Source organism: Duganella vulcania, assembly GCF_009857655.1.
GTDB classification, from domain to species: Bacteria; Pseudomonadota; Gammaproteobacteria; order Burkholderiales; family Burkholderiaceae_D; genus Rugamonas; species Rugamonas vulcania.
This window is the reverse complement of sequence record NZ_WWCX01000025.1, coordinates 1-54,671: the sequence shown is the minus strand read 5'-3', so window position 1 is coordinate 54,671 and position 54,671 is coordinate 1. Positions and strand designations below refer to the sequence as shown.

Annotated in this window: 58 protein-coding genes (1 of these 58 running past the window's edge); 32 read left to right on the top strand and 26 right to left on the bottom strand. The window is 65.1% G+C overall.

Going from position 1 to position 54,671, the window contains the following annotated elements; genetic code table 11:
• A protein-coding gene (locus GTP90_RS16010; protein ID WP_161084485.1) for a glutamine--tRNA ligase/YqeY domain fusion protein crosses the window boundary here: on the bottom strand, positions 1–633 show its beginning. It extends 1,134 nt beyond the left edge of the window; only the first 633 of its 1,767 coding nucleotides appear in the window; the start codon lies at positions 631–633; the stop codon falls past the left edge of the window.
• Positions 634–800: 167 nt separating this feature from the next.
• Here GTP90_RS16010 and GTP90_RS16005 point away from each other — a divergent pair, with 167 nt between their 5' ends.
• Genes GTP90_RS16005 through GTP90_RS15990 form a run of 4 tightly spaced genes read left to right on the top strand, consistent with a single transcriptional unit; the run spans position 801 to position 3,296 of the window.
• A complete protein-coding gene (locus tag GTP90_RS16005; RefSeq protein WP_117015446.1) occupies positions 801–1,094 on the top strand; it encodes a DnaJ domain-containing protein in 294 nt (97 codons plus the stop codon).
• Between the two features lie 32 nt (positions 1,095–1,126).
• A complete protein-coding gene (locus GTP90_RS16000; protein WP_161084484.1) occupies positions 1,127–1,630 on the top strand; it encodes a hypothetical protein in 504 nt (167 codons plus the stop codon).
• Positions 1,631–1,632: 2 nt separating this feature from the next.
• Positions 1,633–2,409 carry a hypothetical protein gene (locus GTP90_RS15995; RefSeq protein ID WP_008445963.1) on the top strand — a complete coding sequence of 259 codons (777 nt, stop codon included), beginning with the start codon at positions 1,633–1,635 and terminating at the stop codon, positions 2,407–2,409.
• Between the two features lie 14 nt (positions 2,410–2,423).
• Positions 2,424–3,296, top strand: coding sequence for a hypothetical protein (locus tag GTP90_RS15990; protein ID WP_161084483.1), 873 nt, complete (start codon positions 2,424–2,426; stop codon positions 3,294–3,296).
• A 4-nt stretch (positions 3,297–3,300) separates the two neighbouring features.
• Here GTP90_RS15990 and GTP90_RS15985 read toward each other — a convergent pair whose 3' ends face one another.
• Positions 3,301–4,197 carry a LysR family transcriptional regulator gene (locus GTP90_RS15985; RefSeq protein WP_161084482.1) on the bottom strand — a complete coding sequence of 299 codons (897 nt, stop codon included), beginning with the start codon at positions 4,195–4,197 and terminating at the stop codon, positions 3,301–3,303.
• A gap of 99 nt (positions 4,198–4,296) precedes the next feature.
• On the opposite strand from GTP90_RS15985, the gene GTP90_RS15980 reads away from it, so the two are divergent.
• A complete protein-coding gene (locus GTP90_RS15980) occupies positions 4,297–5,547 on the top strand; it encodes an MFS transporter (RefSeq protein WP_161084481.1) in 1,251 nt (416 codons plus the stop codon).
• Here the strand turns inward: GTP90_RS15980 and GTP90_RS15975 are convergent, their stop codons facing one another.
• Entirely contained in the window at positions 5,548–6,216 is a 669-nt protein-coding gene (locus tag GTP90_RS15975) for a hypothetical protein (protein WP_161084480.1), read from the bottom strand.
• Between the two features lie 119 nt (positions 6,217–6,335).
• Here GTP90_RS15975 and GTP90_RS15970 point away from each other — a divergent pair, with 119 nt between their 5' ends.
• Entirely contained in the window at positions 6,336–7,094 is a 759-nt protein-coding gene (locus GTP90_RS15970; protein WP_371875063.1) for a DUF1223 domain-containing protein, read from the top strand.
• 129 nt (positions 7,095–7,223) lie between these two features.
• Entirely contained in the window at positions 7,224–7,556 is a 333-nt protein-coding gene (locus tag GTP90_RS15965; RefSeq protein WP_161084479.1) for a hypothetical protein, read from the top strand.
• A gap of 41 nt (positions 7,557–7,597) precedes the next feature.
• Here GTP90_RS15965 and GTP90_RS15960 read toward each other — a convergent pair whose 3' ends face one another.
• From GTP90_RS15960 to GTP90_RS15950, 3 genes are read right to left on the bottom strand one after another with little or no spacing between them, the layout of a single operon-like run.
• Positions 7,598–8,395: a hypothetical protein gene (locus GTP90_RS15960; RefSeq protein ID WP_161084478.1), complete on the bottom strand. Its 798-nt coding sequence runs from the start codon at positions 8,393–8,395 to the stop codon at positions 7,598–7,600.
• Complete coding sequence (locus GTP90_RS15955; protein WP_161084477.1) at positions 8,395–9,624, bottom strand: CaiB/BaiF CoA transferase family protein; 1,230 nt, start codon at positions 9,622–9,624, stop codon at positions 8,395–8,397. The genes GTP90_RS15960 and GTP90_RS15955 overlap by 1 nt, the downstream gene beginning before the upstream one ends.
• A 36-nt stretch (positions 9,625–9,660) precedes the next feature.
• A complete protein-coding gene (locus GTP90_RS15950) occupies positions 9,661–10,404 on the bottom strand; it encodes a M48 family metallopeptidase (RefSeq protein WP_217431982.1) in 744 nt (247 codons plus the stop codon).
• 94 nt (positions 10,405–10,498) lie between these two features.
• Between GTP90_RS15950 and ugpQ the strand changes: the two genes are divergently transcribed.
• From ugpQ to GTP90_RS15905, 9 genes are all read left to right on the top strand, one after another.
• Positions 10,499–11,251: a glycerophosphodiester phosphodiesterase gene (gene ugpQ / locus GTP90_RS15945; protein WP_161084475.1), complete on the top strand. Its 753-nt coding sequence runs from the start codon at positions 10,499–10,501 to the stop codon at positions 11,249–11,251.
• Positions 11,252–11,318: 67 nt separating this feature from the next.
• Complete coding sequence (alaS, locus tag GTP90_RS15940) at positions 11,319–13,928, top strand: alanine--tRNA ligase (RefSeq protein ID WP_161084474.1); 2,610 nt, start codon at positions 11,319–11,321, stop codon at positions 13,926–13,928.
• 201 nt (positions 13,929–14,129) lie between these two features.
• Positions 14,130–14,387, top strand: a complete 258-nt coding sequence (locus GTP90_RS15935; protein WP_229219459.1) for a sulfurtransferase TusA family protein — start codon at positions 14,130–14,132, stop codon at positions 14,385–14,387.
• 173 nt (positions 14,388–14,560) lie between these two features.
• Entirely contained in the window at positions 14,561–15,310 is a 750-nt protein-coding gene (locus GTP90_RS15930; protein WP_161084473.1) for an electron transfer flavoprotein subunit beta/FixA family protein, read from the top strand.
• A 57-nt stretch (positions 15,311–15,367) separates the two neighbouring features.
• Positions 15,368–16,300: an electron transfer flavoprotein subunit alpha/FixB family protein gene (locus tag GTP90_RS15925; protein WP_161084472.1), complete on the top strand. Its 933-nt coding sequence runs from the start codon at positions 15,368–15,370 to the stop codon at positions 16,298–16,300.
• 75 nt (positions 16,301–16,375) lie between these two features.
• A complete protein-coding gene (locus GTP90_RS15920) occupies positions 16,376–18,166 on the top strand; it encodes an acyl-CoA dehydrogenase (protein WP_161084471.1) in 1,791 nt (596 codons plus the stop codon).
• Between the two features lie 86 nt (positions 18,167–18,252).
• Complete coding sequence (locus tag GTP90_RS15915) at positions 18,253–18,513, top strand: siderophore-interacting protein (protein ID WP_254451883.1); 261 nt, start codon at positions 18,253–18,255, stop codon at positions 18,511–18,513.
• A gap of 59 nt (positions 18,514–18,572) precedes the next feature.
• Positions 18,573–18,761, top strand: coding sequence for a type II toxin-antitoxin system HicA family toxin (locus GTP90_RS15910; RefSeq protein ID WP_161084470.1), 189 nt, complete (start codon positions 18,573–18,575; stop codon positions 18,759–18,761).
• Positions 18,758–18,979: a type II toxin-antitoxin system HicB family antitoxin gene (locus tag GTP90_RS15905; protein ID WP_161084469.1), complete on the top strand. Its 222-nt coding sequence runs from the start codon at positions 18,758–18,760 to the stop codon at positions 18,977–18,979. Before GTP90_RS15910 ends, GTP90_RS15905 begins: the two co-directional genes overlap by 4 nt.
• Here GTP90_RS15905 and GTP90_RS15900 read toward each other — a convergent pair.
• The 3 genes from GTP90_RS15900 to GTP90_RS15890 are packed head-to-tail and all read right to left on the bottom strand — an operon-like array spanning position 18,958 to position 21,038.
• Positions 18,958–19,956, bottom strand: coding sequence for a proline dehydrogenase family protein (locus GTP90_RS15900; protein WP_161084468.1), 999 nt, complete (start codon positions 19,954–19,956; stop codon positions 18,958–18,960). The two genes, GTP90_RS15905 and GTP90_RS15900, sit on opposite strands and share 22 nt — an antisense overlap.
• Before the next feature lie 49 nt (positions 19,957–20,005).
• On the bottom strand, positions 20,006–20,593 hold the full coding sequence (locus tag GTP90_RS15895) for an outer membrane lipoprotein (protein ID WP_161084467.1): 588 nt from the start codon (positions 20,591–20,593) through the stop codon (positions 20,006–20,008).
• Between the two features lie 16 nt (positions 20,594–20,609).
• A complete protein-coding gene (locus tag GTP90_RS15890; protein ID WP_161084466.1) occupies positions 20,610–21,038 on the bottom strand; it encodes a TM2 domain-containing protein in 429 nt (142 codons plus the stop codon).
• A 219-nt stretch (positions 21,039–21,257) separates the two neighbouring features.
• On the opposite strand from GTP90_RS15890, the gene rpsP reads away from it, so the two are divergent.
• The 8 genes from rpsP (at position 21,258) to GTP90_RS15850 (ending at position 28,506) form a co-directional block, all read left to right on the top strand.
• The gene (gene rpsP, locus GTP90_RS15885) at positions 21,258–21,503 is read left to right on the top strand and encodes a 30S ribosomal protein S16 (protein WP_117015471.1); all 246 of its coding nucleotides are present in this window, start codon (positions 21,258–21,260) and stop codon (positions 21,501–21,503) included.
• A gap of 14 nt (positions 21,504–21,517) precedes the next feature.
• Positions 21,518–22,078, top strand: coding sequence for a ribosome maturation factor RimM (rimM, locus tag GTP90_RS15880; RefSeq protein WP_161084465.1), 561 nt, complete (start codon positions 21,518–21,520; stop codon positions 22,076–22,078).
• 21 nt (positions 22,079–22,099) lie between these two features.
• Complete coding sequence (gene trmD / locus GTP90_RS15875) at positions 22,100–22,846, top strand: tRNA (guanosine(37)-N1)-methyltransferase TrmD (RefSeq protein WP_161084464.1); 747 nt, start codon at positions 22,100–22,102, stop codon at positions 22,844–22,846.
• A gap of 113 nt (positions 22,847–22,959) precedes the next feature.
• Positions 22,960–23,346: a 50S ribosomal protein L19 gene (rplS, locus tag GTP90_RS15870; RefSeq protein WP_008446022.1), complete on the top strand. Its 387-nt coding sequence runs from the start codon at positions 22,960–22,962 to the stop codon at positions 23,344–23,346.
• Between the two features lie 69 nt (positions 23,347–23,415).
• Positions 23,416–24,084: a CoA pyrophosphatase gene (locus GTP90_RS15865; RefSeq protein ID WP_161084463.1), complete on the top strand. Its 669-nt coding sequence runs from the start codon at positions 23,416–23,418 to the stop codon at positions 24,082–24,084.
• Between the two features lie 55 nt (positions 24,085–24,139).
• Positions 24,140–25,108, top strand: coding sequence for a CobD/CbiB family protein (locus tag GTP90_RS15860; RefSeq protein ID WP_161084462.1), 969 nt, complete (start codon positions 24,140–24,142; stop codon positions 25,106–25,108).
• Positions 25,109–25,343: 235 nt separating this feature from the next.
• Positions 25,344–25,679: a DUF3579 domain-containing protein gene (locus GTP90_RS15855; protein WP_117015476.1), complete on the top strand. Its 336-nt coding sequence runs from the start codon at positions 25,344–25,346 to the stop codon at positions 25,677–25,679.
• A gap of 91 nt (positions 25,680–25,770) precedes the next feature.
• A complete protein-coding gene (locus GTP90_RS15850) occupies positions 25,771–28,506 on the top strand; it encodes a M16 family metallopeptidase (protein WP_161084461.1) in 2,736 nt (911 codons plus the stop codon).
• On the opposite strand, the gene GTP90_RS15845 is transcribed toward GTP90_RS15850, so the two are convergent.
• Positions 28,503–29,408 (bottom strand): AraC family transcriptional regulator, encoded by a 906-nt coding sequence (locus GTP90_RS15845; RefSeq protein ID WP_161084460.1) that lies wholly within the window; start codon positions 29,406–29,408, stop codon positions 28,503–28,505. The genes GTP90_RS15850 and GTP90_RS15845 overlap by 4 nt on opposite strands.
• 175 nt (positions 29,409–29,583) lie before the next feature.
• Here GTP90_RS15845 and GTP90_RS15840 point away from each other — a divergent pair, with 175 nt between their 5' ends.
• Positions 29,584–30,339, top strand: a complete 756-nt coding sequence (locus tag GTP90_RS15840; protein WP_161084459.1) for an SDR family NAD(P)-dependent oxidoreductase — start codon at positions 29,584–29,586, stop codon at positions 30,337–30,339.
• An 18-nt stretch (positions 30,340–30,357) separates the two neighbouring features.
• Here GTP90_RS15840 and GTP90_RS15835 read toward each other — a convergent pair whose 3' ends face one another.
• Positions 30,358–30,957 carry a hypothetical protein gene (locus GTP90_RS15835; protein ID WP_161084458.1) on the bottom strand — a complete coding sequence of 200 codons (600 nt, stop codon included), beginning with the start codon at positions 30,955–30,957 and terminating at the stop codon, positions 30,358–30,360.
• Positions 30,958–31,152: 195 nt separating this feature from the next.
• Between GTP90_RS15835 and GTP90_RS15830 the strand changes: the two genes are divergently transcribed.
• Entirely contained in the window at positions 31,153–31,416 is a 264-nt protein-coding gene (locus tag GTP90_RS15830) for an acylphosphatase (RefSeq protein WP_161084457.1), read from the top strand.
• A 15-nt stretch (positions 31,417–31,431) separates the two neighbouring features.
• On the opposite strand, the gene GTP90_RS15825 is transcribed toward GTP90_RS15830, so the two are convergent.
• The 3 genes from GTP90_RS15825 to GTP90_RS15815 all read right to left on the bottom strand — a co-directional run bounded on the left by GTP90_RS15825 (position 31,432) and on the right by GTP90_RS15815 (position 36,273).
• On the bottom strand, positions 31,432–32,442 hold the full coding sequence (locus tag GTP90_RS15825; RefSeq protein WP_217431980.1) for a serine hydrolase domain-containing protein: 1,011 nt from the start codon (positions 32,440–32,442) through the stop codon (positions 31,432–31,434).
• The gene (locus GTP90_RS15820) at positions 32,429–33,421 is read right to left on the bottom strand and encodes a cupin-like domain-containing protein (RefSeq protein ID WP_161084456.1); all 993 of its coding nucleotides are present in this window, start codon (positions 33,419–33,421) and stop codon (positions 32,429–32,431) included. Before GTP90_RS15820 ends, GTP90_RS15825 begins: the two co-directional genes overlap by 14 nt.
• A gap of 83 nt (positions 33,422–33,504) precedes the next feature.
• Complete coding sequence (locus tag GTP90_RS15815; RefSeq protein ID WP_254451882.1) at positions 33,505–36,273, bottom strand: TonB-dependent receptor; 2,769 nt, start codon at positions 36,271–36,273, stop codon at positions 33,505–33,507.
• A gap of 383 nt (positions 36,274–36,656) precedes the next feature.
• Between GTP90_RS15815 and GTP90_RS15810 the strand changes: the two genes are divergently transcribed.
• Together GTP90_RS15810 and GTP90_RS15805 are read left to right on the top strand one after the other, a co-directional pair.
• Positions 36,657–37,412, top strand: a complete 756-nt coding sequence (locus GTP90_RS15810; RefSeq protein ID WP_161084455.1) for a GntR family transcriptional regulator — start codon at positions 36,657–36,659, stop codon at positions 37,410–37,412.
• A 14-nt stretch (positions 37,413–37,426) separates the two neighbouring features.
• Entirely contained in the window at positions 37,427–38,746 is a 1,320-nt protein-coding gene (locus GTP90_RS15805) for a glycoside hydrolase family 18 protein (RefSeq protein WP_161084454.1), read from the top strand.
• Positions 38,747–38,777: 31 nt separating this feature from the next.
• On the opposite strand, the gene GTP90_RS15800 is transcribed toward GTP90_RS15805, so the two are convergent.
• The 11 genes from GTP90_RS15800 to GTP90_RS15750 all read right to left on the bottom strand — a co-directional run bounded on the left by GTP90_RS15800 (position 38,778) and on the right by GTP90_RS15750 (position 50,829).
• The gene (locus tag GTP90_RS15800; RefSeq protein ID WP_161084453.1) at positions 38,778–40,079 is read right to left on the bottom strand and encodes a hypothetical protein; all 1,302 of its coding nucleotides are present in this window, start codon (positions 40,077–40,079) and stop codon (positions 38,778–38,780) included.
• A gap of 105 nt (positions 40,080–40,184) precedes the next feature.
• Positions 40,185–41,291, bottom strand: a complete 1,107-nt coding sequence (locus GTP90_RS15795) for an ABC transporter ATP-binding protein (protein ID WP_161084452.1) — start codon at positions 41,289–41,291, stop codon at positions 40,185–40,187.
• 4 nt (positions 41,292–41,295) lie between these two features.
• A complete protein-coding gene (locus GTP90_RS15790; protein ID WP_161084451.1) occupies positions 41,296–42,600 on the bottom strand; it encodes an MFS transporter in 1,305 nt (434 codons plus the stop codon).
• Positions 42,601–42,624: 24 nt separating this feature from the next.
• Positions 42,625–44,118 (bottom strand): beta-N-acetylhexosaminidase, encoded by a 1,494-nt coding sequence (nagZ, locus tag GTP90_RS15785; protein WP_161084450.1) that lies wholly within the window; start codon positions 44,116–44,118, stop codon positions 42,625–42,627.
• Positions 44,115–44,918: a carbohydrate ABC transporter permease gene (locus tag GTP90_RS15780; protein WP_161084449.1), complete on the bottom strand. Its 804-nt coding sequence runs from the start codon at positions 44,916–44,918 to the stop codon at positions 44,115–44,117. Before GTP90_RS15780 ends, nagZ begins: the two co-directional genes overlap by 4 nt.
• On the bottom strand, positions 44,915–45,775 hold the full coding sequence (locus GTP90_RS15775) for a carbohydrate ABC transporter permease (protein ID WP_161084448.1): 861 nt from the start codon (positions 45,773–45,775) through the stop codon (positions 44,915–44,917). The genes GTP90_RS15780 and GTP90_RS15775 overlap by 4 nt, the downstream gene beginning before the upstream one ends.
• 1 nt (position 45,776) lies before the next feature.
• Positions 45,777–46,994 carry an ABC transporter substrate-binding protein gene (locus GTP90_RS15770; RefSeq protein ID WP_254451881.1) on the bottom strand — a complete coding sequence of 406 codons (1,218 nt, stop codon included), beginning with the start codon at positions 46,992–46,994 and terminating at the stop codon, positions 45,777–45,779.
• A 113-nt stretch (positions 46,995–47,107) separates the two neighbouring features.
• Positions 47,108–48,121 carry an SIS domain-containing protein gene (locus GTP90_RS15765; RefSeq protein ID WP_161084501.1) on the bottom strand — a complete coding sequence of 338 codons (1,014 nt, stop codon included), beginning with the start codon at positions 48,119–48,121 and terminating at the stop codon, positions 47,108–47,110.
• A 5-nt stretch (positions 48,122–48,126) separates the two neighbouring features.
• Positions 48,127–49,224 (bottom strand): N-acetylglucosamine-6-phosphate deacetylase, encoded by a 1,098-nt coding sequence (gene nagA / locus GTP90_RS15760; protein WP_161084446.1) that lies wholly within the window; start codon positions 49,222–49,224, stop codon positions 48,127–48,129.
• A complete protein-coding gene (locus tag GTP90_RS15755) occupies positions 49,221–49,955 on the bottom strand; it encodes a GntR family transcriptional regulator (RefSeq protein WP_161084445.1) in 735 nt (244 codons plus the stop codon). Before GTP90_RS15755 ends, nagA begins: the two co-directional genes overlap by 4 nt.
• Before the next feature lie 4 nt (positions 49,956–49,959).
• Positions 49,960–50,829 (bottom strand): glucosamine kinase nucleotide-binding domain-containing protein, encoded by an 870-nt coding sequence (locus GTP90_RS15750; RefSeq protein WP_161084444.1) that lies wholly within the window; start codon positions 50,827–50,829, stop codon positions 49,960–49,962.
• 279 nt (positions 50,830–51,108) lie between these two features.
• On the opposite strand from GTP90_RS15750, the gene GTP90_RS15745 reads away from it, so the two are divergent.
• A complete protein-coding gene (locus GTP90_RS15745; RefSeq protein WP_161084443.1) occupies positions 51,109–51,378 on the top strand; it encodes a hypothetical protein in 270 nt (89 codons plus the stop codon).
• A 113-nt stretch (positions 51,379–51,491) separates the two neighbouring features.
• On the opposite strand, the gene GTP90_RS15740 is transcribed toward GTP90_RS15745, so the two are convergent.
• On the bottom strand, positions 51,492–52,817 hold the full coding sequence (locus GTP90_RS15740) for a GIN domain-containing protein (protein WP_161084442.1): 1,326 nt from the start codon (positions 52,815–52,817) through the stop codon (positions 51,492–51,494).
• Positions 52,818–53,033: 216 nt separating this feature from the next.
• Between GTP90_RS15740 and GTP90_RS15735 the strand changes: the two genes are divergently transcribed.
• The 3 genes from GTP90_RS15735 to GTP90_RS15725 all read left to right on the top strand — a co-directional run.
• Positions 53,034–53,219 (top strand): hypothetical protein, encoded by a 186-nt coding sequence (locus GTP90_RS15735; RefSeq protein ID WP_117015534.1) that lies wholly within the window; start codon positions 53,034–53,036, stop codon positions 53,217–53,219.
• Positions 53,219–53,734 (top strand): hypothetical protein, encoded by a 516-nt coding sequence (locus GTP90_RS15730; protein WP_161084441.1) that lies wholly within the window; start codon positions 53,219–53,221, stop codon positions 53,732–53,734. Before GTP90_RS15735 ends, GTP90_RS15730 begins: the two co-directional genes overlap by 1 nt.
• An 18-nt stretch (positions 53,735–53,752) precedes the next feature.
• Positions 53,753–54,671 (top strand): ExeA family protein (locus GTP90_RS15725; protein ID WP_161084440.1); only part of this gene is annotated, 919 nt, incomplete at its 3' end.

Here is a 54,671-nt window from a genome sequence, read left to right as displayed (position 1 = left end):
CGGGTCGCGCAGGTTCATGTTCGGCGAGGACATCGCGTCCTCGCTGGTCTTGGCGCGCAGGATGTGCTCGCCGTCGGCGTATTTGCCGGCCTTCATGTCGCGGAAGATCTGCAGCGATTCGGCGGCCGGACGGTCGCGGAACGGCGAGTTCTTGCCCGGCGTGTTGAAATTGCCGCGGTTGGCCGCCATATCATCGGCCGACTGGCTGTCGACGTAGGCGTAGCCTTTTTCGATCAGGTATTCGGCCATCGCGTACAGCTGGTCGAAGTAGTCCGACGCGTAGTGCAGGTGGTGCTCGACGGCGCCGTTGGCGGCCGGGTAGTCGTAGTCAAAGCCCAGCCATTTGACGCTGTCGATGATGGTGTCGACGTATTCCTGCTCTTCCTTGGCCGGGTTGGTGTCGTCGAAGCGCAGGTTGCAGCGGCCCTGGTAGTCGCGCGCCAGGCCGAAGTTCAGGCAGATCGATTTGGCGTGGCCGATGTGCAGGTAGCCGTTCGGCTCCGGCGGGAAGCGGGTGATCACGCTCGGCATGCCTTCGCGGACGTGGGTGCCGGCCGCCAGGTCGGATTCGACGATGGCGCGCAGGAAATTGGAGGTCAGGACGGGCGCTGGGCTGTTTTTGTCGTTGCTCATCTGAAAAGTTGGCTTTGCAAAAGTTCGAGTGAAGGGCATTTTACCGTATCCCCTCTATGACGGCGGCGGAAATGCTGCGTTGCGGCGGCCCGAGGCGGAATCGGGGCGTGCCGCACAGGTATAATTCGTCTTTAATTGTTTCGGCATCACGGCCCGGAGTTTCCAAAATGGAAAATTATTACAACACGCTGGGTATCGCGCCTAACGCCACCGACGACGAGATCAAGAAGGTGTACCGCTCGCTGGCGATGCGCTTCCACCCGGACCGCAACCAGGCGCCCGGCGCGGAGGCGCGCTTCAAGGCCATCACCAAGGCCTATGAAATCCTGTCCGATCCGGTCAAGCGCGAGGAATACAACCAGAGCGTGAACCACCGCATCATCATCGACCCGGAAGCGGAAGCGTACCAGTTGTGGCGTTCGGTGTTCAACCTGCATGGCACCGTGCTGCCACCGGCCTGAGCCGGTCACACATCAGAAAAAGAAAGCAAGCAATGTCTAGAAAAGTACACCCTGAGTTCGCCTATCAATCGCGCGAACTCGAAGGCCAGATCGAGGGCATCCTGGGCGACCCTCCCGACCGCAAGAACTACCAGCGCATGATCGATGCGCTGGTCTCCGAGTACGCCAGCGGCGGCGGCATCGAGGACGTCAACATGCTGGCCTTCGCGCTGGTCGACCACCTGGAGTTCAACAACCCGAAAGGCTTGCTGGCCGAGGCGGAAGACTACGAGTTCGGCGACGCCGGCCGCGTGTTCGCCATGGCCTCGTGCAAGGGCGAGGAGGCGGCGCGCATGTACGCGGCACTGCAGGAGAACCTGCCGGACCTGGCGCGCCAGGCCATCATCACCGCCTTCCTGTACAAGAATCCGCGCAAGTGGGACGACGACGACCAGTCGCTGGACCAGCTGTCGGCCAACGACGACGGCGACGATGTCGAGGACGAAGACCAGGCGACCGACGATTTCGCCCAGATGTTCGACCAGGATGGAGACTGACCATGACCGAGAAAAGTAATCTGCCGGCGTTGAGCAAGCAAGTGACCGAGCTGGTGCTTGCCGGCTCGCTGAGCCACGCCGAACAAGCCTTCGCCGAGGCGGCCGACCAGTTCGGCGACCTGGCGGTGGTCGAAGTGCTCAACAACATTCCGCCGCAGGTGACGGCGCTGCACATGGCCGGCTTCGACGGTGGCAAGATGTCGCTGGCGACGCTGCTGGTGCCGCCCAAGGCCTGGGCCGACAGCCTGGCCTTCTTCGCCGCGACCTGGCCGGACGACCTGATCGAGGACGATCCGGAGCGCATCGCCGAGTCGCTGTTCGCGCACATCCACGGCGTGGTGTTCTCGACCGACGACGAGGAGCGCCGCCACGAGCTGCTGGCGGCCGCCTCGGCCACCGACCACGGCTCGACCGCGTTCGCGATTTTGTTCTCGATGGCGCCGAAGGAAATCCTGGAAGTGGCCGGCGAGATCATCTCCAAGGGCCCGTACCTGACCGGCCAGACCTCGTCCGACAACGACGTGGTTCCGCTGGCGATCGCGCTGGCGCAGGCGTCGGAGGATGGCTGGGACCGCGCGCTGTTCGAGCTGTTCCCGGAGTTCCGCCACAGCGCCGACCTGGCCGACGCCGAGTTCAGCGACGACCCGGACGACGAGCCGACCTTCCTGCAGCGCTCGACCAAGGAACTGCTGTACCGCTTGCGCAAGCAGGTGCCGTCCACGCGCAGCGCCGCCAAGCCCGGCTCGCGCCGCAGCCTGGGCACCGGCATTTTCTCGTGATGGGTGCTTGATACATGCTGCCAGCAATTGTCGTAGAAAATTTACCGCGCCTGACCCGCGCCATCCAGCAACTGGCCACCCATCCCGACGATGACGCCGCCTACGCGCTGGCCGATGAACTGACCGGCATCACCGCGATGGTGGCCGAGAAGTTCACCAACGACCGCACCGCCGACGGCATCCAGAAAGCCATGCAGCTGACGGTGGGCGGCGTGTCGCTGGGGCTGGACCACGCGCTGATGCACGAGGGCGACCTCGCGGCGCTGGACTTCCTGGTCGAGCACGGCGCCGAGCACGCGTTCCAGATCGGCTTCCGGCTGATCAAGGAATTGTCGGCGCTGCCGGAGGATGCGCTGGTCGGCGAGTACGATACCGATCCGGTGTATGCGGCGCGCCGCCTGCGCGACCTGTTCATCGACTTGTGCCAGACCGATCCGAATGAAAACTGGAACGGCCTGGAGCGCTACGAGGTCATGCTCAAGCAGCGCAAGGACGTGCAGGCCGTGGTGCGCCTGGCCGGCTGGCTGCGCCGCCACAACAGCGAAGGCCCGGTCAGCGATACCGACCTCAACGCCGAGGGCGTGATCGCGCTGGCCGTGATCTTCGCCATCGAGGGCGGCGGCCGCGTGGTGGCGCGCACCGGGCAGAAGGAGTTCGAGCGCTTCGTCAAGGCGGTGCGCAAGGCCAAGCCGGACTATGAGGAAGGCTGGGCCGCGCTGGTGGCCAAGGTGCCGGCGCAACATCATCCGGTGCTGCTGGACCGGATCGCCAGCTACCGCAACAGCTGCACGGTGATCCAGAACATCAAGGGCCGCACGGCCATGAAGACGCTGTTCGCGGAGCTGGAGAACTACGCCGGCTCCGAGCTGGACGCGGACTACAACTAAGCGGCTACTGCGCGGCGGCGGCCTCGGTCGCCACCGCGAGGAAGGCCGCCACCAGCGGCGAGATCTCGTCCTTGCGCTGCGCCAGCAGCAGCGTGGTGGTGGCTTCCGGATCGGCCAGCGGGCGGTAGCAGACGCCGCCCATGCGCATGATGCTGAACGAGGCCGGCAGCACCGAGATGCCGCAGCCGGCCGCCACCAGGCCGATGATGGTCGATGCCTCGTTCGCCTCCATCGCGATGGTCGGCATGAAGCCCGCCGCCCGGCACAGCCGGAAAATCTGATGGTAGATCCCGGTGCCGGCCGTCTTCGGATACATCACAAACGGCAGTCCCCGCAGGTCGCCGATGGCGACCGCCTTCTTCTTCGCCAGCGGATGGGCAATCGGCAGCACCAGCGTCAGCGGGTCGTGCCGCAGCACCGTCATGCTCACCGCGTCGGTCACCGCCACTTCCGGCGGGCGCACCAGTCCCAGATCCAGTTCCCGGTTGGCGATGGCCTCGATCTGCGGCACCGTCGACAGTTCGCGCAAGGTCAGCGTCACGCCCGGATAGCGCTGGCGGTAGCGGTTGACCACGGTCGCGAACAGCGGCGTGAGCGGGGTCGAGAAGGTGAAACCCACGCGCAGTTCGCCGGCCTCGCCGCGCTCGGCCCGGCGCGCGGTCTGCACCGCCTGTTCGGACAGCGACAGCACGCGGCGGGCGTCGTCCAGGAACAGCTTGCCCGCCTCCGTCAGGCGCACCCAGCGCTTGCTGCGCTCCAGCAGCTGCGCGCCCACTTCAGCTTCCAGCATCTGGATCTGATGGCTCAGCGGCGGCTGCCCGATGTGCAGGCGTTCGGCCGCGCGCGTGAAACTGAGTTCCTCGGCGACGGCGACAAAGTAGCGCAGGTGGCGGAGTTCCATTATCTTTTTTAAGTATGAGTAACGGCTTAAATATATATTGGACAGTGATTCGGCGCAATCCTAAGATGAAGACATCGTACCTCCCAAGAGATAGTCACCATGTCGTTGAGCGCCGCCGCACTACCTGCCACTCCCGCGCCTTGCCGTAGCGTGCCGCATATCGCCGCCGGCAGCCCCGAATTCAAGCGCAGCAGCCGGGCGCTGTTCTTCGGCGGCTTCTCGGCGTTTGCCTTGTTGTACAGCGTGCAGCCGTTGATGCCGGTGCTGTCGCATGAGTTCGCGCTGAGCGCGGCGCAGAGCAGCATGGTGCTGTCGGTGTCGACCGGGGCGCTGGCGGTGTCGCTGGTGGCGTCGAGCGCGCTGTCGGAGCGCATGGGGCGCAAGCCGCTGATGGTGGCGGCGATGGTGATCTCGGCGCTGCTGACCATCCTGTGTGCCTTCGCGCACAGCTACTCGCAGCTGCTGGTGATGCGCGCCATGCTGGGCGTGGCGCTGGGCGGCATGCCGGCGATCGCCATGGCCTACCTGGGCGAGGAGATGGAGCCGACCTCGCTGGGCTTGTCGATGGGGCTGTACATCAGCGGCAGCGCGTTTGGCGGCATGTCGGGGCGGGTGATCGCGTCGGTGTTGAGCGACCACTTTTCGTGGCGGCTGGCGCTGGCGGCGGTGGGGGTGGCCGGGCTGCTGGCGGCGTGGGAGTTCTGGCGGTCCTTGCCGGCGTCGCGGCATTTCGTGCCGGTGTCCAGCGCGTGGCGCACCTTCCCGGCCGGCTTCAAATTGCATCTGTCCGATGCGGGCTTGCCCTGGCTGTTTTCGCTGTCCTTCCTGCTGATGGGGAGTTTCATCAGCCTGTACAACTACATCGCCTACCGCTTGCTGGCCGCGCCGTTCAACCTGAGCCAGAGCCTGGTGGGGGCGGTGTCCTTCATGTATTTGCTGGGGATTTATGGCTCGGTGTGGGCCGGGCGCCTGGCCGACCGCTACGGCCGCCGCCGCGTGCTGTGGGCGGTGATGACGATCATGATCGCGGGCTTGCTGCTGACCTTGTCCGATTGGATGCCGCTGCTGGTGCTGGGCATGGCGCTGTTCACCTACGGCTTCTTTGCCTCGCATTCGATCGCCAGCAGCTGGGTGGGGCGGCGCGCCAGCAGCAACAAGGCGCTGGCGTCGGCCTTGTACCTGTTCTTCTACTATCTCGGTTCCAGCGTGGTGGGCTCGGCCACCGGCGTCATGTGGGGACGCGGCGGCTGGCCAGGCGTGGTGCTGGTGCTGGGCTGCGCGCTGATGCTGGCGATGCTGGTGGCGCTGCGGCTGCGCAATCTGCCGCCGCTGGGGCAGGCCGAGCGTTAGTCAAGCCGGACAGTTGGTGTAGGACTTCTTGCCGTCCGGGCGGATGTTGATGCAGTAGGTGCCGATGCCGGTGACGATCTTGTAGGTGCGGGTCTTGTTCTCGCCGTCGGGCGTGCTCAGTTCGATGATCTTGGCGCCCTGGTACCACTTCGGCGGCACGGCCTCGTGGGCCGCGTTGATGCCGCGCTCGAGGCGGGCCTGCTTGCTGTCCGGCGGCGGCGCCGGTGCGCGTTCGGGGTAGGCGGCGCGCAATTCCTTGTCTATCTTTCTCACGTCCAGCCTGGCCTGGTTCAGGATGTCGCTGGCGCTTGGCGGACGCGGTGCGGTTGGCGCCGGGGCGAATGGATCGTCGGGCGGGCTGGCTGCCGGCACCGCTGGTACTGGCGGCGTTTCCGGCGGTGTCGCGGGCATGGCCGGGATGTCGGCTGGCTTGGGCGGCGTGATGGCTTTCGGCGCTGCCGCGTTGGGCTGCGGCGCCGGCCTGAGCGCCGGCTTGGGCAGGCTGATGATGCTTGGCTGCGTGATCGGCAGCAGCCATTGCATTGCCTGTCGCGGCGCATGTGGCGTGTCGGCTGGATGCTGGCGCTGCATGAAGGCGTAGATGATCGCTACGTGCAGCAGTCCTGTGATGAGCAATCCCGGCAGGTGGCGTGGTCGATGTTTGATCATGCCGGGAGAATAACTTGCAATCTGGATATTTGTTGGTTTTGTCACAAGTCCTTACAAAGGCTGTAAGTTTGCCGGCGGCGGCGCGACCAAGGTGCATCATTCATCGCCCTGGAGTCATCGTGAAGCATCTCATCCTGAGCCTGGCCGCCGCGGCTGCGCTGAACATTCCGCCGGCGTTGGCTGCGGGCTGCAGCGCGCAGAGTCCGGCCTATCGCATCGCCTTGCTGGAGCTGTACACCTCGGAGGGATGCAGCAGTTGTCCGCCGGCGGATCATTACGTCAGTGGCTTGCGCGCCGATGGCATCACGGCGCAGCAGGCGGTGGTGCTGTCCGAGCATGTCGACTACTGGAACTACATCGGCTGGAAGGATCCCTTTTCCAGCAAGACCTTCACCGACCGCCAGCGCTGGCTGAGCGACCTGGCCGGCTCGCGCACGATCTACACGCCGGAGATTTTTGTCGGCGGCAAGGAGCAGCGCGGCTGGCCGCGTGGCGTGGCCGATGCGGTCAAGCGCGCCAATGGCCTGGCGGCGCAGGCTGATATCGGCATCGCGCTGGATGCGGCTGGCGCTGGCGGGCTGGCGGTCAGCGTGACGGCCAGGTCGGCGCGTGAAGGCAGGTTGTTCGTCGCCTTGGTTGAGAGCGGCGTGGCGAGTCATGTGAAGGCGGGCGAGAACAGCGGGCGTCTGCTGCGCCATGACTTCGTGGTGCGCGAGTGGCTGGCGCCGGTGCCGCTGGTGTCGGGCGGCGCGGTGGTCAGCAGGACGCTGGCCTTGCCTGCCGGCGCGGCGGCAAGCAAGCTGGGCATCAGCGCCTTCGTGCAGACCGACAAGGGCGAGGTGTTGCAGGCGCTGGCGCTGCCCGTTTGCGGCGGCTAAATGTGACGGCGCGCTGATCTGCATCAGCGCGTCTTGGGTTTGCGTGCGCGCCGCTGAAACTGGCGGCGGCCTCCACGGTCGAATCTGCACTGGCACACCTGTGCCTGACCAACGGAGGAGGGCTACATCATGCTGCACGAGAACGATATCGAGCATCGGTTTCATTTATTGGAGCAAGCGATAGGGCAGGCTTCGCAAGCCTGTTCGGCCGAGCGCAATGTTCCCGGCGAACTGCGCGACAGCGTCCAGCGTCTGGACCGGCATTCGGACACGGCGAAGGAGGTGCTGCTGTCGCAGGACCAGCCGCGCATCCACAAGCTGATGCACGACATGGAGCGGCTGTCAGAGCGGGCTCGGCAGGTATGCATCAACGTCCCGCATCTGTCCGCACACATGCGCGGCGCGGTGAGCTATATGCATGGACAGCTCATGGAACTTAAACGGGATTTGCGTATCAGTTAGTAGATACAAGGAGGCAGGCCGCCGTCGTGGCGGCCTGAAGTTTAAAAGACTGAGTCCTTCGGTATCACATGCCTGAACGTCGGCTCGATGTTTTTGGCGTGCAGGTGGTGGATGATGTCTTCCAGCGTCGCGTCCTTCAACAGCAGGCCGGCCGGGCTGGCGTGTGGTGCGGGTGCTGCCGCTTTGTGCGGGCGTTCCTTGCCTTGCGGCGGATGCATGATGGCGATCGCTTGCGTGAATTGCTTGTCGCTGATGCTTTGCAGCCCTTCCAAAAACGCTGCTTGCGCGGTGTAGGGTGGCATCATCTCCAACCCAATCTCGTCGGCGAATGACGCGCCCATGCCCGGATTGATGAACGCGGCCCACGTATTGCTGGCCACATGCAGACAAGGCGGCAACTCGGCCGTGGTGCTGGTCAAGGTGTCCGGCCGCAGGCCGATCTCTTCGTTCGGAATATCGGGGAAGTAGCTCCTGCGCAGCAGGTGCAGGAAGTGCTGCGCCTGGTTCAGCGGCACCGGCGTCTCCAGCGACAGCCACAGCGAATAACCCGCGCCGCCGCTGATGCTGACCGCCGGCGCAGGCAGACCCAGCTGATCCTGCAGCGCGTTTGCCACGCCGCACAGACGGTCCCAGTGTTGCAGCGCCGGCGCGTCGCCCATGCGGTTGAAGTCGATGATCAGCGCGCGCACCAGGCCGTTGTCCGACACCAGGTTCATGGCGATGGTCTTTTCGCCGCTCAGGTGCTGCGTCAGGATGTCCGCCGTCAGCGCGCCGGCAGGGAAGCACTCCTGGTCGATGAGCAGGTACAGCCGTTTCAGTTCCGCGATCAGCTTGTCCATCACAGCACCCCCTGTGCGCGCAGCGCGGCGATGTCCTCGTCGCTTTGGCCCAGCAGGCCGCGCAGGATTTCGTCGGTGTGCTGGCCCAGCAGCGGCGGGGCCACCGCGTTGTCGGTCGGCGTCAGCGACATCTTCATCGGGCTGCGCACCAGCTTCGTGCTGCCGGCGGTCGGGTGCGGCACCTCCATCACCAGCTCGCGCGCCAGCACCTGCGGATTCTTGTAGACGTCGTCGAGGTTGTTGATCGGGCCGCACGGCACGCCCACCGCTTCCAGCTTCTCGATCCAGAAATCGCGCGGCTGCGCCAGCACCATGGCCGCCAGGATCGGCACCAGTTCGTCGCGGTGCTTCACGCGCAGCGGGTTGGTGGCGTAGCGCTCGTGCGTGGCGAGGTCGGCGCGGCCGCCCACTTCGACAAATTTCTGGTACTGGCCGTCGTTGCCGGTGGCGACGATGATGTAGCCGTCGGCGCACTGGAAGGTCTGGTACGGCACGATGTTCGGATGCGCGTTGCCCCAGCGCTTGGGCGGCTTGCCGCTGTTGAGGTAGTTGCTGCCCATGTTGGCCAGCATCGCCACCTGCACGTCCAGCAGCGCCATGTCGATGTACTGGCCTTCGCCGCTGCGGTCGCGGTGGGTCAGCGCGGCCAGGATGGCGATGGTGGCGTACATGCCGGTCATCAGGTCGGTCAGCGCCACGCCGGCTTTCTGCGGGCCGCCGCCGGGCAGGTCGTCGCGCTCGCCGGTGACGGACATCAGGCCGCCCATGCCCTGGATCAGGAAGTCGTAGCCGGCGCGGTGCGCGTACGGGCCGTCCTGGCCGAAGCCGGTCACCGAGCAGTAGACCAGGTCGGGCTTGATGGCCTTCAGCGATTCATAGTCGAGGCCGTAGCGCTTGAGCTGGCCCACCTTGAAGTTTTCCAGCACCACGTCGCAATGGCTGGCCAGCTCGCGGATCAGGGCCTGGCCGTCGGCGCTGGCGATGTCGATCGTGACCGAGCGCTTGCCGCGGTTGGCGGCCAGGTAGTAGGCCGCCTCGGTGGTGTCGTGGCCGGCGGCGTCCTTGGCGTACGGCGGGCCCCAGGCGCGGGTGTCGTCGCCGCTGCCGGGACGTTCGATCTTGATGACGTCGGCGCCGAGGTCGGCCAGATTCTGCGAGCACCACGGTCCCGCCAACACGCGGCTCAGGTCGAGGACGCGGATATGGCCTAGCGCTTTTGGAGCTGTCATGATGTGTATAACCTTTTGAGTAATCCGATCAGGCCGCTAGTGTAGTGGCTCGGTCGGCGCTTGCACATAATTTTTTTGCAAGGTGGCGGCCAGTTCGCGCGCGGCCTGCCAGCGCAATTGCGGTGATGGGTAGTCGGGCTTGCTGCGGCGGGGCGAGACGCTGCCCCTGAACATCTTCTTGAAGTAGCCCGCCAGTTGCGCCGCCGGCCAGCCGGCGCGCCACGCCAGCAACATGCCTTCGCGGTCAGCTTCGACTTCCTGCTCGTAGTTGGTGGGCGCCAGCTGGTCCATCAGGCCGCTGTCGTTGTCGACCGCGTGTTCCAGCTCCAGGAAGGGACGGCCGGCCCAGCGCGGGTCCAGCCGCAGCGCCTGCTGGTATTCCTTCAGGTTGTGACGCAGGGCGGCGTGTTCGATTTCGTGCGCCAGCAGCATGGCCAGTTCGGCGTCGTTCAGTTCCAGCCGCTGCACGTAGGCCAGGCTGACCAGGATTTTGCCGCCGGCCATGCAGTCGGCGTTCTGGTCGGGAGTGTTGGTGGTGTGGACTTCCCAGGCCCAGTCCGCCGTCTCCGGGTAGTCGCGCCGGGCGCGGGCGATCAGCGTGGCGGCGATGGCGTTGACGCGGGCGGTGAAGCGGGCGTCGCCGTCGAGCACGTGGTCGTTCAGGCGCGCGGCGTAGACTTCGGCGGCGCGGGCGATGACCATCTGCTGCGTCAGGGCGGCGGCGTCCTGCGCGGCGGCGGGGACGGGCGCGCAGGCCAACAGCACGAGCAACGCACGCAACAGCGCGCGGCCGGCCCGGCCCCGCCTATTTGACACGGTCCGCATTCGTGGTAGTGTTGACATCGTTTCCATAACAGCTTTCGAGGCATCCACCATGTGGCCCTACCCAAAAATCGTTGCACACCGCGGCGGCGGCACGCTGGCGCCGGAAAACACCATCGCCGGCCTGCGCGCCGGCCTGGCCTACGGCTTCCACGCGGTCGAGTTCGACGTCATGCTGTCGCGCGACGGCATCGGCATGGTGATGCACGATCCAGAGTTCGGCCGCACGGTGGCGGGGCAGGGCAGCGTGGCCGCGACCGACGCCATCGATTTGTCCGGCATGGACGCGGGCAGCTGGTTCGGGCCGCAATTCCGCGACGAGCCGGTGCCATTCTTCACCCAGTTCATCGATTATTGCAAGCAGCAGCGTATCTGGATGAACGTAGAAATCAAGCCGGCCGACGGTTTCGAGCGCGAAACCGGCAGCTGGGTTGCAAAAATCACACGCGAGAATTATGCAGCCGAGATCGCCGCCGGCGACCCGGCCGCCGTGCCCTTGCTGTCCTCGTTCAGCTTCGAGGCGCTGGCCGCCGCCCGCGACGCGGCGCCCGAGCTGCCGCGCGGCTATTTGCTGGACACCATTCCCGCCGACTGGCAGGCGCAGGCGCGCGAACTGGGCGCCGTGGCCATCCACACCAACCAGAAGCACCTGACGCGCGAGCTGGCGGCGCAGGTCAAGGCGGCCGGCTACGGGCTGTTTTGCTACACCGTCAACGATCCCGAGCGGGGCAGGGAGATCCTGTCCTGGGGCGTGGACGGGTTCTGCACCGACCGCATCGATTTGATCGGGCCCACTTTCGCCTGAGGCCCTGCGGGCCGCGTGGTCATATATAATCAACCCTTTGCATCTGCCAGCTACCACTGCTTACGACATGAAATCATCTGAAATCCGCGACAAATTCCTCAAGTTTTTTGAATCCAAGGGTCATTCGATTGTCCGTTCCAGCTCCCTGGTGCCTGGCAACGACCCGACCCTGCTGCTGACCAACAGCGGCATGGTGCAGTTCAAGGACGTGTTCACCGGCACCGACAGCCGCCCGTACACCCGCGCCACCTCCGTGCAGCGCTGCGTGCGCGCCGGCGGCAAGCACAACGACCTGGAAAACGTCGGCTACACCGCGCGCCACCACACCTTCTTCGAAATGCTGGGCAACTTCAGCTTCGGTGATTACTTCAAGCGCGACGCCATCAGCTTCGCGTGGGAACTGCTGACCAAGGTCTACGGCCTGCCGGTCGAGAAGCTGACCGTGACCGTCTACCAGGAAGACGACGAAGCCTACGACATCTGGGCCAAGGAAATCGGCGTGCCGACCGAGCGCATCATCCGCATCGGCGACAACAAAGGCGCGCGCTACGCATCGGACAACTTCTGGCAAATGGCCGACACCGGCCCATGCGGCCCGTGCACCGAGATCTTCTACGACCACGGCGCCGACATTCCAGGCGGCCCGCCAGGCTCGCCCGACGAAGACGGCGACCGCTTCATCGAAATCTGGAACCTGGTGTTCATGCAGTTCAACCGCGACGAAGCGGGCGTGATGCACAAGCTGCCGAAGCCGTGCGTCGACACCGGCATGGGCATGGAGCGCCTGGCCGCCGTGCTGCAGCACGTGCACTCGAACTACGAGATCGACCTGTTCCAGCACCTGATCAAGGCCGCCGCGCGCGAAACCGGCGCCACCGACCTGGAAAACAAATCGCTGCGCGTGATCGCCGACCACATCCGCGCCGCCGCGTTCATGATCGTTGACGGCGTGATCCCGGGCAGCGAAGGCCGCGCCTACGTCCTGCGCCGCATCATCCGCCGCGCGCTGCGCCACGGCCACAAGCTGGGCCAGACCAAGCCGTTCTTCTACAAGCTGGTGGCCGACCTGGCGATCGAGATGGGCGCCGCCTATCCCGAGCTGGAAGAAGCCAAGGACCGCGTGGCCCAGATGCTGAAGGCCGAGGAAGAGCGCTTCGGCGAGACGCTGGAGACCGGCATGAAGGTGCTGGAAGCCCAGCTGGCCAAGGACGGCAAGGGCATCGACGGCGCCACCGCCTTCACGCTGTACGAAACCTACGGCTTCCCGCCGGACCTGACCGCCGACATCTGCCGCGAACGCAATATCGAGTTCGATCAGGCCGGCTACGACGCCGCGCTGAAGGAAAGCCAGGAGCTGTCGCGCAAGGGCGGCAAGACCACCAAGGATGCCAAGGTCGAGTACTCGGGCGAGAAAAACAAATTCGTCGGCTACGACAACCTGACCCACAGCAGCAAGGTCGTGGCGTTGTACGCGGCCGGCACGCCGGTGCAGGAACTGAAGGCTGGCCAGGCCGGCATCGTGGTGCTGGACACCACGCCGTTCTACGCCGAATCCGGCGGCCAGGTGGGCGACCAGGGCGTGATCAGCTCGGGCGCGGCGCGGTTCAGCGTCAGCGACACGCTGAAGATCCAGGCCGACGTGTTCGGCCACCACGGTGTGCTGGACTCCGGTTCGCTGAAAGTGGGCGACGCGGTCAGCGCCAACGTGGACGAAGCCAAGCGCGCGCGCACCATCCGCAACCACTCGGCCACCCACCTGATGCACAAGGCCTTGCGTGAAGTGCTGGGCTCGCACGTGGCGCAGAAGGGCTCGCTGGTCGATCCCGACAAGACCCGTTTCGACTTCAGCCACAACGCGCCGCTGACGGCCGAGCAGATCGCCGAAGTGGAAGCCAAGGTCAACAAAGAGATCCTGGAAAACCAGGCGACCAAGGCGCAGCACATGTCCTTCGACGACGCGGTCAAGCACGGCGCGATGGCGCTGTTCGGCGAGAAGTACGGCGACGAAGTGCGCGTGCTGGACATCGGCTCGTCGAAAGAGCTGTGCGGCGGCGTGCACGTGCACCGCACCGGCGACATCGGCCTGTTCAAGATCACCGGTGAAGGCGGCGTCGCAGCGGGCATCCGCCGCGTCGAGGCCGTGACGGGCGAGGGTGCGCTGGCGCTGGTGCAATCGATGAACCGCCGCCTGCTGGACGCGTCGGCCGCGCTGAAGTCGACGCCGGAAGAACTGACCGCGCGTATCGGCCAGGTGCAGGACCACGTCAAGGCGCTGGAGAAGGAACTGGCCGCGCTGAAATCGAAACTGGCTTCGGGCCAGGGCGACGAGCTGGCCACGCAGGCGGTGGACGTCAATGGCGTCAAGGTGCTGGCGGCGGTGCTGGAAGGCGCCGACGTGGCGCGCCTGCGCGAAACCATGGACAAGCTGAAGGACAAGCTGAAGACCGCCGCCATCGTGCTGGCCAGCGTGGCCGACGGCAAAGTCAGCCTGATCGCGGGCGTGACGGCGGACGCGACGTCCAAGGTCAAGGCGGGCGAGCTGGTGAACTTCGTCGCACAACAAGTGGGCGGAAAAGGCGGCGGACGCCCCGATATGGCGCAGGCCGGCGGCACCGATCCGAGCGGTTTGCCAGCGGCGCTGGCGGCAGTTCCGGCATGGGTGGGCGAACGCGCTTAAGTTGCCAGAAACCCTTGTAATGCAGTAGCTATGCGGCCTGCGTGTCTCACGCAGGCCGTTGTCGTCTGGAGAAGGCTGTTGTATACTTGCCAGTTCCCGTTGCAAACTTGCAACGCACTACGAACTATTTTGGTGCAGCGCGTCATGCGATCCGTTTTGGAGTAGTATGACGTCAGTCCTAACAAAACATGCGGGTTCTTGATGAGCGACACGATACTTGAAAACGAAATCATGGAATTCCATAAAGAACTCGACGCGCGCGGCCTGAACTGCCCGCTGCCGATTCTCAAGGCCAAGAAAGCCTTGTCCGAGTTGCAAAGTGGTGAAGTCCTGCGCATCATGGCAACCGACCCGGGTTCCGTGCGCGATTTCCAGGCATTCGCCAAACAGACCGGCAACGCCCTGTTGTCGCACGTCCAGATCGGCCGCGAATTCGTGTTTTTGATGCGGCGCAAATAATCCCCCTGCGTCTTTTTCCTAGAAACATCGTCTAACAGATTTATTTTTTAGACGATTTCTACTAGCTAAAAAACGCACGATCGTGCTTTATTTTCTTGTGCGCGCTGAATTTCTCATATAATCTAGCCCACATAATTTAGTCCCGAACTCTTACTTTTTCCAAAGGCATAGCTATGAAAGTCTTGGTACCCGTCAAACGCGTGGTCGACTATAACGTCAAGGTGCGCGTCAAGTCCGACGGCACGGGCGTTGATATTGCCAACGTCAAAATGTCGATGAACCCATTCGATGAGATCGCGCTGGAAGAAGCGATGCGCCTCAAAGAAGCCGGCAAAGTGACCGAAGTGGTTGCCGTATCGTGCGGCGTGACTCAGTGCCAGGAAACCCTGCGCACCGGCATGGCCATCGGCGCCGACCGTGGCATCCTGGTGGAGACCGCCGTTGAACTGGAACCGCTGGCCGTGGCCAAGCTGCTCAAGGCACTGGCCGAGAAAGAGCAGCCACAACTGATCATCCTGGGCAAGCAGGCCATCGACGACGACTCCAACCAGACCGGCCAGATGCTGGCTGCGCTGCTGGGCTGGCCGCAAGCGACGTTCGCGTCGAAAGTGGTGCTGGAAGACGGCAAAGTCACCGTGACCCGCGAAGTGGACGGCGGCCTGGAAACCCTGGCGCTGACCCTGCCTGCCATCGTCACCACCGACCTGCGCCTGAACGAGCCGCGCTATGTGACGCTGCCGAACATCATGAAGGCCAAGAAAAAACCGCTGGATGTGACCAAGCCAGAAGACCTGGGCGTCGATGTGACCCCGCGTCTGAAAACCCTGAAAGTCGTCGAGCCTGCCAAGCGCTCGGCCGGCATCAAGGTCCCGGACGTCGCCACCCTGGTCGCGAAACTGCGCACCGAAGCCAAAGTCATCTAAAGAATTTAATTCCTGTTCCGGGCGAAGCCCGGATCAGGAATAATCAAAGGAAAAATCATGGTCGCATTAGTTATTGCAGAACACGACAACGCTAGCCTGAAAGGCAGCACCCTCCACACCGTGACCGCCGCAGCCCAATGCGGTGGCGACGTGCACGTCCTGGTCGCTGGCTCGAACGCCGGCGCCGCCGCCGCAGCCGCCGCGCAAATCGCCGGCGTGTCGAAAGTGATCGTCGCCGACGCTCCTTACTTCGCCGACGGCCTGGCCGAGAACATCGCCGAGCAAGTGCTGGCGCTGGCCGGTTCGTACAGCCACATCCTGGCGCCAGCCACCGCCTACGGCAAGAACATCCTGCCACGCGTGGCCGCCAAGCTGGACGTGGCGCAGATCTCGGAAATCACCAAGGTCGATTCCCCGGACACCTTCGAGCGTCCTATCTACGCCGGCAACGCGATCGCCTACGTGCAATCGTCGGACAAGGTCAAGGTCATCACCGTGCGCTCGACCGGCTTCGACGCCGCTGCCGCCACCGGTGGTTCCGCTGCGACCGAGACCGTCGCCGCTGTTGCCGATCTGGGCAAGTCGGCCTTCGTCGGCCGCGAGCTGGCCAAGTCGGACCGTCCTGAACTGACCGCCGCCAAGATCATCGTTTCCGGCGGCCGCGGCATGGGCTCGGGCGAAGCGTTCAAGATCCTGGAACCGCTGGCGGACAAGTTGAACGCCGCCATGGGCGCATCGCGCGCAGCGGTCGACGCCGGCTACGTGCCGAACGACTGGCAGGTTGGCCAGACCGGCAAGATCGTCGCGCCGTCGCTGTACATCGCGGTCGGCATCTCCGGCGCGATCCAGCATTTGGCCGGCATGAAGGATTCCAAAGTGATCGTCGCGGTCAACAAGGATCCCGAGGCGCCGATCTTCTCCGTTGCCGACTACGGCATCGTGGGCGATCTGTTTGAAATCGTGCCGCAACTGGTTGCAGAACTGGGCTAATTCACCCGTTATGAACACAGGGCCACGCTGATCCGGATGACCGGATTGCCGTGGCCTTTTTCTTGGAGACATAAGATGCCGTATCAAGCACCCCTGAAAGACATGCTGTTCGTGATGAACGAACTGGCCGACCTGGCCGGCGTCAACGCGCTGCCGGGCAATGAGGACGCGACCCCGGACACGGCCGAAGCCGTGCTGGAAGAAAACGCCAAGTTCGTCGCCAACGTGGTGGCGCCGCTGAACAATCCGAGCGACAAAGAGCCGAGCTGGTGGCACGACGGCCAGGTCACCACCTCCAAGGGCTTCAAGGAAGCCTTCAAGGCCTTTGCCGAGGCTGGCTGGCAGGGCGTGCAGCATCCGGTGGAATTCGGCGGCCAGGGCCTGCCCAAGCTGCTGGCGACGCCATGCATCGAGATGCTCAACGCCGGCAGCATCTCGTTCGCGCTGTGCCCGCTGTTGTCGGATGGCGCGATCGAGGCGCTGCTGACCGCAGGCAGCGACGAGCAGAAAGCCATCTACCTGGAGAACCTGGTGTCGGGCAAATGGACCGGCACCATGAACCTGACCGAGCCGCAAGCCGGCTCCGACCTGGCCGCCGTGCGCACCCGCGCCGTGCCGCAGGGCGACGGCACCTACAAGGTGTTCGGCACCAAGATCTTCATCACCTACGGCGAGCACGACTTCACCGAGAACATCGTGCACCTGGTGCTGGCACGCACGCCGGACGCGCCTGCCGGCGTGAAGGGGATTTCGCTGTTCATCGTGCCGAAGTTCCTGGTCAACGCCGACGGCTCGCTGGGGGCGCGCAACGACGCGCATTGCGTGTCGATCGAGCACAAGCTCGGCATCAAGGCCAGCCCGACCGCCGTGCTGCAATTCGGCGATCATGGCGGCGCCATCGGCACGCTGGTGGGTGAAGAGAACCGTGGCCTGGAATACATGTTCATCATGATGAACGCGGCCCGCTTCGGCGTCGGCATGCAGGGCATCGGCCTGGCAGAGCGCGCTTACCAGAAGGCCGTGGCCTTCGCCAAGGACCGCGTGCAGTCGCGCGACCTGGCCGGTTCGGCGGGTCCTGTGTCGATCATCCATCATCCGGACGTGCGCCGCATGCTGATGTCGATGCGTTCGCAGACGGAGGCGGCGCGCGCGCTGGCCTACGTCGGCGCCGGCCTCAGCGACGTGGCGCACAGCCACGCCGATGCCGAAGTGCGCAAGGCCAACCTGGCGGTGTACGAGTATCTGGTACCGGTGATCAAGGGCTGGTCGACCGAGATGTCGCAGGACGTCACGCGCGACGGCGTGCAGGTGCACGGCGGCATGGGCTTCATCGAAGAGACCGGCGCGGCGCAGCACTATCGCGATGCGAAGATCCTGACGATCTACGAAGGCACGACCGCGATCCAGGCCAACGACCTGGTCGGCCGCAAGACCGTTCGTGATGGCGGCGCGGTGGCGAAGAGCATCATCGCCCAGGTACGCGCGACCGAGGCGCAACTGGCCGGCGTGGACAGCGCTGATTTCAAAGCCATCCTGGCGCAGCTGTCGTCCGGCAGCAAGGACCTGGAAGCGGTGGTGGACTTTGTGGTGGCCAACGTCAAGAGCGACATCAAGGGCGTGTTTGCCGGCAGCGTGCTGTACCTGAAGTTGGCCGGCCTGGTGCTGGGCGGCTGGCAGATGGCGCGCGCGGCGCTGGTGGCGCAGCGGAAGCTGGACGCCAACGAAGGCGACGCCAGCTTCTACAAGGCCAAGATCGCCACCGCGCGCTTCTTCGCCGACCACATCCTGTCGCAAGCCTCGAGCCTGCGCACCGCCATCATCGACGGCAGCGCCGGCGTGCTGGCCTTGAGCGAAGACCAGTTCTAAACCCGTCTTAAAACACTGGGGTCAAGTCTGACATTCGGACACGAGCCCTGCCGTAGGCGCCTGCTTACGGTAGGGCTCGTGTCCGAATGTCAGACTTGACCCCATTTTCGACCGGCGCGCAGGTCGATCTGCGCTGGGTCGGCAGCGATGACGAGATGATCGCCGCTGTGCGCGCGCTCGCACTGCCGGAGGGTGACGGCTACGCCTGGTGCGCCGGCGAGGCGTCGGCGATGGCGGCGGTGCGGCAGGAGCTGGTCGGCGTGAAGGGCCTGGGCAAGCACCAGATCCGCGCCGCCGCCTACTGGAAACGCGGCGGCAGCAACTTCCACGCCACACTAGACGACTAAGGCCTTCCAAGCTTGCGGCATGTCGATGCGGCATGCGGCCGGTTCGCTAAGCTGGCTGAATGAAGGTGCGCGCCGTAATTAAAATGCTGGTGCAAGACGGTTGGGATATAGTGAATATCCAGGGAAGCCATCGTCAATTCAAGCATCCCGTCAAAGCGGGTCGGGTTACGGTTCCCGGCAAGCCGAGTGACGATCTGGCGCCCGGTACGCTCAACAGTATTCTCAAGCAGGCAGGGTTGAAAAAATGAGTACCGTTCGTTACGCCATCGTTATTGAAAAGGCCGATGGAAATTATTCGGCTTATGTGCCGGACTTGCCAGGCTGCGTGGCCACCGGCGCTACTGTGGCCGAAGCGGAGTCCTCGCTCAGGGAAGCCATCGTTTTCCACCTCGATGGCATGCGCGAGGATGGTCTGCCCATCCCCGCGCCGGCCAGCATGGTCGCTTATGTGGACATCGCGGCCTGATTCGGGTTCATCACGTCGATGATGGCCTGGTAGACGCGCACCGGTTCTTCGGCGATGCGGTTGAGCACGTACAGGAAGTGTTCGTCGCCGAACACGGCGTACTCGCGGGTGGGGAAGCCGCGCGCGTGCAGTTCGGCGATCTGCTCGGTGCCCAGGCCGATCAGCGATTCGAATTCGAACCAGCGCGGGTCGATGCGCTCTTCCAAAATCAGCGCGCTGAGGTCTTGCTGGATGCCGCGGTCGTGCGTGGCGATCGAACACTTGTGGCCGCTCAGCAGCAGCTCGCGCGCGTGGCGGCGGTAGGCCTCGGCCAGTTCCGGGCTGTTGCGGTGATATGAAATCTCTTCCGATTCGAGGAAGGCGCCTTTCACCAGGCGGATGCGGCCGGGGAGCTTCATTAGCGACGGCAGGTCCTGGTCGGTGCGGTGGCGCTTGGCCGGCACGGTGATGCCGACGTTGTGCAAGCCGTCTTCCTTGTGCAGCCGCGCGTAGATGGCGTAGATGTCGTCGGCGCGGTCGGCCGCTTCCATCGAGATCATCACTTCGCGGTTGATCTCGGCGGCGGCCAGCGCGATGCGGCGGGCGTTGCGGTAGCCCAGTTCCTGGTCCACCGTCAGGCCCACGTGCGACAGGTCGAACGACACCGAGCAGTTCAGGTTGCGCTGGCCGATGGCGCGGGTCAGTTCCATGAACACTTCCGTCTCCGCCATCGCGAAGCCTTCGTCGCGCACGCTCTCGCCCATGTACTCGGCCGAGGCCGCATGGCCCTGGGCGATGATGTGCTCGACCCGCTGCAAGGCTTCGGCCACGGTGCGCCCGGCCACGTAGCGTTGCGACACCTTGTGCATGTACGGCCGCAGCAAAGGGTCGTTGCAGAATCTTTCCTTGGCGCGCTCGTCGAGCGCCAGTGCGCGCAGGGTGGTGGCGGCCTGGTCTACCAGCGGCTGCCATTGAACGGGGAAGGCGGGTGGATGCACGAAATCTCCAGTGATAAAAAAACAGCCCGGAGGCTGTTTCGATGTGGGCCTAGTTGCGGACCAGGTTGCCGTTGTCGTTGCGGACCCGGTCGCCGCTGAGCATGCGCGGGTCGTGGTCGAAGTTGAAGCTGGCCTGCTTGCCGTCCTCGTATTGCACGTGCACGGTCCACTGTTTGGTGGACTTGGCGTTCTCTTCGATCTTCTTGCCGGCGTAGGCGCCGCCGGCCGCGCCGGCCACCGTGGCGAGCTCGCGGCCGTGACCGCTGCCGACCTGGTTGCCCAGCAGGGCGCCGGCCACGCCGCCGGCGATCAGGCCCAGCGCGCTGCCTTCGCCGGCCTTGTCGGTGACCACGACCGAGGTGACCTTGCCGCATTCCATGCAGCTGCCGGGCTTGGCCGGGCTGGCTTTGAGCTGGGCCTTGGCCAGCGCCATCGATTTGTCGTATTCGGTCTTGGCGTCGCGCGTGCATTGCATGCGCGCGGCCGATTCGCTTTCCTCCGAACACAGCTTCTTGTCTTCCGCGTAGCGCGTGGCGATGCGCTTGGATTCCGCGTTGAATTGCTCTTTGGGTGTTTGCGCCTGGGCGGTGGTGGCCAGGCCGGCCAGGGCCAGCGCCATCAGAATAGAACGGTTCATGCTTTTTCTCCTTATGTTAACCGTAGGAACCACCAGTGTACAACAAGTCAAACAGGCGGGAAATCGTGGCGATCAGGCTGCCGGCGCCCACCATCATGCAGGCCACCAGCACCACGGCCAGCGGCCAGTGGGTGTCCGATTGCTTGCCGGAGCCGGGGTTGAAGCGGGCGTCCCATTTTTCGTCGGACATCAGGCCCAGCACCAGCGCCTCGAGGAAGCCGGCCAGGCCGGAGACCATGATGGGCAGCAGCTTGTAGAAGCCGTCGGCGTCCGGCCAGGCGGCCGAGACGGCGGCTGCGGCCGGCAGGGCGGCCAGGTGCAGCCACAGCCAGGGGTCGCGGGCGCCGCGCAGGTACAGGCGCTGCAGGCCGAGGCCGCCCACCAGGAAGGCGAGCAGGGTGGCGAAGGTCTTGTTTTTGTGGGGAGTGTGGTGCAAAACAGTCATGTTTGTTCAGCAGTGGCCGGAAAACATGCAGTATCGGTCATAATACGGCCCCCGGCGGACCTTTTTTATGGTCGGGGCTCTTGCCCCGCACGCCGGATCGGGGGATAATCTTCGATTACCCCAACATTGCCCGATTATTTCATTAACGCTTGCTGCTTCGCGGCAAAGCGCGCTATAATTTGCGGCTTTTTCCGTCCTAGCACACTTTTTGGAAATATTATGGTCGTTATTCGTTTAGCTCGTGGAGGCGCCAAGAAGCGTCCGTTCTTCAACATCGTTGCAACCGACTCGCGCAATCGCCGCGATGGCCGTTTCATCGAGCGCATCGGTTTCTACAACCCGATGGCATCCGGTGGTGAAGTCGCTCTGCGCATCACCGCTGACCGTCTGGCTCACTGGCAATCGGTTGGCGCACAACTGTCGCCTACCGTGGCTCGCCTGGTCGCTTCGAACAAAGCTGCCTAAGTCTGGTTGCTGGTTTGACCGATAAGAATGCATCCGGGGTGCAAGTCCCCGACGATCTGGCACAGGTAGGCTTTGTCTTCGGTGCCTACGGCGTCGCTGGCTGGGTGAGGATCCGTCCTTTCTCGGAAGATGCGGATGCACTCCTCGCGGTGAAAACCTGGTGGATCGACAAGCCTGGCTTGCACGATGTCGATGTCAAGCAGTGCAAACTGCATGGCGGCGACGTGGTGGCACAGCTGGTGGGAGTGACCGACCGGAACGTCGCAGAAGCGCTCAAGGGCGCCGCTGTCTCGATTCCGCGCAGTCGTTTCCCGGCCTTGTCCGACGATGAGTTTTACTGGGCCGAGTTGATCGGTCTGGATGTAGAGAATTTGCAAGGTGAGCACCTCGGTACGGTGACTGACATGATGAGCAATGGTCCGCAGTCGATCTTGCGCATACAGCCAGCCGCGACGCCGGATGCTGATCCCGAGGTTGCGGCGCAGGAGCGCCTGATTCCATTTGTGGACGCGTTTATCATCAAGGTAGACAAGGCCGCCAAGAAGATCACTGTCGACTGGGGCCTTGATTATTAAAGAACATAAGGGCGGCCCGCCATGCAATTCGATGTCGTGACCCTGTTCCCTGAAATGTTCGCCGCACTGACGCAGTCGGGTGTCACCCGGCGCGCGTTTGAACAGAATAAATGTGGCTTGTCGTTGTGGAATCCGCGTGATTTCACGACGGACAATCACCGCACCGTGGATGACCGCCCGTATGGCGGCGGCCCCGGCATGGTGATGCTGGCCAAACCCCTGGAAGCGACGCTCAACGCGGCGAAGCAGCGCCAGACCGATGCCGGTCTGCCCGCGCCCCGCGTGGTGTTCATGTCGCCCCAGGGCAAGCAGTTGACGCACGAGCGCGTGATGCAGCTCAAGCAGGAACCCGGCCTGGTGATCCTGTGCGGCCGCTACGAGGCGGTGGACCAGCGTTTGCTGGACCGCTGCGTCGACGAGGAAATCAGCCTGGGCGATTTCGTGCTGTCCGGCGGCGAGCTGCCGGCGATGGCCTTGATGGATGCCGTGATCCGCCAGATTCCCGGCGTGCTGAACACGGATGCGTCGGCGGTCGAGGACAGCTTCGTCAACGGCCTGCTGGATTCGCCGCACTACACGCGGCCGGAAACGTATGAGGGTGTGGGCGTGCCGCCGGTGCTGATGGGTGGCAACCACGCCGAGATCGAGAAATGGCGCCGTCAGCGCATGCTGGAGGCGACCGCGCGCAAGCGCCCGGATTTGCTGGTCAAGGCGCGTGAGGCGGGGCTGCTCACCAAGCTTGATGAAAAGTTTTTGGCAGGTTTGTAAACCTGTTGTTGTAGCTAGCGGGCATGTCGCCCGCGTGTTTTAACCCCATCCTCTACTGGGCATCGAGCTTAGTCTCATAGCGCGCCAGCATGATGGTTTATGGAGTCATAAAAATGAATCTGATTCAACAACTCGAGCAAGAAGAAATCGCTCGCCTGGGCAAAAGCATCCCTGACTTTGCACCTGGCGATACCGTGATCGTCAACGTTAACGTAGTCGAAGGCACCCGCAAGCGCGCCCAGGCTTACGAAGGCGTGGTCATCTCCCGTCGCAACCGTGGCCTGAACTCGAACTTCATCGTTCGCAAGATCTCGTCCGGCGAAGGCGTCGAGCGTACCTTCCAGCTGTACTCCCCGCTGATCGCTTCGATCGAAGTGAAACGCCGCGGTGACGTACGTCGCGCTAAACTGTACTACCTGCGTGATCGTTCCGGTAAATCGGCACGTATCAAGGAAAAACTGCCAAACCGTCGCCCAGTGGCGAAAGCAACCGCTGCTTAATAGCCGCGTTTGTGTTTGGATAGAAGGGGCGCCATCGGTGCCCCTTTTTTACATTCGTGGAGGTAGCGTTTGGCCAAGCCCTTGTTCGACCCCCAGCAATTACCGATTGACGCCATCGCGGGCGAACCCGCCGTGTCGCCGGAGCGCCTGACGTCCCAGTGGCTGCGCGGGCGCTTCACGGCGCCGCCGTTGTGGACGCCCGAGGGCGCCGAGGAATCGCTGGGCAGCCTGTCGCAGCGGCCGACGCCGACGCCGGCCTCGGTACTGATCCCGCTGGTGCCGCGCGAGAGCGGCCTGACCATCCTGCTGACCCAGCGCACCGACCACCTGACCGACCACGCCGGCCAGATCAGCTTTCCCGGCGGCCGCGCCGAGGATTACGACAGCGACGCGGTCGACACCGCGCTGCGGGAGTCGGAGGAGGAGATCGGGCTGGCGCGCCGCCATGTGGACGTGCTGGGCACCTTGCCGCGCTACCTGACCGGCACCGGCTATTGCGTGACGCCGGTGGTGGGGCTGGTGGCGCCGCCGTTCGAGCTGACCGCCGATCCGTCCGAGGTGGCGGAAATCTTCGAGGTGCCGCTGGCCTTCCTGATGGATGGACTGAACCACCAGCGCCTGTCGGTGCAGCTGCCGGGCGGGCGGCGCAGCTTTTACGCGATGCCGTACGGCGACTATTACATCTGGGGCGCGACGGCCGGCATGCTGCGCAACCTGTTCCATTTCTTGCGCGCATAGTCACACTACGCTATCGTAGCGGGCATCAAGGCATTGCCGACTCAAAGGATTCTTAATGACATTTCTTTCCATTCTATGCGCGCTGCTGATCGAGCAAATGAAGCCGCTGCGCGCAGACAATCCGATCTACGCTGAAATCAAGCGCCTGGCGTTGCGGATGGAGATCTGGTTCAACGCCGGCGATTCGACCCACGGCCGCATGGGCTGGTTCCTGATGATGGCCATGCTGATGGTGCCGACCGCGCTGATCTACTGGGTGCTCAAGCACTACAACTGGTTCCTGGCGGCCTTCGCCTGGAACGTGCTGATCGTCTACCTGACGCTGGGCTTCCGCCACTACAGCCACTATTTCACCTCGATCCAGCTGGCGCTCAACGCCGGCGACGACGCCACCGCGCGCGCGCTGCTGGCCGAGTGGACCAAGCAGGACACGGTGGGCATGGAGGCGTCCGAGATCGCCCGCCTGGCCGTCGAGAAGTCGCTGATCACCACGCACCGCAATGTGTTCGGGGTGTTCTTCTGGTTCCTGATGCCGCTGGGCCCGGCCTGCGCGGTGATGTACCGCGTGGCCGAGCACCTGGCGCGCGCCTGGAACGAGCCCGAGCACATGCGCAACGAGGCCTTCGGCCAGTTTGCCGCGCGCGCCTTCTACTGGATCGACTGGATCCCGGTGCGCCTGACCGCCGTGGCGTTCGCCGTGGTGGGCAACTTCGAGGACGCGATCTACGCCTGGCGCAACTTCGCCCACCGCTGGGCGGACGAGGCGATCGGCATCATCCTGTCGGCCGGCGGCGGCGCCATGGGCGTGCGCCTGGGCACGCCGGCTGAGAACGCGGCCAAGCTGTTGCCGGCCGATGCCGCCACGGTGGACCTGGGCGACGAGGAGCCGGACATGCTGCCGGGCGAGGAGCCGAGCGTGCGTGCGCTGCAGAGCACGGTGGGCCTGGTGTGGCGCGCGCTGCTGCTGTGGATGATGTTGTTATTGCTGCTGTCGGGCGCGGTGTGGCTCGGAGCGACGCCATAACTCGGCGCAATCGCAGGTACAATAGCGGCATTGCTGTGGTGCGGAAAGATGATCTTTCTGCACCAAAGTGGTTAATCGCGCTGAAAACCGGATAGGAATCAATGACTTACGTATTCAGGTCTTCTATAAGATATAATACGTAAGATTCTTACAGAATGATATCCGCCCGAGCGACCAGTCGGGATTATTCACGCATTCTTGTTACCAACAAGTATCTACTCCTAAGCAGCCGCCCATGGCAGAGTCAGCCCTCAAACCGTCAGAACAGCTGGATTCGTTCTTCATCCTTGGCCGCACCAGCAATGGCCGGCAGTTCCGTCCCAGCGACTGGGCCGAGCGCCTGTGCGGGGTGATGTCCTGCTTCAAGCCGGAAGGTTACGGCGGCGGCCGCGACTCCCACCTGCAGTTTTCGCCCTACGTGACGCCGACCGTGATCGACGGCGTCAAGTCGGTGGTGGTGAACGGCAAGCTGCGCCAGCTCGAACCGCTGGCCTACCACTTCGTCATCTCCTTCGCCAAGGACAACGACCTGCAAATGGTCGACGCCTGCATCCTGCCTGAAAAGGCCTGATTCCCGTCATTTAAAATTCGCTTAAACGCCTACCCACGAGGGCGGGGGAGGGCGTATGCTGCCTGTTCTTCAGTTTTTTTCACGAGAGACCATGCACAACAGCCGCTTGAAACACGCCGCCGCCGCCAGCTTGATGCTGTGCGGCCTATCCTTTGTCGCCACCGGCAGCGCGTGGGCGCAGGCCTTGCCGGCCGGCGTGGTCAAGGGACCGTCGGTCGAGGGCATCAGCGAGTACCGGCTGCCGAACGGCCTGAAGGTGCTGCTGTTCCCGGACGCCTCCAAGCCCACCGTGACGGTCAACGTCACCTACCTGGTCGGCTCGCGGCACGAGAACTACGGCGAGACCGGCATGGCGCACCTGCTGGAACACATGATGTTCAAGGGCGCGCCGAAGAACCGCAGCATCCCGCAGGAATTCGCCAACCGCGGCATGGAGTTCAACGGCACCACCTCCTACGACCGCACCAACTACTACGAGGTGTTCCAGGCCAGCCAGGACAACCTGAAATGGGCGCTGGACATGGAGGCCGACCGCATGGTGCACTCCTTCATCGCCCGCAAGGACCTCGATTCCGAGATGACGGTGGTGCGCAACGAGTATGAGAGCGGGGAGAACGATCCGTTCTCGGTGCTGCTCAAGCGCATGCAGAGCGTGGCGTATGACTGGCACTCGTATGGCCGCTCCACCATCGGCAACCGCAGCGACATCGAGAACGTGCGCATCGAGAACCTGCAGGCCTTCTACCGCACCTACTACCAGCCGGACAACGCGGTGCTGCTGGTGGCGGGCAAATTCGATCCGGCGCAGACGCTGGCCTGGATCGGCAAATCGTTCGGCGTGATCCCGAAACCCAAGCGCAGCCTGCCGCCGTTCTGGACGGTCGAGCCGACGCAGGACGGGGAGCGCAGCTTCGTGGTGCGGCGCAAGGGCGACATGCAGGTGATCGCGCTGGGCTACAAGATTCCATCGGCCTTGCAGCAGGATAGCGACGCGCTCAGTTTCATGTCCGAGATCCTGGGCGACACGCCGACCGGCCGCCTGCACAAGGTACTGGTGGAGAGCGGCAAGGCGGCGCAGGTGTTCAGCTTTGGCCAGACCGGCTATGCGCCGGGCCTGCAGATCATCGGCGCGGTGGTGAAGGCGGGCCAGCCGCTGGAACCGGTGCGCGATGCGCTGATCGCGACGGTGGAGGGCTTCGCCAGCACGCCGCCGACGGCCGAGGAGATGGAGCGCGCGCGGCGCAATTTCGCCAACGGCATCGAGAAGTCGCTCAACGATCCGCAGCGGGTGGGCGTGAGCCTGTCGGAGGAGATCGCGCTGGGCGACTGGCGCCTGCTGTTCGAGGGCCGCGACAAGCTGCCGACCATCACGCCGGAGCAGGTGGCGGCTGCGGCGGGGCGCTACCTGAAGCGCGACAACCGCGTGGTGGGCAGCTTCGTGCCGGAGGATGCGCCGCAGCGCGCGGAGATCCCGGCCGCGCCTTCGGTGGCGCAGGTGATGAAGGATTTCAAGGGCAAGGACAGTGTGCTGACGTCCGAGGTGTTCGATCCGAGCCAGGCCAACATCAACGCGCGCACCGAGATCAAGACCATCGGCGGATTGAAGGTCGCGCTGCTGAGCAAGAAGAACCGCGGCGAGGCGGTGTCGGTCGACCTGCAGCTGCATTGGGGCGACGAGAAGAACCTGTTCAACACGGCCATCGTGTCGAACGCCGCCAACGAGATGCTGATGCGCGGCACCAGCAAGTACACGCGCGAGCAGTTGGCCGACGCCTTCGCCAAGCTGAAGATCTCCGGCAGCCTGTATCGCTTCGACACCACCGGTCCGAACCTGGACGCGGCGCTGCGGCTGGTGGCGCATGTGCTGAAGGAGGCCAGCTTCCCGGCGTCGGAGTTCGAGCAGTTGCGCCAGCAATGGCTGGTGGCGATCGAGGCGTCGCGCAACGAGCCGCAGGCGCTGGCGCGCACGGAGGTGGACCTGTATTTCAACCACTATCCGAAGGGCGACGTGCGCGCGCCGATGTCTGTTGACGAGCAGCTGGCGGCGGTGAAGGCGCTCAAGCTGGAGGACGTGGTCGCGTTCCATCGCGACTACTACGGCGCCAATCACGGCGAGCTGGCGATCGTCGGCGATTTCGACAAGGCGGCGATCGGCAAGACCATCGCCGACAGCTTCTCAGGTTGGGATAGCAAAGTCGCCTACGCGCCGGTCACGTCGACCAACGAGGACAGGGCGCCGCTGCACAAGACCATCAACGCGCCGGACAAGGAGAACGGCTTCTACACCGCGCGCATGAACCTGGACCTGAACGTCAACGATCCGGATTATCCGCTGCTGGACCTGGCCAACTATATCTTCGGCGAGGGCGGTTTGAAATCGCGGCTGATGGACCGTATCCGCCAGAAGGATGGCTTGTCGTACGGCGGCGGCTCCGGCCTGCAGCCCGGCGAGATCGACCGCGCCGGCAGCTTCGGCATCGATGCCATCGCCGCGCCGCAGAACCTGCAAAAGCTGGAGGCGGCGATCCGCCAGGAGCTGGAGCGCGCGGTGAAGGGCGGCTTCACTGCGGCAGAACTGGCGGGCGCCAAATCCGGCCTGTTGCAGCAGCGGGTGCAGAACCGGTCGAAGGACAGTGTGCTGGCCGCCGGCTGGACGCGCAACCTGTACATGAACCGCACCTACAGCTGGAGCAAGGAGTACGAGGACAAGCTGAAGGCGGCCACGCTGGAGCAGGTCAACGCCGCCTTCCGCAAGGCGATCGATCCGGCCAAGCTGACGGTGGTGATGGCGGGCGACGAGGCCAAGGCGAAAGGCGCCGGACGCTAGCCGCGTAGCGGGAGGGCCGAACGGCTTGCCATCCGGGCTGTGCGGATATCGCGGCCCGGCGGCTGGCCGAACACGCGGCTGTACTCGCGCGTGAATTGCTGGACGCTTTCGTAGCCCACTGCGAATGCCGCGTTGGCGATCGTCGCGCCATCGGCCAGCATTGTTCGCCTCGCTTCAATAAGCCGCAACTGCTTCTGGAATTGAAGCGGTGACAGCGATGTCGCCGAACGGAAATGGGCATGGAAGGCCGACATGCTCATCCCGGCCGCGTCGGCCAGTTGTTCCATGCGCAGCGGTGTCCTGAAACTGGAACGTATCATCTCCACGGCCCGCGCGATACGTCCCGCGTGGCCGTCGTTCACACCCAGCGCGCGGACCGCTCCGCCATGCTGTCCGCACAGCAGCCAGTAGTGCAATTCGCGTACCAGCTGATCGCGCAGCACCGGCAGCGCGGCCGGGCGATCCAGCAGGCGCAGCAAGCGGTTCGCCGTGTCGGCCACCTCCACCTCGGTCGGATCGACACGGACAGGCATGCCCGCCATGAAAGGGGCGGTTCCAATGTCGTCAAGCAGGGCGCTGATCACGACAGGATTGAGTTCGACCACGATGGAGTAATACGGTTTGTCGAGCGACGCTTTGGTGATTTGACTGACGGTGGGCACGTCGGCCGTGATCAACAGCGATTCGGCCGCGCCAAAATCGAAGGTGCGCGCCCCTGTGCTGACCCGCTTGCCGCCTTGAAGTACCAGGGCGACCAAGGGTTTCGAGATGGCGTATTGCAGCGGCGTGGGGGCGTTTTCACGAAGGACGACCAGCCCTGGAATGGGCGTTCGGGCAACCCCGTCGGCGTCCACATGGGCGTTCGCATAACGACGCGCAACTTCCAATAGTGTCGTGTCCATGCTTGCAGCTTAGCGAAGGCAGCACCGCTTGGCAATAGCGCGGAAGGCCGATGCCAGCACGCACCGGTCCGTGATTGGAGGAATAGGCAAAAGATACGTCCGATCGCGCAACATGTCTTGCTTGTGCGGCGCCATGATGGGCATCTCCTGATACTCAACATGAAAGGATTTACCGATGTCCACTATTTCACTTGTAACCGGTGCCAGCCGCGGCCTGGGCCGCAATACCGCCATCAGTATCGCAGCCCGGGGCGGGGATGTGATCGTGACTTATCGCTCGGGCGCGAGCGAAGCAAAGGCGGTCGTCGCCGAAATCGAAGCGCTGGGCCGCAAGGCGGTCGCGGTTCAGCTGGACGTCACGGATATCGCGTCGTTTGCGCGCTTTGCCGAACAGGTGGGCGCTGCGCTGCGCTCGATCTGGGGACGAAACAATTTCGATCACCTGGTCAATAATGCGGGGCAGGGCGACATGGCAAGCATTGCCGATACCACGGAAGCGCAGTTCGACGCGCTGTTCGATACGCACGTCAAGGGTGTTTTCTTCCTGACCCAGGCATTGCTGCCCTTGCTTGCCGATGGCGGACGCATCGTCAATTTTTCGTCGGGCTTGACCCGCGTGTCGTTCGCAGGCTTCTCCGCTTACTCCGCGGCGAAGGGCGCGGTTGAGATCCTGACCTTGTATATGGCCAAGGAATTCGCCAGTCGCGGCATCACGGCGAACACCGTGGCGCCAGGCGCGATCGAGACGGATTTCCTGGGTGGCGCGGTGCGCGATATGCCCGACCTCAACCAGCAATTCGCGGGGATGACCGCGCTCGGGCGGGTCGGCGTGCCCGATGATATCGGCCCGATGGTGGCGAGCTTGCTCGGCCAGGACAACCGCTGGGTGACCGGCCAGCGGATCGAGGTATCGGGCGGCCAGACCATCTAACTGTTCGGACTGGCAAGGCTAATGGATGTCGTCCAGCTGGTCGTGCGCGCGGCGGTAGCGCGGCAAGCGGCGCTCCAGCGTGTTCTGCGACTGGTGGTTCGCGTGTTCGACCAGCGTCAGCGCAGTGCTCAATGCGGCGCTCATCGCTTTGGCCGCGGCGGCCATCGCCTCCGCCGGCGTCATGGGCGCCTTGGCTGCCAGTTGGTTCTGGCGGGCGCGCAACTGGGCGGCCTTGGTCCAGTTCTTTTCGCCAGGGAAGCGTATCCAGAGTTCCAGCCAGGCATTGCGGGCGTCGCCGCAGGTTTGTTGTACCATCTGATTCGGCGAGACTGCTTCGCCTCGGAAGATGAGGTCGTCGCCGATCACGTCGGCGCCCTGCCAGGTGTCGCCGCTGTGCACGCGCAGGCGCGTGCCGTCGGGCAGGAACAGCTGCTTCCATTGATAGCCGCGCACCGGGGCCGCGTCTTCGCGGCTCTTCGCTATCCATAGTTTGATGGCGCCGGCGAGGGCTTCGGCGGGTGTCAGCGGGCTGCCGCTCTGGCGCAGGAAATCGCAGAGCTCGTCATACGCGGCGGGAGGGACCTGGGGGGACGTTTTTTGAGACCTTGGGGTATTCATTACTGATTCTCCTGTCTGGTTTTTGCTGTCGCCTTCTATTTCTCTCTGTTGGACCAGCGCCAAAAAAAAGAGTTCGGAAATGACGGAAATAGAGCAAACCAGAGAGCCAATTCAGTGAGGTCTGTCCAAGGGCCGTGCAGATAGGCCCCCACCCTGTATTCTGTTGGAAATTTTGGAGGTGTCGTGATTCGACTGATGATAGAGGGACGGGTGCAAGGTGTCGGGTATCGCGCTTCGTTTGCCGGGCAGGCGAAGGCGCTGGGCTTGGCCGGCTGGGTGCGCAACCGGCGCGATGGTTCGGTGGAGGCGGCGGTGGAGGGCGAGGCGAAAGCCGTGGAGGCCATCATCGCCTGGGCGAGGCGCGGGCCGCCGGCCGCCACGGTATCGAATGTCGCCGTCGAGGAGACGATGGAGCGGGCTGCGCCTGACGGCGGCTTCAAGATTTTGCCGACGCTGTAGGCCGGCCGCGCGGCGCTATTCGCTGGCCGCCAGCACGGCTTTCAGGATGTTTTCGGAGCGCAGTTGGCCGTAGCCTTTGCCGTAGGCGCTGGAGGTGACGACGACCACCGACCGCAGCGCGGGAACGATATAAATCTTGTTGCCGCCGTTGCCGGATGCGAAGTACACGGGGATCTGGCGTCCGCCGACGGACTGGGTTTTGGCGTACCAGAAATAGCCATAGTGATCGGCGTAGCGGTCCCCTGAGCCGATGTCCACATGCGGGGCCAGCATGGCTTCGATCCATGCGGCGCTGAGCACTCGGCGGCCCTGGTAGACGCCTTTGTCCAACACCATCTGGCCTATCGCGCCCAGGTCGCGCGTGCGCATCGACAGGTTGCCTTGTCCCTTGACGTGGCCTGCGGCGTCGCGCCCCCAGCGCCAGTTTGCTATGCCGAGTGGAGCGAACAGGTTCACGCGCGCGAATTGTTCGAGGTCCGTGCCGGTCGCCTGTTCGACGGTCAGGCCGGCGAGGTAGGCGGTCATCGAGTTGTAGCGGTATTGTGTGCCCGGCGTGGTCTTCATCGGCGTGGCCAAGGTGAAGGCAACGGGATCGGCCGCTTCGTCCATCTTGTCTTCATTGCCGGACGAGGCGGGGTCGTCGTCGAACGCGTCCAATCCCGAGCGCATGGTCAGCACGTTATCGAGCGTCACCCCGGCGAAGGCCGCTTGGCCGGCGGCCTTCCAGTATTGGGATACCTTGTCGGTCGCGGCGCCGATCTTGCGCTGGTCGACCGCCGCGCCCACCAGCAGCGCCGTGATGCTCTTGCCCGCCGAGCGGACATCGTGCAGGGTGTCGGCGGTCTCGCCGTTGTAATAGCGCTCGGCGACGATGGCGCCGTTGCGCATCACCAGGATGCTGCGCAGGTCCGGGTGTTCGTCGTGGTCCCATGCCGCCAGCACGTTCGCGGGCAGCTGCTGCGCCGCCGCGCCGGACAGGATGGTGGCCAGTACCAGCAAGGCGCCCAGTTGCTTATTCAGGTTCATCGACTGCTCCAGTGGCTGGGCGCGGGCGGGCGTTGTGCAATACGCCCTGCTTGTGCGCGGGGATGTGGGCCGACGGGTCTTGCGCCGGATCGAACACGTAATGCTGGAAGATCGCGCCCCATGCTGCGCGCAGTTCGGGCGGCTGGTGCTTCATGCTTTGCAGCGTGGCGACCAGCGCCTCGAAGGTGGTGCCGGCGTCCGGCGCCGGCTGCTCGTTCTTCCACCAGTAGTTGACCATCATGTTCAGGATGCCGTTCGATTGCACGTGGTGCCACCACAGCGGCGGGATGAACAGCGCGTCGCCCGGCAGCAGGTCGGCCACCAGCGCCGCCTCCATCGCCTGCTCGAAGCGCGGATGCAGCGCGTAATCCGGATCGCGGAAGTCGACCATGCTGATGGGCGTCGGCGTGGGCGCGAAATCCAGCGGGCCGATATACAGGTTGCCGACCTGCCCGGGCGGGAACAGCGTGAAGCGCCGCTCGCCGCTGACCACGCAGGCCAGGTTGTACGATTCGTCGAAGTGCGCCGGCGTGGTGATGGTGTTGCCCAGCCAGAGGCGCGGCCGCACCGACGGCGGCAGCGCCGGCGCCACGTTGTGCGCCGCGAACCCTGGCAGGCAGTCGTCGACCAGCGCGCTCTGAATCGCCACCGACGGCGGCGCCTCGAACTGCGAGTAGCGCGCCAGCTGCTCGATCACCTTCGATACCGGCACTTTGTTGCGCGCGAAGTTGAAGCCCTCCATGCCCGGCTTGTAGAACAGCCGCCCGCGCTGGTCCGGCGGCGTCATCACCGCATCCACCTCATGGCCGCTGTCGAACTCCATCAGGTACTGGCACAGCGCTTCCGGCGCCTGGCGCGCCTTGTGCACGGCCGGCCAGTGGCGCACGAAGCCGCGCAGGATGGCGGGACGGTAGCCGCAGGCGATCTCGCTGTGGAAGCATGCCGGGTCGAGGTCCAGGTATTCGGTGATCGGGTTCATGATTTGTATGATCGCATAAAAAAAACCGCCAGGGCCGGGAGCGGCCGTGGCGGGAACAGACTACACAATGAAACGGTTACGAATTAATACTTGATGTGCAGGCCAGCGTAGTACTGCGCGCCGTTGGCGTAGAAGCGCGCCGGCTGGTCCTTGTTGTAGATGTAGTTCTTCAGGATCGGGTTGTTCAGGTTCTGGCCACTGAGCGTCAGCACGATGTTCTTGCTGATGTTGTAGTTGAACGAGGCCGACACGGTGCCGGTGGCGTCCTGGTACAGCGGCGTGCCGCGGTCCTGGGCGGCCAGGAAGGCCGAACGCCATGCGTAGCTCAGGCGGACGTTGAACTTGTCGTTTTCGTAGTACACGCCGGCGTTGGCCGTGGTCTTCGAAGCGCCCAGCATGTCGCACGGATCGCCGGAGGTCGAGGTCTGCATCGCCGGGCAGGCACCGAAGTTCAGGTGCGAGTCGGCGAAGGTGGCGTTGGCGTCGAAGCCGTAGCCCATGCCCACCGGTACCTGCGCCGCCAGTTCCAGACCCTTGACCTTGGCGCCGACGTTGATCGGCGAGGTGATGCTGTAGGTCGCGAACACGGGCTTCTTCTGCTCCTGCGAGGCGCGGGTGTCGATGAAGGTACCGGTGCTGGTGCCGTAGCCGACGTAGTCGTGCAGGTCCATGAAGAACACGCCGGCCGACAGCAGGGCGCGCGGTGCGAAGTACCATTGCAGGCTGGCGTCCAGGTTGTTCGACTTGACCGGTTTGAGCGCCGAGTTGCCGCCGTTGCCGGTGTGGGTCTCGTCGGTCAGGATCACGGCGCCGCCCAGCGCGCCGTAGTCAGGACGGGTCATGGTGCGCGACAGGCCGACGCGGGCCACCAGGTCCGAGCGCAGGTCGAACTTCAGGTTCAGGCTAGGCAGCGGGATGGTGCTGTTGTTGTCGATCGCGGTCTTCTTGACGAAGCCGCCCCATGGATACGCTGGCAGCGTTTCGCCGGCCGGCTGGTTAGGCAGGATCTGGTAGCCGTTCGAGGTGCCCTCGGTGCGCACGATGCGCAGGCCGACGTTGCCGTTCCAGCCGTCGCCTTCCATCTCGGCCTGGGCATAGATCGCCTTGGTGTTTTCCTTCAGGTCGAACATGTCCTGGTAGTAGGTGCGCGAGACGTCGCGGTTGGAGTGCAGGTCGCCCCAGGCGTTCAGGATCGCCGGGTCCAGCAGCCAGACGTTTTTGGGGAAGTCGCCGCCCAGGTCCTTGCCGAAGTTGCCGGGATAGGTGGTGCCGTTCCAGGCCGGGTTGGTGGTGTTGCCGCCGACGTCGGTGTTGGACCAGTTCGGGCCCTGCGCCACTTCGAAGTTGGAGCGGGTGTGGTGCGTGCCGCGCACGCCGAACTTGATCTCGCGGAACACGCCGTTGTCGAGCGCGAAGGCGGCGTCGATCTGGCCGTAGGTTTCCTTGTCGTCGGTGGTGGCCGGCGAGACGCCGAACACCCAGTCCAGCGGCGTGCCGGTGAACTTGGAGACGTCGATGTTGGGGAACTTGACGTTGGCCGGGCTGCCCAGGCCATTCAACTGATAGCTGGCGCCGGAGTTGTTGACGTCGCCCTCGAACACGCCCTGGCTAGGCGTGACGCCCTTGCCCTTGGTGCCGCCGGCCTTGGCGGTGAACACCAGCTTGTCGGTGGCGCGCCATTTGCCGTCCAGGTCGAAGAACTCGGTCTGGGCGTAGGCGCCTTCGCGGACGATGTCGTCGACGATGCCGTAGCGCAGCGGCTTGGCGGCCGTGCCCTTGTTGGCGAACGAGGCCGACACCAGCGTGCCGTTGCGCACCACGTAGCCCGGATCAGGCGCCACGCCCGAACCCAGCATGCCCGAGCCGTTCATGTCGGTCATGTAGTTGGTGTTGTAGTTGGACGCGTCCATCTTCGAACGGAAGTAGGTGGCCTCCAGGCTCAGGTCGCGGCTGGGCTTGAACTGCAGGTCGATCAGGCCGCCCTTGCGCTTGCGCTCCTGCTGGAACAGCGAGGAGCCGATCAGGCGCGGGAACCAGACGTTGGCCAGGTCCGGATTGGTCTTGACGGCGGCGTTGGTTGGCGCCACCTGGGTCCACTGCAGCAGCTCCTGGCCGTCGCGGCGCAGGCTGCGTTTTTCCGAGAAGCCCTGCACCATCAGGCCCAGCGTGCCGGCCTCGTTCTTCCAGTTGAACAGCGCGCTCACCTGCGGATCGGTTTTCTCCGGCAGCGTGGCGTACACCGCCTGCACCGTGGCCTCCATCGAGATCGGCTGCTTGAAGTCCAGCGGATGGCGGGTGCGGATGTCGATCGAGCCGCTCGAGCCGCCTTCGATCTGGTCGGCGGTCGGGGCCTTGTAGACCACCACCTGGCCGACGATCTCGGACGGCAGCAGCGAGTACGAGGCCGAACGGCCGACCGCGCCGCCCACCTGGTCCAGCACGAACCAGTCGCCCGACGACACGGCGTGGCCGTTGATCAGGGTCTGGGTCAGCGAGGGGGCGGTGCCGCGCATCGAGACGCGGTCGTTTTCATCGAAGCCGCCCGAGCCGGCGCCCGAGGTGGAGATGTTCACGCCCGGCACGCGCTGCAGCGAGTCGGCGACGTTCTTGTCCGGCATCTTGCCGACGTCTTCGGCGGTGATCACGTCGACGTTGCTCGACGCGTTGCGCTTGACCGACAGCGATTGCTGCAGCGAGCCGCGGATGCCGCTGACGACGACAACCTCCGGCTCCTTGTCGGCCGCGGCCTGTTGCGCCTGGGCGTTCATCGCGACGCTCAGTGTCAGGATGGCCGCAGCCGTCGCGATAGGCGTCAGCTTGGACATTTTGGTGTTATTTGAATTGTGATACATGTACCCTCCCGTTGATGAAGGCTCCGCCGAGCCAACTGATTGTTGATGTGTAATTCTTTTTTACTTCTTACCAAACCACCTACAAAACCAATCCAACGCCAATATACCCGTCTTTTAATACCAGATCACTACCACTTTAAAATTCTTTTTTGTTATGTTGTATGCGGCATACACAACGTGGCCTGGAAGGCAATTGAATACCGGCCATGTGGTGGTATGGCGGCCGCCCGTGCCGCGCTACAACAGCCTAGAAGCCAGCATTCATGCGGGTTTGCGGCTGGTGGCGGAAAATATTCGCCACGCGCGCCACGCGCGGTGGCAGCACGCTGGTCTTTTTTTGGTATTATCGATTGACAACGACAAAACAGGATGGCCACTTCGTCATGAGCAGCGATTCCACCACCGCACTGGTACACATCCGGGCGCACCTCAGTGAGACCAGTAACCTGCCGCTGTACCAGCGCCTGCAGCGGGCGCTGCGCTCGGCCATCGAGCAGCATCTGCTCAAGCCGGAGGACGCGCTGCCGGCCGAGCGCCAACTGGCGGCCGACCTGGCGATCTCGCGCATCACGGTGCGCAAGGCCATCGACGGCCTGGTGGGCGAGGGCGTGCTGGTGCGCCGGCCCGGCTCGGGCAACTTCATCAACACCCGCATCGAGAAGAACTTCGCCAAGCTGACCTCGTTCTCCGAGGACATGCGGGCGCGCGGGCGCACGCCGCGCAGCGTGTGGCTCAAGCGCTCGGAGGGCACGGTCACGCCGGACGAGGCGATGCGGCTGCGGCTCAGCCCCGGCGCGGCGGTGTACCGCTTCCACCGCATGCGCTACGCCGACGACGTGCCGATGTGCCTGGAGTACGCGACCATCGTGGCGTCCTGCCTGCCGTCGCTGGAGGCGGTCGACGTGTCGATGTACGACGCGCTGGAGCGGGCCGGCAACCGGCCGGTGCGCGCGTTGCAGCGCTTGTCCGCGCTGCTGCTCAACGCCGAGCAGGCCGCGCTGCTGCAGGCCAAGGAGGGCGACGCCGGCCTGGCGGTCGAGCGCCTGGGCTTTCTGCGCGACGGCCGCGCGGTGGAGTTCTGCCGCTCCTACTTCCGCGGCGACATGTACGACTTCGTGGCGGAACTGAACGCCGGCTAACCTTGCAAGGATCTATGAACACCCATCGCCTGAAACGCTGGACCCTGGCTGCCGCACTGGCCGCTGCGCTGCCCGCCGGCGCCATCGCCGGCGCCACCACCGCCGGCGGCGCGCCGGAAATCGTCGGCTACTACCCCGGCTGGAAATCGGACGCCTTCCCCGTCACCGCCGCCAACGTCGATGCCGGCCGGCTGACGATGGCCTTGTACGCCTTCCTCGACGTCTGCTGGAACGGCAAGCATGGCAACCCTGAGCCCTCGGTCAACGACGTGGCGCCGTGCCAGGACGCGGCCGGCGAGGCGCAAGCGGCCAACGGCGCGCTGGTGTTCCGCGACGCCGCCAGGGATGGCGCCAACCTGCGCGCACTGGTGGCGATGAAGCGGCAGCATCCGAACTTCAAGGTGGTGGTGTCGGTGGGCGGGTGGGACTGGTCGAACCAGTTCTCCAACGTGGCCGACAGCGCCGAGGCGCGCGCCAGCTTCGTCGCCTCGTCGGTCAAGCTGATGCGCCGCTTCGGCCTGGACGGCGTCGACATCGACTGGGAATACCCGACCGAGGCCGGCGTGCCTTGCGTGGCGGGCGCGGTGTGCGCGCGGCCGGCCGACAAGCGCAACTTCATCACGCTGGCGCGCGAACTGCGCGTGGCCTTCGACGTGGCGGGTAAGCAGGACCGCAAGCATTACAGCATCACCATCGCCGCCGGCGGCAACGCCAACTACGTCAACGACGGCGCCGCGGGCGGCGGCTGGATCGCGGAGCTGGCGCAAAGCCTGGACTGGATCAACATCATGGCCTACGACTACCACATGCCGTGGGAGAAGCGTAGCGGCCACCACGCCGCGCTGCTTGCCGACCCCGCCGACCCGGTGACGGCCGACGGCTTCTACGCGGCGGGATCGGTGCAGCGCTACCTGCGGGCTGGCGTGGCGGCGCAGCAGCTGGTGATGGGCGTGCCGTTCTACGGCTACGGATGGAAGGGCTGCGCGCCCGGCGCGGCTGGCGACGGCCAGTACCAGGACTGTGCCGGCGGCGCCGGCGGCGGCGTGGATGGCGGCCATGCGTACGGCTTCGGCCAGCTGCTCAAGCTGGGCTACCTGACGGCGGGCCACGAGGGCGGCCAGGGCTTCAAGCGCCACTGGAACGGCGCGGCCAGGGCGCCGTACCTGTACCGCGCGGCGGACGGCATATGGATCACGTACGAGGATCCGGCCTCGCTCAAGGAGAAGGCCCGCTACGTCAAGGCGCAGGGCCTGCGCGGCGCGATGTTCTGGGAGCTGAGCGCCGACGGCGGCCAGCAGATGCTGCGCGCCCTGTCGGCGGCGATGCGCAAATAAAAAAACCGGCGCGAGGCCGGTTTTCGTTGGATTACTTGGCTTCCGCCTGTGGCGCCGGCGGGTTCTGGAACATGATCCAGTAGCGCGCCAGGTCGCCGCGGCCGTCGTTGCCGGTGATGGTCTCGAGCAGCTTGACCGATTCGTCCTTCTTGCCGGCGATGGCCAGCGCGTAGCCCAGGCGCAGCTTGGCGTCCTCGGGATTCTTGGCCACGCCCTTGGCGATACCCTGTTTCATCAGCTCGATGCCCTTGTCCTTCTGGCCCAGGGTCACATAGTTGTAGCCCAGGTTGACCAGGCCGACACCGTCCTTGGACTTCTGCGCGGACTCGATGCCCTTGTCGATGTTCTTGGCATCGTCGGCGGCGCCCTTGTTGGCGCTGTCGCGGATCTTTTGCAGCGCGGCCTTGTTCTTGTCGGCCGGGATGGCGCCGGGGTAGCCCTTGTCCATGGCGATCTTCGCTTCGGTGAAGAAGCCGCCCAGCACCGCCAGCTCGGCGATTTCGGCGTAGTCCTCAGGCTCCATCTTCGATGGCGCGGCCAGCGCCTTCAGGCGGGCGATGTCCAGGTCCAGGCGCGGCGCGTAGGTCTTCTTGCCGCGGGTGCGGTTGAGCAGGTCGAACCAGTAGTCCTCGGAAGGATAGTAACGGGTCAGCTCCTCGACCGCCTGCAGATACAGCTCGGTGTCCTTGGTCTTGATGCCGACGTTGCCCAGCAGGTTCAGCTCATCCTTGGGCGGGACGGCGCCGGTCTTCTTGGCCGCCTCGATGTCCTTCAGCGCCTCGGCCTTGGCGGTGGCGAAGTCGTTCTTGAAGAAGTAGGAGCGCACGATAAACTGGCGCTGCTTGAGCGTGTCGCCCGACTCGGTGCCGTAGCGGGTGAACCAGGCGATGGCCTGGTCGTAGTCCTTGATGTTGCTGTAGTAGATGCCGGCGACGGCGTCGATGAAGCGCAGCTTGTCCTCCGGCTTGAGGCGGCCGGAGTCGATCATCTCGCCCAGCGCCTTGACGGTGGCGGGATAATCGCCGGTGGCCTGGCCCAGCTGCACGCGCATCTGGTTCAGCACGAAGGCCTCGTACGGCGTCACGTTCGGCATGGCGGCCGAAGTGTCGATGCGGTTCTTGAATTCGGTGTAGTTCTTGGCCGCCAGCAGTTCCTTGGTCTGGGCCGGGTCGATCAGCTTGTAGATCTCGGGACGCACGGTATCCTTCGGCGGCTCGACCGGTTTGGCGGCTTCGGCGGCGTAGACGGGCGACATGCCCAGCACGGCCGGTACGGCGTTCAGGCCGATGGCGGCCAGGATCAGGCTAATACGAGCGAGACGAATGTGGGACATGAATTATCCTTCTATCAGACAAATTAGAGGGCCGGCGGGTAAGCCATGCCATCGCGACAGTGTAAACCCGCGTATTGTTACATAAAACGGGGCGAAACCACGAATTCAAGCGTGTAGCGGCGCGCGCGCCAATGCCCGGCCTTCGGCGTCGAACAGCAGGCAGCGCGCCGGCGGCAGATGCACGCGCGCGCGGCCGCCGGGGTGCAGCGGCGGCGCCTCGGCGCCCTGTTTGACGGCGATCATCCCGCCCATGCCGGCCAGCGTGGCGTAGACGATGGACTGGTCGCCCAGGTACTCGACGTGGCCGACGCCGGCGTCGATCGTGTTGGCCTGCTGCTCATCGGCGATCGACAGGTGCTCGGCGCGCACGCCCAGCGTGACGCGGTCGCCTTGCCGCGGGCCGGCGCCGACGTCGACATCGACGATGGCGCCTCCGGGCAGCAGCACGCTGGCGCGCCGCGACGACGCGGCGATGATTTCGCCGGCGATGAAGTTCATCCTCGGCGTGCCGAGGAAGCCGGCCACGAACAGGTTGGCCGGATGGTTGTACAGCTCATGCGGCGTGCCGACCTGCTCGATGCGGCCGGCGTTGAACACGGCGATGCGCTGGCCCAGCGTCATCGCCTCGACCTGGTCGTGGGTGACGTAGATCATGGTGGTCTTCAGTTCCTGGTGCAGGCGGCTGATCTCCACCCGCATCTGCACGCGCAGGCTGGCGTCCAGGTTGGACAGCGGCTCGTCGAACAGGAACACCTCCGGCGTGCGCACGATGGCGCGGCCGATGGCGACGCGCTGGCGCTGGCCGCCGGACAGCTCCTTCGGCCGTCGCTTGAGCAGCGGCGCGATCTGCAGGATGGCCGCCGCGCGCTCCACCGCCGCAGCCACCTCGGCCGGCTTGCGGCCGGCCAGCTTGAGCGCGAAGGCCATGTTTTCAAACACCGTCATGTGCGGATACAGCGCGTAGGACTGGAACACCATGGCCAGCTTGCGCTGCGCCGGCGCGACGCCGTTGGCCAGCACGCCGCCGATGTGCAGCGTGCCGCCGCCGATGTCCTCCAGCCCCGCGATCATGCGCAGCAGCGTGGACTTGCCGCAGCCGGAGGGGCCGACGAAGACCATGAATTCGCCGTCGGCGATATCGAGGTCGACGCCGTGGATGACCGGCGTCTTGTCGTAGCTCTTGACGATCTGTTTGAGGCTGACGCTGGCCATCCGCTTAACCCGCGCGCACGGCTTGCGGCGCCGGCGCTTCCTCGGGCTGCGGGCGCGCGGTCATCGGAATGAGCTGCGACAGCACCGCCACCGGGATCGCGCACAGCATCACCCACACGAAGAAGTGCTGGTAGCCGAGCGACAGCTGGATGTCGCCGCTGAACAGCTTAAACAGTACAAAGCCCAGCTGCATGATGCCGGTCGAGAAGGCGTAGTGCGCGGTCTGGTATTTGCCCGGCGCGACCACCTGCATCATGTACAGGATCAGGCCGACGAAGCCGAAGCCGTAGCCGAACATCTCCACGCTGAGCGCCACGCCGATCACCGACAGCTCGGTGGGCTGGAACACGGACAGCAGGTAGAACGCGACGTTGGGCAGGTTGACCGCGAGGATCAGCCACAGGATGGCGCGCTTGAGACTGAGCCACGAGGTGAAGTAGCCGCCGGCGATGCTGCCGACCACGAAGGCCACGGTGCCGACGGTGCCGTACACGGCGCCCACTTCGGCGGTGGTCAGCCCCAGGCCGCCGAGGTGGCGCGCCTCGCGCAGGAACAAGGGGCCGATCGACTGCACCTGCGCCTCGCCGGCGCGGAACAGGATGATGAACACGATCGACACCCAGATGCCGGGCTTCTTGAAAAACTCGACGATCACCTCCCACAGCGTGCGGGCGATGGCGCCGGCGTTGGTGTCGGCGGTGACGGCGTTTTTCGCGGTCGGCAGCGCCCAGCTGTTGTACAGGCCCAGCGCCACCATGATGGCGGCCAGGATGCAGAAGCTGATGGTCCATGCCGGCACCACGCCGAGCGTCTTCTCGAAGTGGCCGGCCAGGAGCAGCAGGCCGCCGGTGGTGAAGAACTTGCCGGCGTTGAAGAAGGTGCCGGTCCAGCCGGCATACTTGGCCTGGCCTTTTTCATCGAGGCTGGCGATGTACAAGCCGTCGCACGAGATGTCGTGCGTGGCCGACGAGATGCCCACCAGCGCGAGCATCGCCATGCAGGCCGCGAACCAGAACGGCGCGTGCAGCGCCAGCGCCACGCCGCCCAGGCACAAGCCGCCGAAGACCTGGAAGCCGACCACCACCAGCTTCTTGCTGCTGGCCAGTTCCAGGAAGGGGCTCCACAGCGGCTTGAACACCCAGGCGAAGCCGATCAAGCCGGTCCAGTGATTGAGCTCGTCGTTGGGCACGCCCATGCTCTTCAACATCTGGTTGGCGACGATCGCCACCGCGAAGAACGGCAGGCCCTGCGCCAGGTACAGGCTGGGCACCCAGAACCTCGGGTCGCGTATTTTTTTGTTGTCCTTCATGTTGCCTCCTCCCCGATTGATTTGTTATGCGAAGCCGGGCACCGGTGCGTTGCCGGTCGCTTCCAGCTCGCCGCACAGCCAGCCGTTGACCGCGTCCAGCGCCGGCTGGGCGAAGCCGTAGGTCATCAGCGACGGCGACTGGATGTCCAGCGCCTGGTACGGATTCCACAGCGCCAGGTGCAGGTCCGGCTTCCACGTCGCGCCCGCGTGCTCGCCGTAGCGCAGGCGCGAGGTCGAGGCCAGGATCGTGAAGCGGCCATCCTGCGGCAGCGCGTTCCAGTCGAAGGTGTCGGCGTCGGCAAAGGTCAGCAGCTCGACGTCGTACAGCCGGCGCAGCGAGGCCGCCACGCCCTCGGCCGGCACGCCGGCCTCGGACACGCCGTCGCTCACCACGTCCTGGCGCACCACCAGGCGCACCTTCGCGCCGGGGGCAGGGCGGACCGGCGCGCGGTAGGCGGTCAGGCTGCGGCGCCAGCCCTCGGCCATCAGCTCGCGGTCGGCCGAGTCTTCCTTGTAGGAGCGCGGCTTGCACGGATAGGCCAGCGCCAGCGCGGACAGGCGCGCCAGGCGCTGCTCGATTTCCGCCATCGGCACCTCGCCCGAGGCGATGGCGGCGGCGATGGCGTCCAGCGTTTCGTTCTGCGTTTCGGTGGTGCCGAGCGCCATCACCATGTCGGCGCCGGCGGCCAGCGCGCGCACGGCGGCGTTGCCCACGCCGTAGCGGCCGGCGATGGCGTGCATGTCCATGCCGTCGGTGATGACGATGCCCTTGTAATGCCATTCGTCGCGCAGCAGGTCGTGCAGGATGCGGCGCGACAGCGAGGCCGGGTTGTCGGCGTCCAGCGTCGGGTAGACGATGTGCGCGGTCATCATGGCCGGCGCCTGGCCGGCGGCCATGCGGAACGGCGCGAACTCGAACTGCGCCAGTTCCTCCAGCGGCTTGTTCACGGTCGGCAGGGCGCGGTGCGAATCGACGTTGGTGTCGCCGTGGCCGGGGAAGTGCTTGACGCAGCAGGCCACGCCTTCCGCGTGGCTGCCGGCCATCCAGGCCATCGCCAGCTCGGTGGCGCGCTGCGGATCGGCGCCGAAGGAGCGCTCGGCGATCACCGGGTTGTCCGGGTTGTTGTTCAGGTCCAGCACCGGCGCGAAGTTCCAGTTGAAGCCCAGCGCCTTGACCGCGCGCGCGACGGCGGCGCCGGTGCGGCGGGCCAGGTCGGTGTCGTCGGCCGCGCCCAGGCCCATCGCGGCCGGCGGCGCCGGCACCCAGGTCGAGCGCACCACGGCGCCGCCTTCCTGGTCGATGGCGATCAGCGATTCGGGGCCCATCACGGCGCGCAGGTCGGCGGTCAGCTTGGCCAGCTGCTCGGAGTCGGTCATGTTCCCGCGGAACAGGCAGACGGCGCGGATGCCGTTGGCCTGGATGAAGTCCGCGGTGGCGGCATCGAGCACGGTGCCGGGAAAGCGGATCATGATCAATTGTCCGGCGAGTTTTCTGAGGTCGTTTTGGGTTGGGGTCATTTCACAGCTCCGTCCATGCCACGCATGAAGAATCGTTGGGTAAATAGGAAGGCTGCCAGCGTGGGCAGGATGGTCAATATGGTGCCGGCGGCGATCACGCGCGTGCTGCTGCCGAAGGTGCCGCGCAAATACAGCACGCCGACCGACAGCGGGAATTCATCCGGCTTGCTCATCACGATGGATGGCCAGATGTATTCGTTCCAGGCCTCGACCGCCGTCAGGATGCCGACGGTGGCCAGCCACGGTGCGATCAGCGGCAGCATGATCTTGCTGAAGATGGTCCACTCGGAGGCGCCGTCGACGCGGGCGGCGTCGATCAGGTCCTGCGGCACTTCCTCGAAGGCCTGCTTGAGCAGCAGGATGGCGACCGCCGTCACCACGTTGGGCAGGATCACGCCGGTGTAGGTGTCGACCAGGCTCAGTTTCGTCACGGTGATGAAGTTGACCAGGAAGTTCACTTCCGACGGCAGCACCAGCGTGGCGAGGATCAGGCCGAACACCAGCTTGCGGCCCCTGAAGCGCATGCGCGCCAGCGGGTAGGCTGCGGCGGAGCACAGGGCCAGCTTCCAGAACACGGTGCAGGCGGCGATGAGCACCGAGTTGCGGAAGAAGGACCAGATCGGGATCGCCTTGAACACCTCGATGAAGTTCTCGAACGACGGCTGCTTCGGCCAGAAGGTCGGCGGGAAGGCGAAGATGTTGCCCTCGGTGGAGATGGCCGTGACCAGCGTCCACCAGAACGGGAACACGCAGACGACCGCGATCGCGCAGAGCAGCAGGTAGTGGGCGGCGGTCTTCATCGGTGCTTGGGTTTTATGTAGCGCAGGCAGAGCAGGGCGATGCCGATGCAGAAGACGGACATGACGAAGCTGGCCGCCAGCGCGCGCGGCAGCTTGAGGTGTTTGAGGCCCTGGTCGTAGGCGTAGTACAAGCCGGTGAAGGTGGAGTTCATCGGGCCGCCCTGGGTCAGCACGTCCACTTCCTGGTAGGCCTTGAGCGCGGCCAGCACCGACAGGATGGAGCAGACCATGATGGTGGGGCGCAGCATCGGCACGGTGATTTGCCAGAAACGCTGCCAGCGGTTGGCGCCGTCGAGGATGGCCGCTTCCTGCATGTCGGCGGGGACGGCCTGCAGCGCGGCCAGGTACATCACCATGTACCAGCCAAGGCCGCGCCACAGCGTGACGAACATGATGGCGAACAGCGCCAGGCTGTCGTTGGAAAGCCAGCCGACCGGCGCGCCGACCAGCCGCATCGTCATCAGCACGTAATTGAGCGCGCCCTGTTCGTGGAACATGAAGCCCCACATGATGCCGACCACCGAGACCGTGGTCACCACCGGCACGTAGAAGGCGGCGCGGAAGTAGCGGATGCCGGGCAGCTGGTTGTTGACCAACACCGCCAGGCCCAGGGCGCCGATCTGCACGAAGGGTACCATCAGCAGGAACACCAGCGAGTTTTTCAGGCCGGTGACGAACATCTCGTTGTCGAAGATGTAGCGGAAGTTGTCCAGGCCTACCCAGTGCGTTTCGCGTATCAGGCTGTAGTCGGTGAAGGCCAGGAAGGAGCCGAAGGCCACCGGCCAGAACGAGAACACCGCCAGCAGCGCCAGCGCGGGGGCGAGGAACAGCCAGGCGGTGAGGTTCACGCGGCCCATCCTAGTGGCTCCGCTGCGCGGCGAGTTTCTTGTTCCAGATCGCCACCGCCTGGTCCAATGCCTGCTTCACGTCCTGCTTGCCGGTGACGCCGGCTTCGACGGCCTTCACCAAGTAGCGGCGCAGTTCATCGTAGTCGGTGATGCCGGCCACGTACAGCGTGTGCGAATGCGGCATCGACACGGCGCCCGCCGATACGGCCTTCTCGGCCGCGCCGGCGCCCGGCGGCACGGTGGTGAAGAACGGATCGTTGGCCGCCTGCGCCATCGCCGGGTACACGCTGGCCTGCTTGGCGAAGGCCAGCTGGTTGGCGTCGTTGGTCAGGTAGCGGGCGAACTTGCCGACCGCCGGCAGCAGTTTCGCGTCGACGTTCTTCGGCACGGCGAAGTGGATCAACCATCCGCCGTCGGCGATGCCGGTGGGGCCCAGCGGCGCGGGAGCGACGTCGGTGATGGCGTAGATGTCTTTTGCGTCGCTCTCGATGCGCTTGACCGCCGTCGGTGGCGCCAGCAGCATGCCGAGGCGGCCGCCCTTGTAGGCGTCGATCGCGGCGGGGAAGTTATCCTCGGCGAACAGCGCATCCTTCAGCAGGCCGCCGGCCTTGTAGGTCTCGGCCAGTTTGGCGATCAGCGCGATGTGGGCGGGCGAATTGAACACCGCCTTGCCGTCGCGGATCACGGGCAGGCCTTGCTGCATCATCAGGCCGTCGATCTTGGACAGCGCGGGACACAGGCCGGCCTTGCCGGTGCGGGCGGCGATCCGGCGCGCGAACAGCAGCTGTTCGTCCAGGTCGCGCGGCGCGTGCGGGATGCCTGCGGCTTTGAAAATCTGCGTGTTGTAGGCGATGACGGCGACGTTGCTGTACATCGGGAAGCCGTAGGTCTTGCCGCCGAAGCGCAGGTCTTCCAGCGTGCTGGGAAGGTAGCGCGGGCGGGCGTCACCGAGCAGGGCGTCGACCGGCGCGAGCAGGCCGTCGCGGGCGAATTCGTCGGCCCATGGCACGTTCAGGTTGACCAGCGCGGGCGGGGTGCCGGCGACGATGCGCGTCACCAGCTTGGTCTGGATCACGTCCCACGGGAAGTCGACCCATTCCACTTTCACTCCCGGATTGCCGGCTTCGTAGTTTTTCACCAGCGTCTCAAAGTAGGGAGTGAACTTGGGCTTCATGCTGAAGGTCCAGAATTCGATTTTCTCGGGCGCCGCCGCGAGGGCGGCGGACATCGCCAGCGCCGCCGTCATCCCCGCGCAGGCGGGGATCCATGCCGAGCGGGCACGCCGCTTCAGTATGGATCCCCGCGTGCGCGAGGATGACGGTTTTGCGTGCGGCATTGCTCTTAGTTGGTCTTGGTGACTTTGCTCAGGTGGCGCGGCGCGTCCGGGTCCATGCCACGCGCAGCCGACAGCTGGGCCGCTATCACGTAGAAGGCCTGGATCGCCACGATCGGGTCCAGGTCCGGCGTGGCGGCAACCGGCAACGTCAGGTCTCGCTCGGCCACGTCGGCCGGTGCGGCCAGCAGCACGCGCGCGCCACGGCCACGCATTTCGGAGGCCAGCTGCAGCAGGCTCGCCTGCGTCGGGCCACGGGTGGCGAAGATCACCAGCGGGTAGCCTTCCTCGATCAGCGCCATCGGGCCGTGCTTGATCTCCGCGCCGCTGAAGGCTTCCGCCTGCAGCGCCGAAGTCTCCTTGAATTTCAGCGATGCCTCCAAGGCCACCGGGAAGCTGATGCCGCGACCCACCACCATGATGTTGCGGGCCGGCGCCAGCACTTCGATGGCCGAGGTCCAGTCCTCCCTGGTCGCCGCGCGCAGCGAGTCGGGCAACGCCTCCAGGCCGGCCAGCAGCTCCGGATCGTTCTGCCACGCGGCCACCAGGCGCGCGCCGGCCACCATGCTGGTGATGAAGCTCTTGGTCGCGGCCACGCTCTGCTCTTTGCCGGCGCGCAGCGGGATCGCCCATTCGGCGGAGTGCGCCAGCGGCGAGTCGATGTCGTTGACCAGCGCGATGGTGGTGGCGCCGCCGTCGCGGAAGTACTTGATCGGCTCGACCACGTCCGGGCTCTGGCCAGACTGCGAGATCGAGATCGCCAGCGTGTCGCGGGTGATCAGCGGCGACTTGTTCAGCGTGACCAGCGACATCGGCAGCGAGGCCACCACGCGGCCCAGGCGCGCCATGATCAGGTAGGCCGCGTAGGCGCAGGCGTGGTCCGAGCTGCCGCGCGCGATGGTCAGCGCGGTCGAGAAGGACGTGCTCCTCAATTTGCGGCCCAGCTCCGCGTAACGGTCTCCATCGCTGGCCAGCTGCAGGGCTACGCAATCAGCGGCGGACAGGGCTTCTTTCAACATCATTGAGGTCACAACAATTCTCCTTCGATATAGACGGCTTTGAGATTCAGGTCACGGTCGAGCACCACGAAGTCGGCGTAGGCGCCGGGGGCCAGGCGGCCCCGCTCTTGCAGGCCGAGGTAATCGGCCGCATACGTTGAGACCCGTGCCGAGGCATCCGCCAGATCGAGGCCGAGTCCGACCAGGTTGCGCAGCGCCTGGTCCATGGTGAGGGTGCTGCCGGCCAGCGTGCCGTCGGGCAGGCGCACGCCGCCCATGCACTTCATGACGGTGTGGCGGCCCAGCATGTACTCGCCGTCCGGCATGCCGGTGGCGGCGGTCGAATCGGTCACGCAGTACAGCTGCGGGATGCAGCGCAGCGCGGTGCGGATGGCGCCGGGGTGCACGTGCAGCAGGTCGGGAATGAATTCGGCGTACTGCGCATGGGCCAGCGCGGCGCCGACCATGCCGGGCTCGCGGTGGTGCAGGCCGGTCATGGCGTTGAACAGGTGGGTGAAGCCGTGCGCGCCGTGCTCCAGCGCGGCCACGCCGTCCTCGTAGCTGCCGAGGGTGTGGCCGATCTGCACGCGCATGCCAGCGTCGGACAGCTCGCGCACCAGTTCCAGGTGGCCGCCGATTTCCGGCGCCACGGTGATCAGTTTGATCGGCGCGATCGCTTCCAGGCGCTCGACGTCGGCCAGCTTGGCGGTGCGCGCGTACGGCGGCTGCGCCCCCAGCTTGCCGGAGTTGATGAACGGTCCTTCCAGGTGCACGCCCAGCACGCGCGCCTCGCCCTTGCCGCGTTGGGCGGCGGCCTTGCCGATGCCTTGCAGCGCCAGGTCGATGTCTTCCGGGGGCGCCGTCATCGTGGTGGCCAGCATGCTGGTGGTGCCGTGCTTCGCGTGGATGGCGGCGATGGTGTGGACCGCGTCGCCGCCTTCCATCACGTCCTTGCCGCCGCCGCCGTGCACGTGCAGGTCGATAAAGCCAGGCAGGATATAGGCGTCTTCGTTTTTCGACGGGTCGGTGCTGCTGCCGTGGATGGCGGCGATGCGCTCGCTGAAGGTGATCTCGCCGCGGACCCAGCCCGCCGACGTCAGGATATTGCCTTGGATTGCACTGCTCATCTGCGCGACTCCGCTACGAATTCATAATAATCACTGCGGCAATACGAGTGGGTCAGTTCCACCGCCGCGCCGTTGTCGAGATAACTGACGCGGGTGATGTGCAGCATGGCGGCACCCGCGGGGATATTGGCCAGGCGCGCCTGTTCGGCGCTGGCGTTGACGGCGCGGATGTGCTGCAGCGCGCGCATCGGGATGGTGCCGTTGGCTTCCAAATAGCCGTACAGCGAATCGGTGACGCTGTGCGGATTGGGCATGTACTGGGCCGGGATGGTGGTGGTCTCGATCGCCATCACCACGTCGTCCGCGGTGCGCAGGCGCTTCAGGCGCGCCACCGGCATGTTGGGCGACAGGCCGAGCGAGAGCAGCTCCACCGGCGAGGCGATGCCGATGTCGCGCTGCAGCCAGCGCGAACCGGCCGTGAAGCCGCGCTCGCGCAGCTCCTCGGAAAAGCTGGTCAGGCGCGACAAGGGCTGCTCCAGCTTGGGCGTGATGTAGGTGCCGGAGCCGCGCTTGCGGGTCAGCATGCCGCGCTCGCACAGCATGTCGATCGCCTTGCGCGCGGTCACGCGCGAGATGCTGAGCATGTCCGACAGCACGCGCTCGGACGGCAGGGCCTCGTTGGCGCGCCAGTCGCCAGCGGCGATCCCGTCGGACAGCTTGTTCGCCAGCTGCATGTAGAGCGGGGTGTCGCTGTCGGCATCGGGCTGGAAATCGCTCAACTGGGCTAGCACGGGCTTACTCCTTCAGGCGTTGTTGGATCAGCCGCAGCGCGCCAGCGGCGGAATCGCCCTGCGGCGTGACGATCCGCTTCAACATCGACACCGGCAGGTAGGGACGCAACGGCGCCGCCAGTCCGCCGCACAGCGCGATCGGCAGCTTGCCGCCGGCGTCGAGCGCGTTGCCCATCAATTCCACCTGGCGCCCGGCCTCCTGCAGGATGGCGCGCGCGGTGTCGTTCGACTCGCCGTGCTGCAGCACGATGCGCGCCAGTTGCGCGTAGCTGGTCTGGTTGGCCTTGGCCAGCCAGTTCTGCAGCGCGTCGCGCCCGCCGCCGCAGGCTTGCGCCAGGTCGGCGCTGAAGGCGTTGGCCGGCACGCGGCCGTCCAGCACCTGCTGCACGTGGTTGACGGCGCGCAGGCCGATCCAGGCGCCGCTGGCCTCGTCGCCGGCCGGGAAGCCCCAGCCGCCCACCTCGACGTGGACGCCGTCGGCGCGTTTGATCTCGCCGACGCTGCCGGTGCCGAGCGCGATGATGGCGCCGGGCTGGCCGCGGTGGGCGCCGAGCACGGTGGTGTGGCCGTCGGTCTCCAGCGCCACGCGGGCGTAGCCGGGATTGGCCGCGACGAACTCGGCGGCCCAGGCGCGGTTGTGCACGCCGGCCAGGCCGAGGCCGATGGCGATGGTGTCCCTGGCGGGGAAGTCGATGCCGGCGGCGCGGAAGGCCATGCCGGCCGCGTCCTCGACCGAGGCCCAGGCGTTGGCGATGCCGTGGATCAGGCCGGACGGGCCGCTGACGCCTTCGGCCAGTTCCATGCCGTCGATGCGCGCCAGGCGCACCCTGGTGCCGGTGCCGCCGCCGTCAACGCCGATTAAAAAGTCGATCATGATTATCCGAGAATGCTGTGCCGGGATGCCCCGTGTTGAGGGCACTATATGGGCAGGCAAACCAGCTTGTCAACAGGTATTTAACTGGTATTAAAAAATATTGAAGTGGACTTGCGTTGTCGACTTGGAATGTATTTGTAAGTGGTTGTTTTAATTGGTTATTGCTGGTTTTTGCGGCAACTGGTCCGGTGTCGCATTTGCATGCCACTTTGGTCTGGTTTTGGTAGGGAAGAGGGCCGAGGGAGTACACTATGGCTTTAGTGCACTTTTGAAGGCAAGATGATGAACGATTACTGGGACGACTGGCAGAAGGAAGCGTTGGCTGCCGGCGTGAAGGCGCCGCTGGCCAAGCTGGGGATGGAAGTACTGAAGGCGAACCGCAAGAATCGCTGGCCCAAGCACTTCCTGGGCCGGATGGAGGATGGTCCGATGATGCTGGCGATGTGTCTGGAAGAGCCGGACGAGACGGAGCTGCTGTTCATCGAAAACCTGCATCCGTACGACGCCAAGCTGATCGCCGCCACCAAGAAGCGCCTCTGCTTCGATTAAACACCTTTGGGGCAAGCAACTTTGGGGTCAAGTCTGACATTCGGACACGAGCTCTGCTGTAAGTACGCGCTTACAGCAGAGCTCGTGTCCGAATGTCAGACTTGACCCCAATTTTATTTGGTGCTTTTGCGGTCGTAGGTGACGGTTTTGTCGGCGACGTTGACGGTGGCGTTGCCGGGGCCGCTGACGTGCACGTCGGCCTGGCTGGTCCACAGTTGCCGTCCGTGCAGGCTGCCCGAGCCGCTTAGCTGCGCGACCAGCGTGTCGGTTTTGCCTTCGAGCTTGACTTCGCCCGGGCCGTGCATGTTGAGCTTGACGTTCTTGCAGGCGGTGGTGGCGCTGAGGTCGCCTGAGCCACTGAGCTCGGCGTCAAGCGCGTCGCTGACCTTGTTCAGGAAGATGTTGCCCGGCCCGCGGCTGCGCGTGACCGCGCGCGCCACCTGCAGCGCCTGCCCTTCCAGATCCCCCGAGCCGCTTACTTCCGCGCTGAGCACGCCCACGCTGCCCGACAGCTTCATATTGCCCGGACCGCTGAGCAGGGCGCGCGCGCTCGGCGCCGTCAGGCCGCGCACGGTCAGGTCGCCCGAGCCGTGCACCTCGGCGTCGAATTTCTTGATTGCGCCGGACAGGCAGGCTTCGCCGGGACCGTGCAGGATGGCGCTGGCCGCCTCGATGTTGAGCGCGCACGCCTCCAGGTCGCCCGAGCCGGCGATCTCGACGCGGATTTCCTTGGCCGCGCCGTGCAGCGACACCGAACCCGGCCCGTGCATCGAGGTGTTGATCTTGTTGGCGTGCAGGTCGTCGAGGTCGAGGTCGCCCGAGCCGGTGACCGACAGGTTGACGTCCTGCGTCATGCCGCCGGCGCTGACGTCGCCGGGGCCGCTCATGGTCAGGTTCAGGCTGGCCGCCTTGAGCGTGCGCAGGTCGAGGTCGCCGCTGCCGGAGGCCTCGACGGTCAACTCGCGCACGCTGCCGCTGGCGTGCACGTCGCCGGGACCTTCCGAGGCCAGCGTCAGCTGTTGCCCCTGGAATTGTTGCAGATCAACGTCACCGCTGCCGGAGTTGCGTAGGCTCTTCAGGCCGGCCGCGCTGATGCGGATGGTCATCGGCGGCCGGTTGTCCTTGCCCCAGCTGAAATTGAAGGTCCAGCCCTTGCTTTTCGTGCGCGGCTGGCGCACGGTGAGGGTGTCGCCGCTGACCGAGGTTTCGATGTCGGCGAACTGGCGGCGCAGGCCGGACAGTTCGATGGTGTTGCCCGGCTGCGCCGTGACGATCACGCGGAACGGGCCGCTGATGGCGAGCTTGCTGAAGGCCGCGACGGTGCGCGTTTCGGTGCCGGTGCTGTCGTCCTTGGGGGTGTCGGCCAGGGCGGCGCTGCCGGCCAGCGCTGCCAGCAACAGGGCGGAAACCAGCGCGGTGTGTTTGATCGTCTGCTTCATATTGTTCTCGATGATGGGAAGTGGCGAGGATTGAACGATAAGACAATTGCCGCCCGGCGGCGCGCGGAATGGGACGGACGCGCGTTCCGGGGGGATCAGCTGCAAAATATCGGTGGTGAACCGTGATTCAACTTCGGCCCGCCGCCGCCGTTAAATGTCATAATGGACGCCAGCATGTATTGCCGGGGAATACCTGTGCGGATCAAGGGAGTACACATGATCAGATATATGGGAACCAAAAATACAGAGGATGGCTCGGTGCTGTATATTTTTTTGATTAACGGCTTGCAGAAGGAAATTCGGGAAAGCGCCTTGAAACAATATCCTGGCTGTTACGAAGCCCTTCCGGCCACGGCCAAGGCGCGCATCAGCGCCAACCGCTCCTGGCTGTCGAAACTATAATGCCGTCCTTTCCGGGTATGCTGCGCGGCGCCCTGGCCGCCGGGCTGGCGGCCGCCTGCTGCGCGGCCGGCGCGCAGTCGGTGCCGACCACCTTCGGCACCATCATCGGCAACGGCCTGCTGTGCCGCGACCAGACCGACAACCTGTATTTCTACGACTATCTGCTGAAGGCGTTCGGCCCGGCGTACAAGCACGACGGCGGCGCCTACTGGTTCAAGACCGACGGCGCCAGCCTGTGGGGTACGCCGATTTCCGAGGTCATGGTCAGCGACGACACCAGCACCTATATCTTTGTCGGCGCCGTGGCCGAGGCCACGCCGGAGGCGCTGGAGCGCGCCATCATTGCCCAGGTCGGCCTGCATTATGCGAGAATCGACAGTTCGGCGTATCCGGTGCGCGAGGCCAAGCCGGCCAGCCGCATCGTCTACTTCGACACCAAATCCAAGATTTACTGCGCCAAGTTCAAGCCCTTGCCGCCGGTGCAGCCGCCGCCGGTGCGCCAGCGCTTGAAGTAGCGCATCGCCAGGGTCTTCATGTACACGCATTTTTTCAATCTGAAACAGTCGCCGTTTTCCATCGCGCCCGATCCCCGCTACCTGTTCATGAGCGAACGCCATCGCGAGGCGCTGGCGCACCTGTTGTACGGCGTGGGCAGCGGCGGCGGCTTCGTGCTGCTGACCGGGGAGATCGGCGCCGGCAAGACCACCGTGTGCCGCTGCTTCATGGAGCAGATCCCGGACAATTGCAAGCTGGCCTATATCTTCAATCCCAAGCTGTCGGTGGAGGAACTGCTGCTGTCGATCTGCGACGAGTTCGGCATCGCGCTGGCGCCGCAGGGGCGGATCAGCGTCAAGGGCTATGTGGATGCGATCAACGCCTACCTGCTGGACAGCCATGCGCAGGGCCGCAACAACGTGCTGGTCATCGACGAGGCGCAGAACCTGTCGGCCGAGGTGCTGGAGCAGCTGCGCCTGCTGACCAACCTGGAGACCAGCGAGCGCAAGCTGCTGCAGATCATCCTGATCGGCCAGCCGGAGCTGCGGACGATGGTGGCGCGGCCGGAGCTCGAGCAGCTGGCGCAGCGGGTGATCGCGCGCTATCACCTGGGCTCGCTGAGCGAGGCGGAGACCGGGGCGTACATCGAGCACCGGCTGGCGGTGGCGGGTGCGGCGGCGATCGCGCCGTTTCCGCGCCGGTTGATGGGGCTGGTGCACAGCCTGGCCAAGGGCGTGCCGCGCCGTATCAATCTGCTGTGCGACCGGGCGTTGCTGGGGGCGTATGTGGAGAACCAGCCGCAGGTGACGCGCAACATCCTGCGCAAGGCGGCGGCCGAGGTGTTCGCCAAGCCTGACGCGGCGCCGGGCGGCGAGGGCGGACGGACCGGGACGGCGCGCTGGCCCTGGGTGGCGGCCGGCGTGCTGGGCGGGGTGATCCTCAGCGTGGCGGGCTGGC

What these genes read in the sequence shown, in the direction of transcription:
- GTP90_RS15975 (WP_161084480.1), bottom strand. Translation starts at nt 6,216, where the DNA reads ATGATCAAACATCGACCACGCCACCTGCCGGGATTGCTCATCACAGGA.
- GTP90_RS15935 (WP_229219459.1), top strand. Translation starts at nt 14,130, where the DNA reads ATGAGCGACACGATACTTGAAAACGAAATCATGGAATTCCATAAAGAA.
- GTP90_RS15955 (WP_161084477.1), bottom strand. Translation starts at nt 9,624, where the DNA reads ATGACAGCTCCAAAAGCGCTAGGCCATATCCGCGTCCTCGACCTGAGC.
- GTP90_RS15740 (WP_161084442.1), bottom strand. Translation starts at nt 52,817, where the DNA reads ATGAAGCAGACGATCAAACACACCGCGCTGGTTTCCGCCCTGTTGCTG.
- GTP90_RS15990 (WP_161084483.1), top strand. Translation starts at nt 2,424, where the DNA reads ATGCTGCCAGCAATTGTCGTAGAAAATTTACCGCGCCTGACCCGCGCC.
- GTP90_RS15980 (WP_161084481.1), top strand. Translation starts at nt 4,297, where the DNA reads ATGTCGTTGAGCGCCGCCGCACTACCTGCCACTCCCGCGCCTTGCCGT.
- GTP90_RS15855 (WP_117015476.1), top strand. Translation starts at nt 25,344, where the DNA reads ATGGCAGAGTCAGCCCTCAAACCGTCAGAACAGCTGGATTCGTTCTTC.
- GTP90_RS15860 (WP_161084462.1), top strand. Translation starts at nt 24,140, where the DNA reads ATGACATTTCTTTCCATTCTATGCGCGCTGCTGATCGAGCAAATGAAG.
- GTP90_RS15730 (WP_161084441.1), top strand. Translation starts at nt 53,219, where the DNA reads ATGCCGTCCTTTCCGGGTATGCTGCGCGGCGCCCTGGCCGCCGGGCTG.
- GTP90_RS15985 (WP_161084482.1), bottom strand. Translation starts at nt 4,197, where the DNA reads ATGGAACTCCGCCACCTGCGCTACTTTGTCGCCGTCGCCGAGGAACTC.
- GTP90_RS15765 (WP_161084501.1), bottom strand. Translation starts at nt 48,121, where the DNA reads ATGATGTTGAAAGAAGCCCTGTCCGCCGCTGATTGCGTAGCCCTGCAG.
- GTP90_RS15905 (WP_161084469.1), top strand. Translation starts at nt 18,758, where the DNA reads ATGAGTACCGTTCGTTACGCCATCGTTATTGAAAAGGCCGATGGAAAT.
- trmD (WP_161084464.1), top strand. Translation starts at nt 22,100, where the DNA reads ATGCAATTCGATGTCGTGACCCTGTTCCCTGAAATGTTCGCCGCACTG.
- GTP90_RS15915 (WP_254451883.1), top strand. Translation starts at nt 18,253, where the DNA reads ATGTCAGACTTGACCCCATTTTCGACCGGCGCGCAGGTCGATCTGCGC.
- GTP90_RS15780 (WP_161084449.1), bottom strand. Translation starts at nt 44,918, where the DNA reads ATGAAGACCGCCGCCCACTACCTGCTGCTCTGCGCGATCGCGGTCGTC.
- GTP90_RS15775 (WP_161084448.1), bottom strand. Translation starts at nt 45,775, where the DNA reads ATGGGCCGCGTGAACCTCACCGCCTGGCTGTTCCTCGCCCCCGCGCTG.
- GTP90_RS15810 (WP_161084455.1), top strand. Translation starts at nt 36,657, where the DNA reads ATGAGCAGCGATTCCACCACCGCACTGGTACACATCCGGGCGCACCTC.
- GTP90_RS15845 (WP_161084460.1), bottom strand. Translation starts at nt 29,408, where the DNA reads ATGGACACGACACTATTGGAAGTTGCGCGTCGTTATGCGAACGCCCAT.
- GTP90_RS15790 (WP_161084451.1), bottom strand. Translation starts at nt 42,600, where the DNA reads ATGAAGGACAACAAAAAAATACGCGACCCGAGGTTCTGGGTGCCCAGC.
- GTP90_RS15770 (WP_254451881.1), bottom strand. Translation starts at nt 46,994, where the DNA reads ATGTCCGCCGCCCTCGCGGCGGCGCCCGAGAAAATCGAATTCTGGACC.
- GTP90_RS15895 (WP_161084467.1), bottom strand. Translation starts at nt 20,593, where the DNA reads ATGAACCGTTCTATTCTGATGGCGCTGGCCCTGGCCGGCCTGGCCACC.
- GTP90_RS15840 (WP_161084459.1), top strand. Translation starts at nt 29,584, where the DNA reads ATGTCCACTATTTCACTTGTAACCGGTGCCAGCCGCGGCCTGGGCCGC.
- alaS (WP_161084474.1), top strand. Translation starts at nt 11,319, where the DNA reads ATGAAATCATCTGAAATCCGCGACAAATTCCTCAAGTTTTTTGAATCC.
- GTP90_RS15820 (WP_161084456.1), bottom strand. Translation starts at nt 33,421, where the DNA reads ATGAACCCGATCACCGAATACCTGGACCTCGACCCGGCATGCTTCCAC.
- GTP90_RS15805 (WP_161084454.1), top strand. Translation starts at nt 37,427, where the DNA reads ATGAACACCCATCGCCTGAAACGCTGGACCCTGGCTGCCGCACTGGCC.
- GTP90_RS16005 (WP_117015446.1), top strand. Translation starts at nt 801, where the DNA reads ATGGAAAATTATTACAACACGCTGGGTATCGCGCCTAACGCCACCGAC.
- GTP90_RS16000 (WP_161084484.1), top strand. Translation starts at nt 1,127, where the DNA reads ATGTCTAGAAAAGTACACCCTGAGTTCGCCTATCAATCGCGCGAACTC.
- GTP90_RS15815 (WP_254451882.1), bottom strand. Translation starts at nt 36,273, where the DNA reads ATGTATCACAATTCAAATAACACCAAAATGTCCAAGCTGACGCCTATC.
- GTP90_RS15995 (WP_008445963.1), top strand. Translation starts at nt 1,633, where the DNA reads ATGACCGAGAAAAGTAATCTGCCGGCGTTGAGCAAGCAAGTGACCGAG.
- rpsP (WP_117015471.1), top strand. Translation starts at nt 21,258, where the DNA reads ATGGTCGTTATTCGTTTAGCTCGTGGAGGCGCCAAGAAGCGTCCGTTC.
- GTP90_RS15825 (WP_217431980.1), bottom strand. Translation starts at nt 32,442, where the DNA reads ATGAACCTGAATAAGCAACTGGGCGCCTTGCTGGTACTGGCCACCATC.
- GTP90_RS15745 (WP_161084443.1), top strand. Translation starts at nt 51,109, where the DNA reads ATGATGAACGATTACTGGGACGACTGGCAGAAGGAAGCGTTGGCTGCC.
- nagA (WP_161084446.1), bottom strand. Translation starts at nt 49,224, where the DNA reads ATGAGCAGTGCAATCCAAGGCAATATCCTGACGTCGGCGGGCTGGGTC.
- GTP90_RS15930 (WP_161084473.1), top strand. Translation starts at nt 14,561, where the DNA reads ATGAAAGTCTTGGTACCCGTCAAACGCGTGGTCGACTATAACGTCAAG.
- ugpQ (WP_161084475.1), top strand. Translation starts at nt 10,499, where the DNA reads ATGTGGCCCTACCCAAAAATCGTTGCACACCGCGGCGGCGGCACGCTG.
- GTP90_RS15835 (WP_161084458.1), bottom strand. Translation starts at nt 30,957, where the DNA reads ATGAATACCCCAAGGTCTCAAAAAACGTCCCCCCAGGTCCCTCCCGCC.
- nagZ (WP_161084450.1), bottom strand. Translation starts at nt 44,118, where the DNA reads ATGACCCCAACCCAAAACGACCTCAGAAAACTCGCCGGACAATTGATC.
- GTP90_RS15800 (WP_161084453.1), bottom strand. Translation starts at nt 40,079, where the DNA reads ATGTCCCACATTCGTCTCGCTCGTATTAGCCTGATCCTGGCCGCCATC.
- GTP90_RS15920 (WP_161084471.1), top strand. Translation starts at nt 16,376, where the DNA reads ATGCCGTATCAAGCACCCCTGAAAGACATGCTGTTCGTGATGAACGAA.
- GTP90_RS15795 (WP_161084452.1), bottom strand. Translation starts at nt 41,291, where the DNA reads ATGGCCAGCGTCAGCCTCAAACAGATCGTCAAGAGCTACGACAAGACG.
- GTP90_RS15910 (WP_161084470.1), top strand. Translation starts at nt 18,573, where the DNA reads ATGAAGGTGCGCGCCGTAATTAAAATGCTGGTGCAAGACGGTTGGGAT.
- GTP90_RS15890 (WP_161084466.1), bottom strand. Translation starts at nt 21,038, where the DNA reads ATGACTGTTTTGCACCACACTCCCCACAAAAACAAGACCTTCGCCACC.
- GTP90_RS15830 (WP_161084457.1), top strand. Translation starts at nt 31,153, where the DNA reads ATGATAGAGGGACGGGTGCAAGGTGTCGGGTATCGCGCTTCGTTTGCC.
- GTP90_RS15925 (WP_161084472.1), top strand. Translation starts at nt 15,368, where the DNA reads ATGGTCGCATTAGTTATTGCAGAACACGACAACGCTAGCCTGAAAGGC.
- rplS (WP_008446022.1), top strand. Translation starts at nt 22,960, where the DNA reads ATGAATCTGATTCAACAACTCGAGCAAGAAGAAATCGCTCGCCTGGGC.
- GTP90_RS15960 (WP_161084478.1), bottom strand. Translation starts at nt 8,395, where the DNA reads ATGGACAAGCTGATCGCGGAACTGAAACGGCTGTACCTGCTCATCGAC.
- GTP90_RS15750 (WP_161084444.1), bottom strand. Translation starts at nt 50,829, where the DNA reads ATGATCGACTTTTTAATCGGCGTTGACGGCGGCGGCACCGGCACCAGG.
- GTP90_RS15850 (WP_161084461.1), top strand. Translation starts at nt 25,771, where the DNA reads ATGCACAACAGCCGCTTGAAACACGCCGCCGCCGCCAGCTTGATGCTG.
- GTP90_RS15735 (WP_117015534.1), top strand. Translation starts at nt 53,034, where the DNA reads ATGATCAGATATATGGGAACCAAAAATACAGAGGATGGCTCGGTGCTG.
- GTP90_RS15965 (WP_161084479.1), top strand. Translation starts at nt 7,224, where the DNA reads ATGCTGCACGAGAACGATATCGAGCATCGGTTTCATTTATTGGAGCAA.